Below are 57,671 nucleotides of genomic sequence, written 5' to 3'. Positions count from 1 at the left end.
CCTCTTAACCAAGAATAAAGCGAAGAAAGGAGCAGTCTAATGGCCTTACTTGAAGTCAATCAACTTACCAAAAACTTTGGCGGTTTGGCGGCCGTGTCCAACGTCTCCCTCAAGTTAGAAGAGCAAGAGCTTGTAGGCCTTATCGGTCCTAACGGGGCCGGCAAGACCACCTTCTTCAACCTCTTAACAGGCGTCTACGAGCCAACAGAAGGGACTGTCACCTTATCCACTGCTGATGGGGTCAAGACCTTGAACGGCATGGCACCTTATAAGATTAACCAACTAGGCTTGGCGCGGACCTTCCAAAACATCCGCCTCTTCAAAGACCAAAGCGTCTTGGAAAACGTCATGGTAGCCATGCACGGGCACAATCACGATGCCATCTGGTCCAGCATTTTCCGGACCAAGGCCTACTATGAGACAGAAGCTAAGATGAAGGCTAAGGCCTTAGAACTCTTGGAAATCTTCGACCTAGCCCAATACGCTCAAGACAAGGCTAAGAACTTGGCCTACGGTCAACAACGCCGTCTGGAAATCGTCCGGGCCCTGGCCACCGAACCTAAGATCCTCTTCTTAGACGAGCCAGCAGCCGGCATGAACCCAGCGGAAACCGCTGAGTTAACCGCCCTAATTGAACAGATTCGCCAACAATTTGGCTTGACCATCGTGCTAATCGAACACGATATGGCTCTGGTTATGGAAATCTGCCAACGCATCTATGTCTTGGAATACGGCCGACTCTTGGCCCAAGGCACGCCAGAAGAAATTCGTCAGAACCCAGATGTTATCCGGGCCTACCTAGGAGGTGACGCCTAATGTTACGTGTTGAGAACTTAGCCGTCAACTACGGTATGATTAATGCAGTCCGTGGCGTTAACTTCGAGGTTAACCAAGGGGAGATTGTCTCCCTGATTGGGGCCAATGGGGCTGGTAAATCGACCATCCTGCGGACTATCTCTGGTTTGATTAAGCCAGCTTCAGGGACTCTGACCTATGAAGGCCAGAACATTACCAAAACCAACGCGCAAAAAATCGTCCAGCTAGGGATTTCCCACGTGCCTGAAGGCCGTCACGTCTTCAAAGGCCTATCTGTCCGCGAAAACTTGGAAATGGGTGCCTTCTTACGCAAGGACCGCGCCAATATCGAAGAAGATATACAAGCAGTCTATGACCGCTTCCCAGTCTTGGGCGAGCGTCAGAAGCAGGATGCTTCCACCCTATCAGGTGGGGAGCAACAGATGCTAGCTATGGGCCGGGCCCTCATGTCCAAGCCTAAGCTACTCTTGTTGGATGAGCCATCCATGGGCTTGGCGCCAATCTTCATCCAAGAAATCTTCAACATTATTCAACAGATTCAAGCTCAAGGGACCACCGTCCTCTTGATTGAACAAAATGCCAAGATGGCCCTCTCGATTGCTAGTCGGGGTTACGTCTTGGAAACCGGTAAGATCGTTCTGAGCGGGACCGGCCAAGAACTCCTCGAGAGCGACGCCGTCCAAAAAGCATACTTAGGAGGTTAAGCAAATGTACGTTAAAAACTATATGTCAACCGACTTGGTGACCATCACGCCAGATACCACTGTCATTAAGGCGCTGGACTTGATGCGCCAACACGACATTCACCGTTTGCCAGTCGTAGTCAAAGGCCAATTGGTAGGGCTCTTAACAGAGTCTGTCATTGCCAAGAACTCACCTTCTACCGCGACCAGCCTGAGCGTGCATGAACTCAACTACTTGCTCAACAAGACGACAGCGGCAGACATTATGATTCGTCGCGTCATTACCACTAGCCCAGATGCCCTCTTAGAGCAAGCTGCTTCTGAGATGCGCAATATGGACGTCGGCGTCCTGGTTGTCATGGACCACGCCCAATTAGTGGGGATTATCACCGACAAGGACATCTTCGAAGCCTTCATTGACATCAATGGCTACTACACCCCAGGGACTCGTTTCGTGGTGGAAGTAGTCGATGACAAGGCAGGTATTCTAGAGGACATCGGTGAGACCACCGCTAAGCACAACTGGAGCATCACCCAAATGAACGTCTACCACTTGGACGACAAGACCAATGTGGTGGTTCACGTGGATACTCAAGATTCTGAGGAAGTCGCGCGCGTCTTCCAAGAAAAAGGCTACAAAGTGTCTGGTGTCTTTGTGAAGCCGGAATAAACTTAATAGATGGAGGCTAAGAATTTCTTAGCCTCTTTTGCTTTGTATAGAAGAAAAATAGTTAAGCAAAGCGCACAAAATGGGGACTGCCTACTATTGTAAAAGCCTTTTCAAAGGGCTATAATAAGGTTATAGGATGGGTATTGTAGCCAGATACCATCAATTTTAAGCCTAAAAATTAAGTGGGAGGTATCCTTATGTTTGTTGAAAATGACTATATCTTACGCCAAATCAAGCAGATTATTCGAAATTTGGCTAGTTTAACGAATTTGCAGACAGTTTTTGATTTACTAAGTGATACGATTAATGTACAGGATGAAGCCACTGTTCTTAAGGTGACAAATGCCTACTATGCAGAATTAATACGTATCAAATTGCAAAGTAAAGATAGTGAGTACATGGAGAGGTTGAGTCATAATTCTGGCCTGCCGCTTCATGCCCTAAATAAATTGATAAGCGGGGAAGAAATGCTAAATAAAGAACAAGTCGAATTATTAAAAGCCTATTTTGGAGACTAAAGATAAGGTTGAGTGGGAAAACTTAGAATTAAAATAACCTTGTTGGCTACTAGCATACTTGAGTAGGTGATGATAATGAAGTCATTCAGAAAGATAATCTGGACTATTGTGGCCATACAATTTGTCTTTACTACTATATGTTTTGTCTTTGTTGCACCTGAAACAGTCATTACCCACTTCGGATTTAAGGGAATTGATTCAGTGGGGCCACGCTATATGCTGTTTTTGGAGCCGATTTGTACCGTAGTTAGTGGTCTTTTGATAATATGGGTAGCAAAAGTTAGACGGCGTGAGAATGGAATTAAGGAAAATATGAATGTGATTATGCCCGCCGAAGGGATGCTGCTAACGGGACACTTGTTGATTGCTGTCATCATGTCAGTTTTGATATTAGATCAAATAGGGCTTACGCATATCTTGCAACTTTATTGAATGATGCCTAATCAGAGAAGGGGAGAGGTGAGCGGGTATGAGAACCTTTAGAAAAGTCCTATGGGCCCTAGTGGTGGCTCAGCTCTTGTTTACGCTTGTCTGTTACCTAGTGATTGCGCCTCAGCCAGTCGGCTTATTTAGTGTGGATGCGCTCAGTTCTAACTACCGGCTCTTCTTAGAGCCTTTCGCCGTCTTCTCTTGTGGCCTAGGCTTGAGCTGGTTGGCCAGATGCTATCGACGTAGGAAGGGGATTAAAGCCTCCTTCCCGGGACTAGTGCCCTTTGAGACCTATTTGTTACTGGGCATGCTGGTCTATTGCCTCTTTATGTCCTTCCTAATACTAGACCATAGCGGCGTCATGAAGATGCTGCTGGGCTAGTCAAAGTAAAATTGAAGTGTTGCTAGAGTGACTAGCAACACTTTTTTTGCAATAAAGAGAGTGGGAAATGTTTTTCCACCCACTATTAGTGCGTGAACTAATTCAGCCTTTGTAATTTTTGAAGTATAAGAGGGCATCATTATATGTAACACTAACTAAATAAACTTCTTTCTTGCTATCTATATCGGTATGTTTATTGACTGCTACTGGAGATTTTTATGAGTGGCTATTTTGGGGATATTGAACACCAGAAAAACAGCAAATATGCGCTATTCCTTCAAAAGAGATAATAGTACGTTAATTCGATGAGTAGCCGAAAATAAGTTGCTACATTAGTAAATATTCTACTCGGATAAAACACTATTCATGATACACCCTCTGGCTCGCATATTGATAGCATGATTATACATGGTTATCAAACCTCATGGAAGATTTTATTAATTGCTGTAGTGATATTTGCGGCTCTATATCATAAAGTCGACAAATATCTCTGTAACCATTAATTGCTAGCTCCAATAAAGAACTTTGATTTAGAAGCCTAGAAACACTAAGAACCTGCATAATTAACGAATTCGCCTCTGAAACTTTCTTTTTGGCTAGTAATAGTAACCCATGATTTAGTTTAATATGCAGTTGTTCAAAGAGATCGTGTTCTTGTCTTGGGAGCCCTGCTTGGCTGTCTATAACTAACGAAGCCTGCTTCAAATCAAAGTGCTCAAGATGTAATTTAAATATATTAGTCAGAATTAAGAAGCTAATACGCCTAGTTTGAGGGAAAGAATCGTACTTTTTAGAATTTTTGATTACTCTTGATAAGGATGACTTAATAAAATCATAAGAATATAGAGGAATAGTGTAGTTAAATAGTTGGAGTTCATAGAGGTGCCACGTGTTTACGTGAGTCAGATATGATTGAAATTCTTTTGAGATGTTTATGTCAACTGGCATATTATTTAGTTTTGAGAGAAAGAAGCGGGCGAGTAGACCTGCATGATGATAACAGTCATTAGCTTGCTGAGATAGGCAGTCACACTTACCTATAATCAAGTTTATGCCAGTGGTGTCCTTTGATTTGTAACATTGCATGATACAAGTATGTAATTTTTCATATAAAGGTGGAGCATAGCCATTATATATATAATCGAATTCAGCTGGCGATATATGTAGAGTCTTAATCATAGAGAAAAAAGTTTCTACAGAAGTCTGGGTTTCGCCCTTAGTAAATCGAAAGTAGGCTGATCGAGAAAGCTGATTAGCGCATAAATCTTTGATTGAAAGGTTTTTATCGTATCGCAATTGAGAAATAAGTTTACCGTATGACATATCAGCAGCCTCCTATGAGTATTGGGCTAGAGGATGTTGCAAAAAAGCATCAAGTGCGTTGGTTTAGGGACACTTTAGCGAAAAGTGGCAAAACGATGATAAAATAGTCTCTAATCTAAGCGAAAACCTAATATAATTGGGGAATGACTAGATTTTTATTTGAATCATACAATATAAATCGTACAAAGTCAATTATTTTTGCGCTTAGATTACCATTTGACTCAACAAGCTCAATAGGAGGATTTAATAATGAGCAAGTTATTTGATTTAAAAGTTGATGTTGTAAGCAAGAAAAATGGTGAGACATTTTTAGCTTCGAAGTCAATTCCTAACATGCCCCCAACGCTTTGCGGTAGCATTACGCCTCCACCAAGCTACAATTGTACATACCATGGAAATAGATTTAAACCATGCAACATGCCCACAAAGAAAACGAATGTGATGTGAAGTTAACGTAAAGATTTAGGTTGAGTCAATGGTTGCCTTCTATATGATTGTTTAATATCCATCATATAGAGGGCTTAAAGTTTATAAATATGCACATAATAATAGACGTCTCATTGAGATTCGCTTTTATGAATTATATATTATATTTATGCGACTACAATGCTCGTGTTTTTATTGATTGAGCTAGGAGGTGCTTCACAATGACAAAAAAGAATAAGTTAATTAATCAATGGCATGTAAGATATAACATACATCCATATCAACAGATTAATGAAGTTACTCGAATAAGTTTTGATGAATTGCTTGAGTATATAAAAAAAGAGTTAGGTGAAGAATTTGAATTTGCATTGAAATATTCAGGTCATACACTAGATGAATTTACGGAGATGTATGAAGAAAGTAATTCAGACAAGAAAAGAAAGAAAATATATCAAACTTTATATGGATATGTGGCGAGATATATCGCTAGACCTACACCATTTGGTGCTATGAGTTCAATTGCAGTAGGATGTTTCTCAGAGAATACAAGTTGCCAGTACGAGCAAAGCTGTAGAGTTCTAGTTTCTTCACTATGGTTGAAAGGTCTTTATGAGCAGCTTCTTTCGAATGCTGTAGCTTTGAAGAAAATGAGAGTCAAAATATCACCCTTTATACTCGTAAGTGAAGAATATCTAACAATTCTTGATACAGATAGTCTGCCAAATGAAGAAAAAACGATAACGATAGGTATGACGGAGTTGCTTTCGACAGTCATTGAGCTTGTGGATAATTATACTCCAGTGCAAATGTTAATTATAAATTTAATGAATAGATTTCCTAATGAAGACCCGGCTGATTTTGGGTTGTATATTCAGAAGTTATTGGAATTAGGGGTGTTAGTAACGGATATATTCACACGATGCCAAACAACAAATGAGATGCTTCAAAATATATATAAAGCATCGATTGGCCTAGGCATTTCAGGGAAATTGAAGGAAATAATAAATAAAATAGAAGAGTTTAACGATTCATCTAGCTTAATTCAAATTCAAATGTACGATGAAGTTATTGAAAAAATGAAAGTGATATGTATATCTGATCAATACTTATATTTAAATAAGTTTTCGAACTCAGAGTTTGGGCTTAGTAAGAAATATAAGGCAGAGATTGAATATGCGGGTAACGTTTTGAATTTATTTACTAATGAAATATGTGGGGAGTATTTAGAGACATACAAACAATGGATATTAAATCGTCCAGATGTATATCAACCAATACCACTACTTAATTTATTAGTGAACACTTACAATAGAGATGTGGAACTTGAAAATCGTGAGATGTACGTTAATAAAGGAGATGTCTTTCAATGGTTGATTGACAGAATTAAGGTGTGCAGTTATCTGCATGAAAAAGAGGTTGTACTAACGGATTTAGAAATAAAGAAACTAGAAAGTTTGAAGATGGAAAGTGGTTACAACAAAAGTAGCAATGACAAATACGAACTGGCATTATCTATTATGCAGGATAAAAATAGTGGTCAACTAAAGCTCATATATAATTTTGAGTCTTATAAATCAGGTTTAAATAACTATTGGGCAAGATTTAATTATGGCGTTAGTGAAAAGCGAGAGGCCTCGGAAATCCTATGCAGTGATGAGAATAGTAAAGAAATTGAATTGCTAGATGCAGGATTTAAGCAAAATGTGGGTGATTTACTTCCTTCAATGTTGGGCTATGGCGAGCATCTGATTATTGATAGTTCAAGATTAATGAGAGGAAATATCGATCTTTCAAAAGTATTCGTACATTATGAGAATGATAAGCTTTTGTTATCAGAAGGGGAGGATGGCGCTCAAATAATACCTCTGCAACAAAATATGGTAAACTGGGTTTCATATTATAGTAGGTTGTACGCATTTCTTTTGAATATAGGGAGTCAGTATAAAATTAATCGCGTAGATTTTTTTAGAGATTTACTCAAAGAATTCGATTATATTCCTCGTATTAGACATCGAAATTTAACTATATTCAAACAGTCGTGGAAGATAAGATTTCAAGTTTTTCAATTATATATGTTGAAGAACTCTTGTAATACTAACATGGGCTCGGATCAATATGAGTTTTTTAGAAAGTATGTTGAAATGTTAGGTATACCAAAACAAGTAGGGCTCGTCGGACTAGGTACTACATTATATTATTGTCTTGATAATGATGTACACATCGAATATTTATTGAAATTGCTCCTAAAGCAAGAAGAGATAGTCTTGACTGAGGAAGACGTCACTAATGATGAGGAATACATATTAGGAAATAGATGTTCGCAGTTTATTTTTTCTTTCAAAGGAAAGGATGATAGCAAGGCTGATTCACGATGGAATCCTAGTATAACTAATTGCGGAAAAGGTGAAGTACTAAATGTTGAAATGTTTAAGAACTGGTTCACTTTCTGTATTTACTTGCCACTAAGATTTCATGATACGTTTATAACTGATAATCTACTAGAAGTCTACGAAATAATTGAAAAATTTGGTTTTCGTCCGTCGTTCTTTATAAGGTACGCTGATCCTCGTCCACATTTGAGAGTTAGATTACGGGATGAAGGAGAAGGAGATTTATCGGGAGTATTGGATGCTCTTAAATTCCGCATATACAATTGGGGTGCTGAAGATTACGCTCTTACATCTTTCTGCCCAGAAATATATAGGTATAATGGTTTAGAGCAAACAATGTCTATAGTGAATTTTTTTGAATGGGAGAGTCGCCACATAATAGAGCGAGGGATAATGGATCGAGAAGAATTAGTATCTTATATTTATGCATACTTACTTTTAATGAATCTAACAGATTCAGAGATTGCAGATATCCTCAAAGTGTTTAAAAGAAAAAGAGAGAGAGAAAACTATGCTAGAATTAACGAAAAAGTAGTAAATCAACACAAGAAAATGGAACTCGATGATAGTTTAATGAGGTTCAAATTGCCTAGCGAAAAAGCAGTTAAGTATAGAAATGTAGTGTTGTCAATCATACATATGACGGTTAATCGATTTGTCGGGATGGACAGGCAATTTGAAGATGATTTGCTAATCACGCTATATAACCTTTCAGTCTTTCGGCAACACAGTATACCTTAGATAGGTTATACTTTATAAATGGAGGTTGCACATGAGTAATATGCAAAATATATTAGTTAGATATCTTATAGATTTTTATTCCAATGAAGATAGTGGCCTCAGAGATGCGGATATTCTTGAATTAGCAGTGCTATATGCGAACGCTGCCACGACAATTGCGTCTGAAGTTCAAGATAGTATAAGAGACTATTTGTTAGAGAGTAAGTTTCCCCATCAAATCAGCGAAGAAAACGCGGTAGGTACATTCTCAGGTAATGGACGATATCTAGTGGCATTGTACCTTTTATATGGCCAAGAGTGTTTTGAAGCGGACATATATTGGAAGTTATTTGAAATTGTCAAAAAGGGGGTCCAGCAAATAATACAAAGACTAGAGACGTCCTCTTTCTATTTAGATGACTTAGATTTAATGTCAGGAGTACTAGGAGTATTAAATTTTTTATTGGAGTTTCAAGGCTGTGACAAAACAATATCTCTAGAGCTAGATATTGTCAGATTGTTGGTAAAAATTTGCAGAGATAAAAATGGGATTATAGAAAATTTCCTTGATAAAGGTATGGAAAATATTTCCGGAATTTATGAACACCAATTGATTAATTTAGGCTGTGCTCATGGGATACTGGGAATCTATGTTGTTTTATCTAAATATACTAGGTGCCGTTCTGAGCTAGTTGACGATGTTTGGAATGTACTAAATGTCATTGAAAGAATGTGCTTCTATTCTGAGAGACAAGAAATGATATTGCCTATGAAATTTGGGGAGGTTCATAATGAACTACTAAATTGTAGTAAGGACATTGACTACAGTTGGTGTTATGGGATAGCTGGGTACTTAGGAATCGCTTTAGATAATACTTTAATGCCACGCTCATTGCTTTATGGGAAAAGAAGTTTGATTATTAGCGTTGTACAAAATATGATGTTTAAATACCCACTTAACTCTAATTATATTAGCTCTAGTCCTTATCTATGTCATGGATTGGCTAGTATATTATACGAATTATATTGGTGCGGGCTAAAAGAGTTCGACGATACAATAAACTATGTATTTATGTATATCAAAGATTCCGAAGTGTTCAATAGTAAGGGATATAGTTTCGAAGCTGGAGTAGATAGCCTAATACTCTCAACCTCTTTGGGAACTGCACTTGCCTTGAATAGTATTGAAAGTAACTCTCGGTTTAAGGGGGATTTTATTTTTGGTAAAGTAGATAGGGTGTTATAAGAATGAAAGAAAAAGCGCATAGGACTTATATATATCCTATAAAAGTCGTGTTAAGAATTCTATGGGATGTGGATAAAAAAAAGCTGATGTTGGTTTGTATAATGAATGTGATTTCTGGATGGAGCATAAGCTTAAATATATATGCAACTAGTTTAGTACTAAATGAAATCACTTCCGAAGGCGATATGATGGATAAAATTCAGTTTATCATATTTTTCTTTGCATATAATGTTATTATGCTCTTGATTTCGAATTACTCAAAATACTTAGAGTTTTGTTATAGAGGGCAGCTTAGTATCTATGTTAATGATTATATCTTAGACATAATAAATTCCTTTGGATTAAGTATGTTTGAAAATTCAGAGATTTATGATCTGGTTCAAAAAGCTGAGAGGATAAAGGATGATGTTTTGTTTGATTATGCGAGTAATATTATGGGCTTGTTAATCAGTTTCTTAAATATGATTTCCCTCAGTACAATAATATATACTTGGAAGCCTCAGATGCTTATATTTGTTATTACTATATCATGTATATCATCATATGGTAAAATTTACTTTGGGCGACAGAGGTTTATGTTGCTAGATTCCAGGCAAGAGGATGAAAGAAAAAAATGGTATTATAGCTTTTTATTAAAAAACGAAGGCTCAATCAAAGAGATTAAACTATATAACTTGCATGATTTTTTCCGAGATAAGGTTAATCGACTTGCTCTTAAGTTTTTCCAAGAGGATAAAGAAGTGAGCAGAAGGGAAATCATATTTAGTTTTATTTCCGAGATACTAGAGTTGTTCTTTAGTATTTCTGTAATAGTATTAATTATGGTTGATAGTCTAACAGGAGGTGTATCTATTGGTACAGTATACAGCTATGTGCAGAGTTCAAATGCTTTCAAAGATGTGCTAATGACAGTACTCACAAGACTATCATCTTTATCAAGTCATTTTTTATATCTAGGACAGTTTATTAAATTTGTGGAATTACAAGACTTTCATATGCTAGATTGCAAAGAAGATATGAGCACTATAGGAGACGTGTCTGAGATATCAGTAAAATCTCTATCATTTTCTACTAATGGTCAGGATCGACTAAAAAACATCAATTTTACATTTAAAAAAGGTGAAAAGTACTATATCATAGGCAAGAATGGATCCGGGAAGTCCACCTTACTGAAATGCCTCATGGGTCTATATGACATACAAGGTCAACTTCTGATAAATGGTGAAGACATTAGTCATGATAATGGACGACTTACTAAATATTGGCGACAGATTGGTGTTCTATTTCAAGACTTTGTAAAATATGAGCTTACGCTTAGGGAAAATATAGCGTTAAATAAAATAGTACTCGATAGTAATATCATCGATTGCATGGGACAATTAGATCATAAGTTTTTTGAAAGGCACACTATTGATGAACAATTAGGGTTTTGGTTTATGGAGGGGAGACAGCTATCGGGTGGCGAATGGTTAAAAATTTCTCTCTTACGAGCAATACTACAAAGTACTAGTGTCCTTATTTTGGATGAGCCTGATGCATACTTAGATGCAGTGTCTAAGAAAAAATGTGAAGAGCTAACTAGAAAAAATCCTCACAAGATTACAATTGTTGTAACGCATGACTTAGAAGTTGTGTCTGATCCAAATGCGATTATAGTTTTAATGGATCGAGGTGAAATAGTAGGTTGCGGAAAATATGAAGAAATTAAAGATAATCATGTATTTGAAGAACTCTTGCAAGCTTTTGATAGATGAATCACTTTTTTATAGAGAGGGGTAAAACGTTATGTTCAGACAGGAACTCAAACAATTTTTCAAGCATAATCGCGTTGTCTGTTTGCTTTTTTTCCTGCCTTTCTTCGTCATATTAGGATTAGGACTCTTTCGTGGGCAATTTAGTCATGATTTCCGGAGGCAAGAGAGTCAACAAGCCAACCGTTTGTCTTCCGACTTGAATTGGGCTATTTCCACCAAACAAAAACAAGGGGTATCGGCCGATGATCCGCTACTAGTGTCCATGAAAGAGGCAGAGACGATACGTTTTGATTATAGCGTGGCAGCCTTTTACGAGGAGTGGGATCGTGTAAATCAAGACAAGCTTAAGCTTTGGCGGACCTTGCTGTCCCTTAATGATCAAGGGAAGGAATTACTTAGTGTTTCGCGTCAACAATTAGAAACTGAGTTGCCGGTCATTGACTGGCAGGTCAGTTATCAGGTAGGGCGCTTTGATACTAAGACAACACGCGAGTCTAGCTATTTAATGGCGCAAGCAAGCCCCTATCTTCTGGGGGTTCCGCTCCTGTTACTATTTAATTATTTGGTGGGAATGCCTCTATTGAGGGATCTATTTGACAGCCAGCAGTCTTATCTTAGGACCTTGCCAATGACCTACGGTCGTTTGCTCGGCAGGCGATTGGGCGTTTTTCTGATAGTAGGCTTAGGCTATGGACTGTCTATTATAGTAGGGTGGGGACTCTATCATTATCTCTTTGATCAGTTGGAAGTCATCACTCTTCTCCACTATCCACTAGCACCGGGGTGGCCATTTTGGCAAGGAGTGCTTGCACTCTATGTTTTCTGGCTAGGGATTAGCGTCTTGTTTTGGTTACTCATGCTTATCATTAATCGTTTCGTACAGCGAATAATATTGGTCTGGCTCGGCTTAGGGATTACAGTAACATTAATGGCTGAATTCAGTAGTCTATTCAAGTTTTATCCTATCTATAGTTTATTCAGCTATTGGGATATTCATGGCTTCGTGCTACATCAATCATGGTCAGGTCTTTTAGTGGCTATGGGGCTTATTCTTTGCATGTTGCTAGGGTTTTGGTATCTAGTTGTAGTTCTATCTTATGCACGGCTCAAACGTGGAAAGATTCACTCTCGAGTTGATATGTCATTACGTTATTTTCAGGCTCGATTTGAATGGCTCAAGATTACGCGAGGGGCGCTCTGGGCGCAATTGGTGTTCAGCCTCATAGCCTTCTTTCTCTACTATACCGTATCCCAAGGGATCCAATACTATCAGTTACAAGTCAAGAATATCGAGCAAAAGTCTGAACTATTATCGGTGGATATTTCATCCTATCGTTCAGCTTATCCGACTGAAGAACTCTATCAAGAAGCTCTCGCTATTTATAATCGCCAATCAGAACTTGTAGCCGAATTACAAGCAGGGAAGACGATGCTAGCCAAGACGATGGAATATGAGGAGTTGAAGCAAGACGTTGATTACTTGCAACATAAGGACAATCGTTCGCAACTACCTCTTCAGGACTGGATTTTCATGCCTAATGCGTATATAAATTATCAAATAGCTGAGTGGAAGAAATTTTATGGAATTGATTATCAGGTGCCGGGTGGGCCATATTGGACCCTTTATTTGCCAAGCTATGAGGAATCACCGCGTAGCGGGGAGGATGAGCCACCGCTTGCGATTGACATCACAGTCTTCGAAGCGTATTTAGCTCGTGTTAGCAAGCCCATGCGGACTTATACGGGGCTTGGGATTATCGGAAATTTTGTTCAAGACCGCATATACTTGTTGCTGTGGGGATTGCTTTTGCTTTTTCTAGTGTCGCCAGCTGTACAAGATAGGGAGAGTGGGCGATGGAAATTCCAAGCAATTCAACCAGTGTCTCCAAGCCATCTTGCCCAGTTGCGTCGGCGGCTTACCTTCCAACAGATCTGTCTGCTGGGCGGAGGTTCTCTTTTCTTATTAGGATTGGCGGGAATGCTCATTGCTGGCGTAGGTGATATCAATCTACCATTTGTGCGATATTTTGTAGATGCTACCCAATGGGGGGGCGTAGTTAGCCAACGTTGGCAAGTGCCCGCTACGCACCAATATTTTGAGTTGCTCCCCCTCTGGTATTACTATTTGGAAGGTTTAGCGTTGCTTCTAGCAGTAACTTATTTCGTCAATAGTCTTTGCCACTTTGTGGCTAGTTGGAGCAAGTCAATGGTGCTTTATGTTAGCTTAGTGATTAGTATTCTAGCTATTGGTTATGTGAGCACCCTTTTATTGCCTAGTACTGCACAGGTATTCAGTCCCTTCCGATATCTGGATATAGGGCAAGTTCTAAACGGACAAATGTCAGTTAGTTTACAACAGCCACTACTTACACATTGGATGGGAATACTCATGTGTAGCTTACTAGGGGGCCTAGTGAACGTGTTTGTACAACATCGCATGAAAGGTTGTGAAAGTCTATGATTGAAGTTAAGAATCTCAGTGTCTCTTATGGGGAAAAGCACATTTTGGAGCAGTTGAATTTTCGCATCGAATCAGGAGAAGTAGTCGGTCTCGTAGGGCCTAATGGTGCGGGTAAGACAACCTTGCTATCGACCTTAACGGGTTTGCTCACTCCTTCTGAGGGAACGATTATAGTGGCGGATAAGTCACTGCCTGTTGGACAATCTCTCTACCGTGTTATCGGTTTTATGCAGGATAATAGTGTTCTATATCCACAGCTCACTGGTTATGATCATTTGCAATATATTGCTCTATCGCACGGCTTAGATAAGGCGAGAATTCAATATACAGCGAAGCAAGTGGGGATGATTAGTTATCTAGATCAAGCAGTAGGTACCTATTCCTTGGGGATGAAACAACACCTACTTTTTGCCTGCGCAATTTTGCACCAGCCGCAAGTCCTATTCCTGGATGAACCGTATAATGGACTTGATCCAACCAGTCTAATTCGTATACGCGAGCTAATCATGCAACTCAATCGTAAGGAAGGTATGACCGTCCTCATCTCATCTCATAACTTAGATGAAATTGACCGAATGACTCGACGTATTTTTTTCGTCAAAGAGGGACAAATCATTGAAAAAACCTTGACACAAGCCACGACTAGCGACTATCTAGTAACCGTCCAAGAAGTTTTACCAGCCAACTGGGAGCGTAGACTTTCGGACCATAGTTTCCTTGTTACTGCTGACCAACTGACAAATGCTCTTCTTCGCTTAGAACGAAGTAACCTACGTCTTGTAGAAGTGGAGCCAAGGCAATTTGGAAGCGAACAAGTATATCGGGAACTCTTCAAAGTGAAAAAAAACTAAAACACCAGAAATAGGTGTGATAATTTGCTGCACTTTTGAAAGAGGTGAACAGCTATCTCCAATAGCAAACAAAGAATTTGCAGTTTTATCAAGCTACAAGGGTGTTGAAGATAGAATTCACCAAGTTGGTAAAACGTATTAATTTGTGTCAGTCGATACTGAGCTAACCATCCAATTATACTGAGCAACCTTAAACTACTTTAGTTATAATGGTAAAAAAACTAGCAAAGACTAAGCCAATAGATTTCACTATCAAAAAATAAGTGCCTCTTTGGCAGGCCGATAAGGCCGATTCAAGAAGAAGTATTTTATATCTCGTTTCCCAATAGTGGGACATCTTTTTTCAGATATCAAGCAACTGAAGATTATTGATAAAGTGAGGAAGCATATTAACCATGATGGTGGAACTAGGTATTTCCGCTACTATAAAAACCTAGAACTAAAGATTTCGAGAAACAAAGTAACCTTTGATAGATAGAGTTGCCTACTTCGGATTTTTGGAGACTGAACAGATTATATCAGCGCCAAGGCACGCTCCTGTAGCAACCCTTGGCGCTTTTTTATCCCCCATCCCCCAAGCACCGCAATTGCATTCTTACATCAACTTGCATATAATATAGAGGTAACACAAGGGGAGCCGCGACTGCGGCTGAGATGGGGCTTTGCCTCGGACCCTCATAACCTGATGAAGTTAATACTTACGTAGGGATGTGGCAAGTTGAATCTGATTGATGGACTCATCCTGCGCGTCATGCTGGGATGGGTCTTTTTTTATCGAGTCCAAACGCAAGTGGGTGTTACGTATTCTCAATAGAAAGGAGACGGTAACCATTAAACAGAGAGTGCATCGCTGGTTTGAATCAAGTGTGGCTTGGCTGACAGGCTTAGGACTCCTGGCCTTGTGGGAAGTGACGGCTCGACTGGGTATGCTGCCGCGTTTTATTATCCCGGCTCCGTCGGCGGTTCTGGCGGCTATCTGGCAAGATGCCCCTAACCTCTGGCGCAATAGTCGGGTGACCCTGATCCAGGCCTTTATCGGGCTGGGCATTGGGATTGTCTTGGCCTTTATTCTGGCGGTCATCATGGACCGCTTCAAATGGGTCCACCGGGCCCTCTACCCACTCTTAATCGTATCTCAGACTGTGCCGACGGTGGCCATCGCCCCGATTTTGGTCTTGGCCCTGGGCTATGAGATGACGCCTAAGATTGTCTTGGTGGTCTTAACCACGATTTTCCCGATTATCATGAGTATCTTAAGTGGCTTCGCCCATTGTGACCAGGATGCCTTGCAGTTGCTGAACATGATGGGAGCCAGTCATTGGCAGACCTTGCGCTATGTTAAGATACCGACCAGCCTACATTTTTTCTTTTCCGGGCTTAAGGTCAGTGTCTCATACGCCTTCGTGAGTTCGGTTGTGGCGGAATGGCTAGGGGGATTCGAGGGTTTGGGTGTCTATATGATTCAGACCAAGAAGGCCTTCGCCTACGACAAGATGTTCGCGGTCATTTTCCTCATTTCAGCACTGAGTTTGATTTTTATGGGCCTAGTTGCCTTAATTGAACGACTCGCCTTGCCTTGGCGCTCAAGCAAGGCCCCCCATATTTCCTAAGATTAGAGGAGTGACACACACATGCAAAAATGGATGAAAAAATTCGCGGCCCTGCTTGCCGGCCTATCTTTGGCTGGGACCACACTACCAAGCGTAGCCGCTCAATCAAGTGATGACAACAAGGTAGACCTGATTCTAGACTGGGTACCTAACACCAATCATACCGGGCTTTACGTCGCCCAAGCCAAGGGCTACTTCAAGGAAGTGGGCGTGGAAGTTGATATCAAACGTCCACCTGAAGGCTCAACCACTGAATTAGTGGGGCTAGGTAAGGCGGCCTTCGGGATTGCCTTCCAAGATTCTTTGGCTAAGCGATTTGCGGGTGGCTTGCCAGTAACGGCGGTAGCGGCTATTATTGAACACAACACGTCCGGTATTATTGCTAAGGAAGAAGCCGGCATCAAGGATCCTAAAGGTCTGGAAGGGCACAAGTACGGCACTTGGAATGACCCAATTGAATTGAAGATGATGGAATACATGACTAAGAAGGCCGGCGGGGACTTCTCCAAGGCTAGCCTAGTGCCAAATGATGGCGACAACTCCATTATCGGCTTGGTCAATAACCAATTCGATGCAGCCTGGGTTTACTATGCTTGGGATGGGATTTTGGCAGGCTTCCAGAAGGTGTCCACCACCTTCTTCCAAATTCGGGACATCGCGCCAGAATTGGACTTCTACTCACCAGTTATTATTGCCAACAATGATTACCTCAAAGCCCACCCAGATCAAGCCAAGAAGGTCTTGGCAGCCATCAAGAAGGGCTATCAATATGCTATGGAACATCCAGAAGAAGCGGCCGACATTCTGATTGAAGCGGCCCCAGAATTGAAGGACCAACGTGATTTCGTCGTGGCTTCCCAAAAATGGTTGAGCGAGCGTTACGCTAGCGATCCTGCCAAATGGGGCCAATTCGATCCAGCGCGTTGGAATGCCTTCTATCAATGGCTCTACGACAACAAACTGGTCGAAAGCGACCTAACTAAGGGCCAATACTTTAGCAATGAATATTTAGGAGCGGAGTAAGGTGCTAGAAATTCGGGATTTAGCCTACGGCTACGACCAGCAAATGGTCATCCAAGATGTTAATCTTCAGGTGGCAGCGGGCCAGACCGTGGCTATCCTGGGTCGAAGCGGGGTCGGTAAGACCACCCTCTTTAATTTAATCGCGGGTATCTTGCCGGTCCAGTCAGGCTCCATTAGCCTAGCGGGACAGCCCCTGGAACCCGGCCAGGTCAGCTACATGCTGCAAAAGGACATGCTTTTCGAGCATTTGACCTTGGTGGACAATGTGGCCCTACCCCTAGTGGTGTCGGGGGTTAAGAAGTCCCAGGCCCGTGCCGAGGCCAAGCAGCTACTGGAAGAATTCAAGCTAGCGACTTGGGCCAATCACTATCCTAAGTCCCTGTCAGGGGGCATGCGCCAGCGGGCAGCCTTCCTACGGACGGCCTGCTTCAAGCGCCAATGGGTCCTCTTGGATGAGGCCTTTGGTGCCTTGGATGCGGTGACCCGGCGCCAGCTACATCAGTGGTTCCTCCACTACAAGCAGCAGATGGGATGGTCGACTTTGCTCATCACCCACGATGTGGATGAAGCCCTGATCTTGGCTGACAAGGTCTACGTTATGGGCGGCAAGCCAGGGACCCTGCAAGCTGTCCACGATATTCAACTGGATAAGTCGGACTTTGAAGCCATTGGCTTTAGTCCAGAATTTCTTCATTACAAGCGCCAACTACTCGATGATTTAGCCAAAGGAGTGCTGCCAGAAGATGCCCTTATTTAAGCAAGATGCGACTTACTACGCGCAAGAAGTCAAGGCCGGTCGTTTGACGGCCAGCCAATTGGTGGACTGGGCCCTAGACAATATCCAGGCCCTCAATCCTAGCCTACATGCGGTTGCCCATGTCCAAGCCGACAGTGCGCGGGCCCAAGCTCAGGCTCATGACCAACTCTGGCGTCAACTGTCAGAGTCAGAACGTCAGGAATTGCCTGCCTTCTTTGGGGTGCCTATTCTGCTCAAGGACTTGGGCCAGCTCCAAGCTGGTGAGCCTTCTTATGCGGGGGCCCAGCTTATGGCGGACTATGTGGCTAACCAGACTTCTTATTTCGTAGAACGCATCCAGGCTTTGGGCTTTATCGTGGTAGGCCGGACCAATGTGCCGGAATTTGGCTTTAAGAATATTAGCGATGCCCAGTTTACCGGGGCAGTCAGCTATCCTGGGGATCTAAGCCGCAATGCGGGCGGGTCCAGTGGTGGGGCGGCGGCTGCGCTCAAGGCTGGCATGGTGCCAATCGTCACAGCCAGTGACGGTGGGGGTTCTATCCGGATTCCTGCCAGCTTCTGTGGTCTGATTGGCCTCAAGCCTTCCCGTGGCCGGGTGCCAGTTGGCCCCGATGGCTACCGGGGCTGGCAGGGGGCATCGGTACATTTTGCTTTGACCAAGTCGGTACGGGATACCTGGACCTTATTGGAGGGGCTGCAGGTGGAACAGTGGGCCGCACCTTACATGGTGCCGCGCTTAAGTCCTGGGCCCCTGACCTTGCCTCAGCGTCCGCTTAGAATCGCCTATCTGCTGGATTCGCCCCTAACACCTCAAGTTCGCTTAGATGTGGCCAACTTGTTGCGCCAGACGGTAGAACGATTGGTAGGCATGGGTCATGAGCTCGTCCCAGTTGACTTCCCAGTGGATGTCATTGCGGCGGCGCGTGATTATACCACCATGAATGCAGTTGAGACGGTTGCCATGATGCGAGGATTTGAGGCTAGTCTGGGTCGCGCCTTGACGCCAGACGATATGGAGCCAATGACCTGGGGCATCTACCAGGCCGGCTTGCCTTGGGATGCTGCCGATTACAGCCAGCTGCTGGGTCGTTGGGATCAGCTAGCGGCTGAAATGGAGAATTTCTTCCAGGACTATGATTTACTTTTGACGCCTGGGACCAATGGGCCGGCGCCCCTGCATGGGAGTTTTGCGGCTTCAGCGGAGATGGCTCAGCGCCTCTTGAATCAGGAGGGCTTAGCCAAAGAAGCTCGCACCGACCTCATTATGGAGCGTTGGCAGGATAGTTGGGCTTACACGCCTTGGACCTTCCTCCAGAACCTGGCTGGTCAACCGGCCATCATGTTGCCGCTGGGTAAATCGTCAGAAGGCCTACCGCTGGGTGTCCAGCTTTGGGCCGGCAAAGGCCAGGAACGGGTCCTCTGCCAGTTGGCGGCTGCCTTTGAAGCAGCAGGTGTCCTAGAGACAGAAATTATCGAATAGACAGCACCGAGGCTGGGACGAGTTCCCAGCCTTTTCTTATGGCTTTGTCTTGGGTCACAGCAAATCCCTGTGCTATAATAGAAGGGAAAGAAGAAGGGAGCGCGTATACATGCAAACTGAACGATTAGAAGCCCTAGTTCAGGGGATCAAGGCGGCGGGGATTGCCCAACAATTAGTGACTGACCCGTCAAGTATTGCTTATTTGATTGGCTATGAGACCCAGCCGGGAGAGCGGCTCTTACTGCTCAAGGTGGCAGCTGACGGTCGTCATCAACTCTATCTCAACCAACTCTTCCCACAGGCTAGCGACTTAGCACACGACTTAGAGATTGTGACCTACCGTGATGGGGAGCCAGTCATCAGCTGGTTGGCCCAAAGTCTGGTGCCCGGTAAAACGGGGATTGATAAGGTTTGGCCAAGTCATTTTCTCTTGGATCTGATGGCGGCCCGCCAAGATTTGCAGCCGGTGAATGCTGCTTATTTGGTAGATGACCTGCGGGCCATCAAGTCACCTGAGGAGCAAGAAATCATGCGAGAGGCGTCTGCCCTTAATGATCAGGCAACCCTAGCCCTGATTAACTTAGTGGCGGATGGCTTACCAGAATCTGAAATGGTCAGCGAATTGGCTGGTATCTATCAGCGTTTGGGCTGCCAAGGCTTCTCCTTTGAACCCATTATTGCTTACGGAGCCAATGGGGCGGATCCCCACCACGAAACCAATGACGACCGCCCTCAACCAGGTGATTCAGTGGTGATTGATATCGGCTCTACCTACAAGGGCTACTGTTCTGATATGACCCGGACCGTCTTCTACGGGGAGCCGGATGAGGAGTCTCGGCGGGTCTATGAGACCGTGCGTCAGGCCCAAGAAGCGGCCATTAAGGCAGTCCGGCCAGGTGTGACCTTGGCCAGCATTGACCGGGCGGCGCGCCAGGTCATTGAGGAGGCTGGCTACGGGGAATACTTCACCCACCGGACCGGCCACTTCATCGGACGAGAAGTCCACGAAGCAGGGGACGTTTCCGAGTTCAACCAAGCTCAGGCCCAAGTCGGCCAAATCTTCTCCATCGAGCCAGGTATCTACCTGCCAGGTAAGGTAGGGGTGCGGATTGAAGACTTAGTCTTGGTGACAGAGACCGGTTGCCAAGTCCTCAACCAGGTCAGCAAGGATCTGATTGTGGTAGAACCACACTTGAAATTCTAATAGTCGAGTAGCCAGAGCGTCGTTAGTTCTGGCTACTTTTTGTTTAGGGGAGTCAGTACTTTGACATCAAATCCTAAAAAAGAGTTAACATTACTGACATAATAAGATTTTTAGTGTATAGTAGACTTGTTGACGGTCTGTCCAAGGGACAACCGTGAGACATGACTTAAAGGAGTAGACGCTATGAGCAAGCTATCGCTCGAGAAAAAACGGAAACTGATTCAAATTCTCACCGTAGTAGGTTTGATTCTGACCGTTACGGGCTCAGTCTTTATTGCCAGTTCGCCTTATTTTAAGGAAGGCGGGGGCTTTGGAGAACTGCTTAAAAGTATGGGGATATTCGGTCCCTTACTCTTCCTCTTATTACAAATTTCCCAGACAATCTATCCCATTATTCCCGGGGGCCTACACAATGTCATCGGCGACGTCATCTACGGTCACTTTGGCGGCTTCCTGCTCAATTGTACGGGTATGGTCATCGGTTCCTGCATTAACTTTTTCCTCGGCAAGCGCTTTGGCTCCAGTTTCATCAAGGCCTTCTTGTCAGACAAGCAGTACGACCACTACATCGCCAAAATGAATGATGGCCCGGGCTTCCGTCGCCTGCTTAAAATCGGCTTCGTGGCGCCCATCTTCCCGGACGATATCTTCTGTATGATTACCGGTATGTCCAACATCACCTTCAAAGAATTCGTCAAGATGGTGCTGCTCTACCGGCCAGCTTCCCTCTTCTTCTTCACCTTCCTGTCCAGTGAGATCATTCAGTGGCTCTTCCGGACCTTCCTCCAGAAGGGGTGATAGGATGTTTCGTTGGCTCTTCATTAAGCTAGTGCGCTTCTATCAGTTGGCCCTATCGCCACTCTTCCCGCCTAGTTGCCGTTATAGTCCGACCTGTTCCACCTATACTATCCATGCCATTGAAAAACATGGCGCCTTCAAAGGCCTCATCATGGGCTTGGCGCGGATAAGTCGCTGCCATCCCTTTGTGGCAGGGGGGAAGGACCCGGTGCCGGACTACTTTACCTTAAGACGCTCAACCCTAGCAGATGGTAGTCCCAAGCCCCATCCCAAGGGTTGTTGTCACCACCATCAGTAACAATAAGCGATTAAGCTAGGACCTTCAGGTCCTAGCTTATTTTTCTGTCTGAACGGGTTTATGGCACCTGCCTCTTTTTTTGTGGTCTTGCTTAGGGTATACTAGTACTTGTAAACTTGATGAAAGCGAGGAAATCCTATGATGAAATCCTTCAAATCATTCCTAATGAATGTCTTAAATGGCTCCGCCCTAGGGGTCATCGCTGCCTTGATTCCCGGGGCTCTCCTAGGAGAACTCTTCAAGGCCTTAACGCCAAGTTTCCCTGCCTTGGCCTTCATGACCCAGATTGTCAGTGCCACCAATACTTTTGTTGGCTTTGCGATCGGGGTGGCGGTTGCCATTCGTTTCGCCTTCAATCCCCTAGAGACCATTACGGTCGGCATGACCACCATGTTGGCAGGTGGTTCCCTTCAATTCCTAGAGTCTGGCCTGCAGCTTAAGGGGACGGGGGACATTATCACCATGTGTGTGACGGCCGGATTGGCAGTAGCGGTCATTCAATTCTTGCGCCCACTGGTGGGGGCTTACGCTATTCTGGTCATTCCAACCTTAACCGTCATTGTGGCGGGTGGCCTGGGCCGTGTGCTCTATCCATACTTTATCCTCATTACCGGTAAGATTGGGGAATTTATCGCCCATCTCTTGACCTTAGAGCAGACCACTCTCTGTATCTGTCTGGCGATTATTTTTGCCCTGATTATTGTATCGCCTATTTCTTCAGTCGGCATCGGGATTGCCATTTCCTTGGCGGGCGTCGGTTCAGGGGCGGCCAACCTAGGGATTGTAGCCTGTGGTTTCGCCTTGGCCATTGCGGGTCGTCGGGTTAACTCCCTAGGGACCTGTATCGCCCACTTCATTGGCTCGCCTAAGCTATCCATGCCTAACATTATCAGCCATCCTAAACTCTTGTTGCCAATCTGCCTCAATGCGGGTATTATGGGGTTCTTAGCCTCCGTCTTCTATATTCAGGGGACGCCGCTATCAGCTGGCTTTGGCCTCAGTGGTTTAGTAGGTCCCGTCAACCACCTCAATATCGTGGGTTGGACAGCCGGGAATGGCCTTGTAACGGTCTTGCTCTTCGTCGTGGCCCCAATTGTTTTGGGCTTTGCTAGCGACTACCTCTTCGTCACCCGTCTGGGCTGGATTGACCCAGAAAACTATCGTATTACCATCTAATTCAAGAAAAGGAGACAAAACTATGAAATTTGCAATTGCTGGTGCCGGCGCTATGGGCTGCCGTTTTGCCTATCAACTTAAACAAAGTGGCCAAGAGGTTATCTTAATCGACCGCTGGCCGGCTCATATTGAAGCCATCCGCCAAAATGGCCTACATGTCGACTGGAATGGTCAGGAAGTGGTGGAGCAATTTCCTATCTATTATCCGGAAGAAGTGACCGAACAAGTGGACGTGGTCATCGTCTTCACCAAGGCTATGCAGTTGGCGGACATGCTATCAGCCATTCAACCGGTCTTCGGACCTGACACCGCGGTGGTCTGCCTACTCAATGGATTAGGCCACGAGCTAGTCATGAAGCAATATGTGGCCGAAGAGAACCTAGTCATGGGCTCTACCATTTGGTCAGCCGCTTTGGATGGACCAGGCCGGGCAGTACTGCATGGCGTGGGAAGCCTGTCCCTGCAAAACTTTGTCGACACACCAAGTGCTCGTGCTAAGACCCAAGCCATTGTGGCAGCCTTAGATGCGGCGGGCTTGCAAGCTAGTTACAGCGAAAATGTCAAGGCAGCCATTTGGCGCAAAGCCTGCGTCAATGCCTGCGGTAACGCACCAACTGCCTTGTTGGAATGCGACCTGGGTGGCTTTTTCGACAATCCTTACACGGAAGAATTAGTGTCTGCTATCGCCCAAGAGTTCACGGCAGTAGCCGCAACCCAAGGGGTGGAATTTGACCCAGCAGAACTGACTCAATTCATTATCTCTGCTTCCCTTAAGATTCGTGAGCACCATGCTTCCATGTACCAAGATTTGATTATCAACCGTCGTTTGACTGAGGTGGATTACATCAACGGGGCAGTAACCCGAATTGGTGAAGCAGCTGGTATCTCAACGCCTGTTAACCGAACCATCACCCAACTAGTTCATATGAAGGAACTCCTCTTGGGTGCCCAATAAAGACAGAAAGTGTCGTTTGCTTGTGGAGTAAGCGACACTTCATTGTGCCGCTCTTAATTTCTTCTTTTTTTTCCTTATAAGTCTTGTTATACTATAGTTAGTTAAAATCATCGTGTCTATTGAAAGAAAGGGAATTATCACATGGCATTAACGAATATTTTCGGCCTCTTGGGTGGTTTGGGGCTCTTCCTCTTCGGGATGACTCTCATGTCTCAAGGGCTAGAAACGGCTGCCGGCAGTCGTCTCAAGCAGATTTTGGAGAAGTTGACCGCTAACCGCTTCATTGGGGTAGGGGTCGGTGCCTTAGTCGCAGCCTTGACACAGTCCTCTTCCGCGACCACGGTCATGGCGATTGGTTTCGTTAACTCAGGTTTGATGGACCTCAAAAGCGCGGTCTGGATTATCATGGGGGCCAATATCGGGACCACCATTACCGGACAGTTGATTGCCTTGAATTTCTCGGCCTATGCGCCACTTATCCTCTTCGCCGGGGTTCTCTTGGCCATGTTTGCCGCCAAAGGCCGTTCCGCAGCTGTAGGACAAGTTCTAATAGGGCTTGGTATGCTCTTCATGGGTTTGGAACATATGTCGCAATCCATGGAGCCGCTCCGCTATATGCCAGAATTTACCGGGCTCTTGGCTAAATTCGAGAATCCCTTGCTAGGGATTGCAGTCGGGGCCATCTTTACGGCGATTATTCAGTCCAGTTCAGCTTCAGTCGGGATTTTGCAGACCTTGGCCCTCAGCGGTGTTATTACCTTGCCAAGCGCCATTTATGTCCTCTTCGGGCAGAACATCGGGACCTGTATTACGGCCATTCTGGCTTCGATTGGCTCTGAGCGTAATGCTAAGCGGGCGACCTTGATTCACCTCTTATTTAACGTAATTGGGACAGTTATCTTTGTGGCCATTAGCATGACAACGCCATTTGTCCACTGGATGGAAGGCCTGACGCCAGGCAATGTGCCAGTCCAAATCGCCAACGTTCATACTATCTTCAACGTGGTGACTACCTTCTTGCTCTTGCCATTCGGGGAACAATTGGTGCGTCTGACCTATGTTTTCTTGCCAAACTTACCAGAAGCACCAACACCAAGTGTGGTGCGTCACTTGGATTTCAATATCTTTAATCAAGAGTACCATGTCGGTTTAACCACTATGATGGGTGCCCAACTCTACAAGGAAGTCATGAATATGTTAGGTTTAGTACGCCAAAACGTAGCCATGGCCTTCAGCATTTATGATGAGACAGATGTTGAGGATAAGGTGGCCGAGATTAAGAGTCGTGAGCAGGACATCGACGAGCTCAACCAGCAGATTGTCCAATATGCGGCCATGTCTCTGACCCACGATGCCAATTTGCAGAGTGGGGAATATGTCAAGATTGCCTCTGACTTAGAGCGTCTGGGCGACCATGCTACCAACATTATGGAGCGTATCCTCTTGATTCAAGGCAGCAAGCACGACCTGTCTGAAGAAGCGCGGGAAGAGTTGGCGACCATGTCGCACTTGGCTCTAGAAATCTTAGACCAGCTTAAGGAAACCTTGGGCGATAACCTAGAAGAAATCAACAACCAGGAACAATTAATCGACCAAGCCTACGAGACCTTCGAACGCATGCAAATCCAGCGTCTTAAGAGCAAGGTCTGTGGGACTAGCAACAGTGTCCACTTTGCCAAGATTCTGACCGACTTCGAGCGGATTGGTGACCACTGTCTTAACATCGCCCAAGAAATGAATACCATCCACCCAAGTTGGAAATTCGTTGAACAACAAGACTAAAATAATCAAGGCTAGGACCTAAGGGGTTCTAGTCTTTTTGTTTTGTCATCAAAATGTTAGAAGCTAAAAAGTGCCAAGTCCCCCTCTTTTGGGTATTTATAGAGGGGGGGATCGAGATGGAAGTCCGTGATAATTTAGCAGGTCGCTGTTTGACCCAGGCAGAAGTCCAAGAAGTGTGGCAGTTGACGGAAGCTAGGGGGCAGAACCTAGAAACTTGGCTAGCTAGTCTGCCTTCAAAGCCTGCCTTGACGGGTCCGCCCTGGGTCTGTGGCCGTTGTGGTAACCAGGATCCACATCAGTTTTGGACCTTCAAGGGGCTGGATGGTCAGCCTAGGACTTATTGCCTGGACTGCCTATCTCTAGGTCGAGTCATGTCAGGCCAGAGGCTGTATTGTCAGCCGGCTCCAGCCGGAAGGCCTCTGAGCCAGTCTCCGCTGACTTGGCAGGGAGAGTTGACCCCAAGTCAGGCTGAGATTGCTCAGAAGCTGGTTGAAACCTGGCGGGGCCAGGAGCGGCGACCACAATTAGTCTGGGCGGTCACAGGCGCCGGCAAGACCGAGTTGGTTTTCCCTTTGTTGAAACGGGTGCTCATGGATGGTGGCCGAGTCTGTCTGGCCTCGCCCCGAATTGATGTCTGCTTAGAGCTGGCGCCTCGGGTTAAGGCAGCCTTTGCTGGCTTAGACTGTCAGGTTCTCTATGGGGGGAGCCAGGATCGATATGAGCTCAAGCCGCTAACACTGGCGACAACTCACCAACTGCTACGTGCTTATCAGGCTTTTGATTGCTTGATTGTAGATGAGGTGGATGCCTTTCCCTATGTGGATTCTCGTGCCTTGCATGAGGCAGTGGCACGGGCACTTAAGCCGGGAGGTTTATTAGTTTATCTGACCGCCACACCGGATGACCGGCTCTTGTCTGACTGGGAGGCGGGGCGCTTGGTCTGCCAACAACTGCCGGCTCGCTATCATGGACATCCTTTGCCCCTGCCAGAGCTCCAGTGGGTAGGGGACTGGCCTAAGGGCTTAGCTGCCGGTCGCTTGATTCGGCCGCTTAAGCAGATTTTGCGGCGCTTCGGCCATCTAGAGGGGCCAAAATTACTCTTTGTGCCCCATATTCCCCAGGCCCAAGCCTGTGCCAAGCTCTTGAAACCCTTGTTGCCTAGCCTGGCGCTAAGCTCAGTTCATGCCAGTGACCCTAAGCGCCAGGACAAGGTAACGGCGCTACGACAAGGCAGGCTGGATTTATTGGTGACCACGACCATTTTAGAGCGGGGTGTGACTTTGCCTCATTGCCAGGTCTGTATTCTGGGAGCGGATGATGAACTCTATACGCGAGCCAGTCTCATGCAAATGAGCGGGCGGGTAGGGCGAAGCGCTGATCAACCGTCAGGCGCTCTTTGGTGGTTGCATCAGGGGCAAAGTCTTGCCATGCGCCAGGCCATCCAGCAACTTGTCGCCCTCAATCAGACAGCTCAGGCGCGTGGGCTTTTGCGGGCCAACTAGGAGGTGGAAAGTTTTGAAGTGTATCATGTGCCAAGAACCTTGCCATCAGGGCCCGACCATCTGGGACTACCTAGCTTGGGGTCCCTTGCCGGAGTCAGTTCTCTGTCGCGCCTGCCAAGATCTCTGGCAGACTCAGATTGAAGGCCAGGTCATTTGCTGGGGTTGCGGTCGGGCCTTGTCCCAGCAGGCCCAGGATCCCTATCATGCCGTAGCTATCTGGCAGGATCAACATGCCTATTGCCAAGAATGTCAGGCCTGGCTCAGCTCTTATCCCATTGACTTAATCCATCACCAGGCCCTCTGTCCCTATCAAGGAGCCCTACGCCAGTGGCTCCACAGCTACAAATACTTAGGAGATATCCGCCAGGCCCAGGCCCCTGCTCAGCGCTTAAGGGCCTTTGCCAGCCAACATCCAAAGGCCCAGTGGATGGTCTTGCCCTCGTCGCCAGCCAGTTTGGCCCAACGACAATTTCACGCCACACGCCAGCTCTTAGAAGTGGCGGGTTTGAAGGTTTTTTGTCCTTTTGACTATGTGGGGGATGGAGTCAAGCAAGCTAGCAAGAGCCGGCAACAACGCCTAGCGCTGGGCCAAGTTTTTGCCCTCAAGGAAGAGGTGTTAGCTCATTTGCCTAGGGGCGAATGGTGGCTCTTTGATGATGTTTACACAACTGGGAGCACCCTCTTGCGGGCCAAATCCTTGTTGTATCCTGTAGCAAAAAATCGGCAAATCCCCCTCTATTCCTTTTCTTTATTCCGCGAGGGGAGAGTCGAAAAATAATTGAGTGTTTCCGCTTTCAATCTTAGGATGGGTATGCTATAATAAGCATAAGCAGAAGATAAACTGCTTGACAATAGGATTAAGATCCCGGGATTAACCCTATTAATCACCAACAGAAATGAGGGATTCGGTTATGTTTAACTATAATGTACGCGGAGAAAATATTGAAGTGACCAAAGCCATCCGTGATTATGCAGAGAAGAAAGTCAGCAAGTTAGAGCGTTTCTTCGACAATGTGCCAGATGCGACGGCTTACGTTAACCTCAAGGTATATCCCGACAAGACAGCTAAAGCCGAAGTGACCATTCCGCTCTCCTTCCTAGTGTTGCGTGCGGAAGAAACCAACCCAGATTTATATGCAAGTATTGACCTGGTGGTTGATAAACTCGAACGCCAAGTGCGTAAACATAAAACAAAAATTCACCGTAAATATCGCGAAGTGCATGGCGATGCAGGGGCTTATGATGCGCTCCTCAACCAGGCAAGTGAACTTGCTAGCGAAGAACCTGAGCTAGATATTGTGCGGTCAAAACGCATTAGCCTCAAACCAATGAGCAGCGAAGAAGCGGTACTACAAATGAACATGCTGGGCCATGACTTCTTCGTCTACACAGACGCAGAAACAGAAGAATTCAGCATTGTCTATCGTCGTAAAGATGGCCGCTATGGTCTGATTGAGACGGCAGAACTCTAAGCTAAAGTTGAATTTGTGAGGGCGAGACAGGAGTCTCGCCCTTCTTTTTATGGTGGAGACTAGCTTTGTGTTCATGGAGGCGAGCTGGGACATTATCATGATGCTAGATTCCAACCAGGCGGACAAGGGTTTCGGCCTGGCTTTTTTTCATTTTTTAGTATAAAAACATTCAAATTCTGCATGAATTCTGCTATAATAGAATAGATGCATTAGGCATAACTTATGATGTAGATAAACAAAGGAGATTATTAATGGCTAATTTTCTAAGAAACCTCGTTGAAAACGATAAAGCAGAATTGCGCCGGACAGGTCGTATTGCCGACCAAGTCATGGCGTTAGAAGACAAATACAAGGCCATGAGCGATGAAGAATTACGCGCCCAAACGGCTGAATTCAAGAAACGCCTGGAAGCAGGTACTAAATTAGACGACCTCTTGGTAGAAGCTTTCGCTGTTGTGCGTGAAGCGGACCGTCGTGTCTTGGGTCTCTTCCCATACCGCGTCCAAATCCAAGGTGGGATTGTCATCCATGGCGGGAACATTGCCGAAATGCGTACTGGTGAAGGGAAAACCTTGACCGAAACCATGCCGGTATACCTCAATGCCCTAACTGGCAAAGGGGTTCACGTTGTGACCGTTAACGAATACTTAGCAACTCGTGACTCCAAGGAAATGGGGGCTGTCTACGAGTTCCTAGGCTTGACTGTCGGGCTCAACCTCAACAGCATGTCATCTGCTGAGAAGCGTGAAGCTTACAACTGTGACATCACTTATTCTACTAACAACGAATTAGGCTTTGACTACCTCCGTGATAACATGGTGGTTTACAAGGAGCAAATGGTACAACGTCCATTGCATTTTGCGGTAGTCGATGAAGTAGACTCCATCTTAGTCGATGAAGCTCGTACGCCATTGATTATCTCTGGTCAAGCTGAGAAATCAACCGCCCTTTACACCCGGGCAGACTACTTCGCTAAAGGTTTGAAGGCTGAAGAAGACTACACTATTGACTTGACTTCTAAGACCATTGCCTTGACTGACCAAGGGGTTGACAAGGCTGAGCGTGTCTTCCGTCTGGAAAACCTCTACGATGTCAACAACTCTGTCTTGGTTCACCATATTGACCAAGCTTTGCGTGCTAACTACATTATGTTGCACGATATCGACTATGTAGTCGACGAAGGCAAGGTTAAGATTGTCGATCCATTTACGGGTCGTATCATGGACGGTCGTCGTTACTCTGACGGTCTCCACCAAGCGATCGAAGCTAAGGAAAACGTTGAAATCGAAGACGAGTCTAAGACTATGGCGACTATCACCTTCCAAAACTACTTCCGTATGTATGAGAAGTTGTCAGGGATGACCGGGACAGCCAAGACCGAGGAAGAAGAATTCCGCGAAATCTATGGCATGAACGTGGTTGTAATCCCAACCAACCGTCCAGTACAACGGGTGGATGCGCCAGACCAACTCTATCCAAGTCTTAAATCTAAATTCAAGGCAGTGGTGGCTGACATTAAGGAACGCCACAGCAAGGGCCAACCAATCTTGGTCGGTACGGTTGCCGTTGAAACCTCTGAATACCTGTCTAATCTCTTGACCAAGGAAGGCATTCCTCACGAAGTCCTCAACGCTAAGAACCACTTCAAAGAAGCCGAAATCGTTATGCAAGCGGGTCAACGTGGCGCCGTTACCATCGCGACCAACATGGCCGGTCGTGGTACTGACATTAAGTTAGGTCACGGTGTTAAGGAATTAGGTGGTCTCTGCGTAATCGGGACTGAACGTCACGAATCTCGTCGTATTGACAACCAGCTCCGTGGTCGTTCAGGTCGTCAAGGGGACCCAGGTGCTTCCCAATTCTACCTATCTCTAGAAGATGACCTCATGCGTCGTTTCGGTTCTGACCGAATCAAAGCTATGTGGGAGCGTCTCAATGTGACGGATGAAGAGATGGAAGATATGGCTATTACCAGCCGTTTCCTCTCCCGCCAAGTAGAATCTGCGCAAAAACGCGTCGAAGGGAACAACTACGATACACGTAAGAACGTCTTGGAATATGACGAAGTAATGCGTGAACAACGTGAAGTTATCTATAGCCAACGTCAACAAGTCATTAACGAAACTGACAACTTAACTGACGCAGTCAAAGGCATGATCAAACGTACCATTATCCGTGAAGTGGAAGCCGTGACTGAAGGCGACAAGAAAGACTGGAACTACCGTGGCCTCTTGGATTACGCCCACGCTAACCTAGTCAACCCAGAACAATTGACCCTTCAAGACCTAGAAGGCAAATCTGCTAAGGAATTAGTAGAAACCCTCTACGGCACAGCTATGAAGGTCTTCCAAAGCAAGTTGGACATGCTCTATGGTCCAGAACAGGTCTTGGAATTCGAGAAAGTGATTATTTTACGTGTGGTAGACAGCAAGTGGACAGATCACATCGACATGATGGATCACCTACGCCAAGGGGTCGGCTTACGGGCTTACGCTCAAACCAACCCATTGACTGAATACCAAACGGAAGGTTACGAACGTTTCCAAGAAATGATTGCTGAAATCGAGTTTGACGTGACACGCTTCATTATGAAGTCGCAAATCCGTCAAAACTTGGAGCGCGAACAAGTTAACGCATAATCAAAAATCCCATTATATCATATATGATATAATGGGATTTTTTTTGCGTCTTATGCCCAGTTTCTAAAAAATATGTCATATATAGTTGACATCTCTTTCCAGAAGGTCTATACTATGTGTAACATATATGTGACATAAAGAAAGAAGGCGTGCTATGAACCGCGTGCGAGAATTACGTCAGAGCCGGAAACTCTCACAATTAGCCCTAGCCAAAGAGGTTGGGGTCGCCCGACAAACCATTAACCTAATCGAAAATGACAAGTACAATCCATCCTTGGATCTCTGCCTCAAGCTAGCCTATGCGCTCGAGACAGACTTGAATACCTTATTCTGGGAGGTCGAATTGCATGAATCAACCACACAAGCATAAGAAATTTAGCTGGGAGAACTGGATCCGCCGCTTTTACGGGGTACAGAACTTAGACGAATATCGCATGGCAGAAATCAATAAGATTGGCAACAAGGCCTATCTGATCTTGCTGACCTATCTTGGCTTGGCCAACGTCGCAGCCTATTTTCTCTGGTACTTCCAACCCGAGTGGGCCTTTTGGGGCATGCTTGGATGTAATCTCTTGGTGTTGCTAGGCCTCAACACCTATGTGGCGACCAAGGTTCATCGCCTTAAGCTAGATGCCTTAGAAGTCGAACCTAATAAGGTCCAGCAAGCCCTTAAAGACTTAGTCTGGTCGGCCATAAAAGCCGGGATTTTCTTCGCTGTTTGGATGCACTTTTCCCTAGCGGCCATTGGGGCCCTCTTGGGTGAGGATGGCATGGCCCATCTGACCCAGTGGCGCTACATTATCATTAATGCCTTAGGAGGTGTCTTCTTCGGGCTTGTGACCTACACAGTAGGACGTCGGCGTTTGCGAGATGGCCAAGCTGGCCTAGAAGAAGACCTAGAGTCTAGTCAAGAGGAGGACGACCATGAAAACTAACTATCTAAGATGGCTAGCCATTCTGGCAGGTATGGGCCTGATTGCCATCGCCCTGTCTCGCGGCATGGGTTACTGGCAGGAATCTCTCATTCAGATGGATTCGACCCTGCGAATTAGCATTGGCCTCATTCTAGGCCTGAGTTTCTTCGTATTTGTCTACTGGCAGCAGCGAAAGAATAAGAAGTAATCAGCAGATTAGGAGGTAATTCCCATGATTGAATTTCAAAATGTCTCTAAAACTTACGGGGCCACTCAAGCCCTCAAAGACCTCAATCTTAGCATCCAAGAAGGCCAAATTGTCGGCCTAATCGGCCATAATGGGGCAGGTAAATCCACTACCATCAAATCCCTAGTCTCCGTCATTAACCCGACTGCAGGCAAAATCCTGGTCGATGGCTTCGACTTAGCTAGTCACCGGCTAAGAATCAAGCAAAAGATTGGCTATGTAGCCGATTCGCCAGACCTCTTCCTACGCCTGACGGCCCAGGAATTCTGGGACTTGGTGGCTGCCTCTTATGGCCTAAACAGGCAGGATTATGAAAATCGACTAGTAGATCTGCTTGGTCTCTTTGATTTTGCCGACCACCGTTATGAAGTCATTGAGACCTTCTCGCACGGTATGCGGCAGAAAGTTTTCGTCATTGGCGCTCTCTTGTCTGACCCTGACATTTGGGTTCTCGACGAACCTATGACCGGTTTGGATCCTCAGGCTGCTTTTGACCTCAAGCAACTCATGCGGGCCCATGCAGACAAGGGTAAGACCGTTCTCTTTTCTACCCACGTGCTAGAAGTAGCCGAGCAGCTCTGTGATCGCCTGGCCATCCTTAAGAAGGGGGAACTAATCTTCTATGGGACCGTGGCGGAACTCAAGGCGGAACATCCCGACCAAAGCCTAGAAGCCATCTATTTGAATTTGGCAGGGCGTAAGGAAGAAGGCGAGTCTCATGCGTCTTAAAATGATATGGCAACTGATGCGGGTCAATATCCTCTATGCCGGTCAGGCTGGCGCACTCACCCGTTATCGTCAAAGACAGGCCGCTAACCCTAATAAGAAGCTAGACGTGCCCATGATTCTCATCCGTCAGTACCTACTGGTAGGAGCCATGTATGTCTTTCTCTTTTGCTTTATGAATGGCTTCTTCCAACTGGCTGGGGCACCCATTCGATTTACGGTCATTGTTTCCGTCTTCGTGCTCATGATGCTGGGACAGGGCTTTATGACCTTCTACAATGTCTTCTATGAAAGTGGCGACCTACAAGCCTATCGGCCTTACGCCTATACCGAGGGCGAAATCATGCTGGCCAAGCTCTTGTCAGCCTTGATGGTCATTCTCTTTACCATCTTGCCAGTCCTCTGCTACTTTATCATCTTAGCTATTCAGAGCCCCGGCTTGTTGATTTTGACCTTGCCGCTAGCCCTGCTAGGCTTTAGTCTGATTCTGGCCACCATCATTTCCTTGTTGATTGTGCTGGCTCATTATCTGACCAAAACAACTGTTTTCCGTCAACATAAGCAACTTGCTTCCAATCTGCTTATGGCTTTGGTGATGATTATCACCTTCTGGGCGGTCTTCCAAATCAATGGCAGCCGGGATGATTTTAGTAATCTATCTGGCATGGCACAGATTTTTATGCCCTTCTATGACCTGGTGATGAACCCAGGACAAATGGGCGCCTGGCTAGGTATTTTGCCATGGCTAGCAGCCTTAGGGGCGCTTCAAATCCTCTTGCGGCTTCAAGTAGTGCCACAATTTTACGAAGCAGCCCTGACAACTTCTAGCCAATCTGGCATAGGTCAGCGTAAGAGCCGTATCTATAGTTTAGATGGCCAGGGACGTCTATCTTGGGTTAAAACCTATGTTTGGCGACTGGTAAGTGAGGGCTCGGTGCTCATGCAGGCCATCCTGATGAGTAGTATCTTCCCTTATATCTTCCTGATTGCCATCCTAGGGGGCTTGTCAGAAAAACCAGACCTGTTGGCGGAATTGGTGAAAGCTCGCTACTTGGCGCCTCTCATGCTTCTGGTCATCTTTATTGCTGGCTTTAACGCTGGCTACGGTGGCCTAGCTATGATGGGCCATTCCTTAGAAAGGGACAATCTGGCCTATATCAAGACCCTGCCAATGGATTTAATGGGCTATCTCAAGAAAAAATTCTGGTTATTAGTTGGTCTGCAAAGCCCACTGGCGCTGGCCATATTGATTGGCCTCTGCCTCTTCTTAGGCATGGAGTGGTGGGTCATCGGATGTCTGATCTTAACCTGGCTAGTGGTCAGCCTGGCTTGGTCTAGCTGGTCCTACAGTAAGGATTATCTGGAGCCTGTCACCCAATGGTCCAATGTCTCCGAACTCTATAGTCGAGGCAGCACCTGGGTGCGGAGCATGCTGATGCTGCTAGGCTATATTGTAACCATTGCTTTGGTTGTAGGCGAGTATGTGCTCTTGATGAAGTTGCCTGAGAGAACAGGCTATCTTCACGCCCTCTTCCTGACCGCTATCTTGCTAGCAGTCGCAGCTATGATTGGGATAGTGGCCTGGCATCGCCTAGCCGTCCAAGTCCGTGGGGCTGAGGCGGTTGGCCAACTAAGACATAAATGGTATTATTGGCCACCAGCCATTGTCCTGGGCTTCCTAGCCATTATGTTCAGCTTGTTACCACAGGTTGTCGTCTTCAATTTACTGGCTCAAGTCGTGGGAGATCAACAGACCTACTTGATGTTGGCTGCCTTAGCAGGTGGGATTATCTTCACTGCTATCAGTCTCAAGTTCTATTACAAACTTTCCGGTGAACGTCTCAAGTTCGGCTGGAAAGACTTGGGTATTGCGCTTGTTTCTACTATTGCTATGCGGATAGTGATTATCCTGGTCTACAGTATGATGCAAGCTTATCAACAAAAAACGGCCAATGATGTATCCTTAGGCAACGTATTAGGATTAGCCACTGAACCCAGCCTATGGATTGCCTATTTCGTTATCTCGGTAATTGGACCGATTAGCGAAGAACTTGCCTTCCGTGGCTACTTCAAGAAACTCTTCTGTAGTAAGGGGAATTTTGGTTGGTTGGCTGGCCTAGTGTCGTCTGTGATATTCGGTTATTTACATGGCTCTAGCACCTTCTTCGAATGGGCTATCTATGGTGGCATGGGCTTTATTTTCTACCTCAGCTTCCGTCGTCGGAATCAGCTGATCGATTCCATCGCCCTCCATATTGGGAATAACCTATTTGTAAGTGTCATACAGCTACTTGTTTATTACGGTATCTTGCAACTGCAATAAAAGACAACCTCGCTCCTGAAACATAGGAGCGAGGTTTTTATGCGCATAATAGGCCTTCAAGCACTAAATTATGCTATAATAGGAGCCAGATAGGGAGTGACTTGAAATTTATGAAATACCTTTTATTACTTCGTGGAATTAATGTTGGTGGCAAGAACAAAGTGGTCATGAGTGAACTTAGAGCTCAGATTGAGGCTTTGGGTTATGAAGCAGTCACTACCTACATTAATAGTGGGAATGCCTTTTTCGAAACGGAGGAGCCTCTGGAGCGCATCAAGGCTAAGATTGGCGATATGTTGGCGACTTATCCTTTTACCATTTATCATGTGGTCTTAAGTCGCGATGCCTACTTGGCGGATGCCGCACAAGTGCCGGACTGGTGGCATGAGCCCTTGGCGCGTCGCGATGTCCTCTTTTACACGGATCAAGTGGATTATGAGGACATGAAGGCTCGCATTCAGGCCATGCCCCTACACGATGAAGTGGTTTATTTTGGCGACCGAGCGGTCTTCTGGGGCAAATGCACGGAAAGTGAATACCTCAAGACCTCCTACCACAAGTACCTGCTCAAGGAGGACTTCTATCCGCAGATTACCATCCGTAATGGCAAGACCTTCGATAAATTACGGGACTTGCTAGGCTAAGCCCAAAAAGAAGAGCCGGACTTTAGGGATCCGGCTCTTTGCTTAGATCAGCCAGTAGGCTAGCCAGAGGATTAGAGACAAGCCGCCACGAATGAGGAGGTGACGTGCTTGGATGCGGCCTAGTAGATAATGGCCGTTGAGAGGGGCGCAGACCATGAGGCTGAGCAAGGCTAGTCCTAGCCCAAAACAGGCAGGCTCGTGCGACAGCCAACCCAAGTAGGCTGCTAGGCTAGTTACCATAAGGCCCAAGGCGCAAAGGACATTAAGTCCGGTCAGCCAAGCCAGACCGGGGCGCCGGCTATAAAGACTAGCGCCTAGCATGACTAGGGCGTAGAGGACGAAGAGACTGAGTAAGATAATTTTCATGATAGGACCTCCTTGTAGGTTACTATCTCTAGTAAAACCTGAGGGGCTAAGCCCCTGTCAAGAGGAGGAGACCAAAATGTTGCAGACGGGACAGATTGAAGCCAAATACCAGGTCAGTCGCGACACTCTGAGATTCTATATTGAAGAGGGGCTCGTGGTGCCTGATAAGGTGGCCGGCAAGTATCAGTGGTTGCCTGAACATGAGGCGGCTTTGACCAATATTTTGGAACTGCGAGCCCTGGGCTTATCGGTCAAGGCCATTAAACGCATTAAGGAATTGCATGAGACGGCTTGCGGGACCGAGATTCAATGGCGGGAGAATTTGATGGTTGTAGAGGAAGAGCTAGCAGATTTAGACCGCCAACAAGCTGACTTGGACCGCCGCCGGGCTTCCTTGGGCGCTTTGGCCGAGCAATTGCGTCAGCGATTAGAAGTTTAAAACTAGCAACAATTCAAGTCATAGGCCCTCTGCTGGGGCCTTTTACCATTGTCCCGCTAGGTTTTGCGTGGTACAATAAGGTGATTGACTAAACGAAGGAGCGTTGATTATGGAATTATATGAAATTCGTCAATTCATTGACAAAGCCAATAACCAATTAGCTAGCTTCAGGGGGTCTCTTTGACTTAGAGGCTTTAGAAGCAGATATTGCCGACTACGAACATCAGATGTCGGCGCCTGATTTCTGGGATGATAACGAAAAGGCTCAGAAAATTATCAGTCAACTGAACCTAGCTAAGGAGACTTACTCGACCATTCATGCCTTGGAAGAAGGTGTGGCGGACATTGAGGTGGCCATTGAACTCTATGATGAGACAGAAGATGCCGATATCTTGGCTGAAGCGGAAGGTCAGGTTGCCCAAGTCCAAGCGGACTTAGATGCCTATGAGATGAAGTTGCTCCTGTCGGGACCTCATGATGCCAATAATGCCATTCTGGAAATTCATCCAGGGGCTGGCGGGACCGAATCCCAGGACTGGGGCAGTATGCTACTGCGTATGTATCAGCGTTGGGCGGATAAGCAGGGCTTCAAGGTAACAGTCTTGGATTACCAAGACGGGGAAGAAGCGGGTATTAAGAGTGTGATCTTGGAAATCGAAGGCCACAATGCCTATGGCTACCTCAAGTCAGAGAAAGGGGTACACCGTTTGGTGCGGATTTCGCCTTTTGACTCCAACAGCCGGCGCCATACTTCCTTCGCTTCGGTAGAAGTGACGCCTATGTTGGATGACACCATCGAAATCGACATCAACCCGGATGATTTGCGTATCGACACCTATCGGGCATCAGGGGCTGGGGGTCAGCACATTAACAAGACCTCCTCTGCCATCCGGATTACCCATATTCCGACCGGCATAGTGACTCAGAGCCAGTCCCAACGTTCCCAGTTCCAGAACCGGGATTTAGCCATGGCCATGCTCAAAGCCAAGCTCTACCAATTAGAGGAAGAGAACAAGGCCAAGGAATTAGCCGCCCTTAAAGGGGAACAAAAGGACATTGCCTGGGGCTCGCAGATTCGCTCCTATGTATTCCATCCCTACGCCATGGTCAAGGATCACCGGACTGGCTACGAAGTGGGCAACACGGGGGCCGTCATGGACGGCGACCTCAACGGCTTTATCGATGCATATCTCAAATGGCAAATGGGCGACTCAGCTTCCTGATACACAATTGACATCTCCTTGTGACCCAGTGGACGAGGGAATGTGGTAGACTTAGAGTGACTAATTTTAGAAGAAGAAAGAGAAAGAAGGTGACCAGATGATTCAATTACAACGTGTCAGCAAACAATATGACAAGGGGACTATTGCCCTCCGCGACATCAACCTCTTCATTGACAAAGGGGAGTTTGTCTACTTGATTGGGCCAAGTGGCTCCGGTAAGTCGACCCTGATGAAGTTACTTTATCGTGAAGAAATGCAGACCCGCGGGACTATCCGGGTAGGGGACTTTAACCTCAATAAGCTTAAAGAACGCCAAGTGCCACATTTGCGCCGGACGGTAGGGGTAGTCTTCCAGGACTTCAAGTTGCTGCCTAAATTGAACGTCTACGAAAATATCGCCTATGCCCTAGAGGTAACGGGCGAGAGTGGCCGGACTATTAAAGCCCGGGTTAAGGAAGTTTTAGAATTAGTGGGCTTATCCCATAAGGCCAAATCCTATCCAAATGAGTTATCAGGTGGGGAACAACAACGGGTGGCCATTGCGCGGGCCATTGCTAACCGTCCAGCTATCTTGATTGCGGACGAGCCAACGGGTAACTTGGACCCTGAGACAGCCATGGGCATTCATCGTGTCCTAGAATCCATTCATCGCCGGGGAACCACCATTTTGATGGGGACCCATAACGATACCCTCGTGGACCACTTCCAACACCGGGTAGTGGTGCTAGAAGGCGGTCGAATTGTCCGTGATGACCGGAAGGGGGATTACCATGAGAGCCATTAGAAGTTTCTTCCGTCATATTCGCGACGGTTTCCGTAACCTCTTCCGTAACGGACTCATGACCTTGGTGTCCATCTTCACCATGACCTTAACCTTGATTATGATTGGGAGCTTCGTCCTAATTTGGACTAACATTAATGAAGCGACTCGCAATATCGAACAGACCTTCCAAGTACGGGTGCTGATTGACCGCATTGCGACGGCAGAAGAAGAAGCCACACTCAAGACGCAGATTCAAGGTCTTGAGCATGTTACGGATGTGGTCTATCGTAGCAAGGATGAGGAACTAGAGCACTATAAGAAGACAATCACTTCTGATTTCGATGTCATTGAAGGGGATAAGAACCCCCTCAATAACGTGTATGTGGTCTCGGTTGATAAGGGTGAAAACCTAGACAAGGTAGCCCAGGATATTCGTAAGCTAGCCAAGGTAGAAGCAGCCAATTATGGTTCAACAGATGTTGAGACCATACTAGGCAATATCAATGCAGTGCGGATTGTCCTCGCCGTATTGGCCTCGATCTTCGTTGTCTTTGCGGTACTCCTGGTGTCAAATACCATTCGTCTGACTATTTTGGCCCGCCGCACAGAAATCGAGATTATGCGCCTAGTAGGGGCAACCAAGAGTTACATTCGTGCACCTTTCAAATATGAAGGAGCCTATATTGGCTTGATTTCGGGCCTTCTGGCCTTTGGTGCCTTGTATGGTATCTATGAAGGAGCGCATAGCTACTTGCCAGGATTCTTAGGTCTAGCTAATCTCCAGCTGGTAGCCACCATGCCAATCATGGCTTATGTTGGAGCAGGACTCCTAGTGATTGGGATTGTCTTAGGTCGCCTAGGGGCAGGCCGCTCAATCCGTCGTTTCTTAGATATATAAGAGCCTAAAGGACTGGAAGATATTTCCAGTCCTTTTTGATATGAAAAAAGCCACTAGCTTGGCTAGTGGCTTGGTCTTAGTTGAGGTTAGTCTTCTAATTGGTTGCTCAAGATGTTGACCTTGCAGAAGCGAGGCCAGTAGGCGGTCACGCCTACCATAATGGCGCCGCATAAGAGGAAGAGCAGGCTAGCTGGCAAGTAGTCAAAGCCGATAGAGAAGGCCACCATCCCGAGGGGTGTTAGGAGTTGGGTAGTGGTCGTAACAATATTGAAAATCCGGCCTTGATAGTGAGTCGGTACTACCTGAGTGATCCAGGTCATCATAGGAATGTTAATGGCTGTTGAGAAGCCACCAAAGATTAAATTGATTAGAAGGAAGATGGCAAAGAAGGCATCTGTCGACAGGGGTAGCAAGAGAACAGCGCCCGTCAGAGTAATCAAACCACCTATGATCATGATGGATTTCCAGGCTAACCGAAGTGGGTAAGAGACCGCTTTGCGGGTGGAGAGATAAATCCCCACCAAGATAAAGCCTAGGCTGAGGGCGGCTTCTGAGATGCCATAATAAAAATCCGAGAAATTGAGGACTTTGACTTGGACATAAGGCATGCCCACAATGACCCCTGTAATCAGAAGGTTAATGAACATGAAGAGAGCCAAGGTATGTTGGAATTTCTTGTGGGCCTTGATAAAGTCCAGCCCTTCCTTGAAGAGGGTGAAGAGAGAGGCTTGGGCATCCGCTTGATGATGCGCAAGGAGGCGGAAGTTAAGGGTCAGGGTGATGATAATGACGAGGGCTTCTAAGACAATCTCTAGCCCTACTAAGTATTCCAGGGGTAGCATGGCATAGAGGGCAACCCCAGCAATAGGCGCGATAAATTGAGACAGGGCGCCAATGGTTTGTTCGATGGATCTGAGTTTATGGACGTGCTCCTCAACAACTAGGTTGGTAGCGGCTGCCATCGAAGCAGTGGACAGGAATTGGTCGGAAATCTTGAGGGCAATCAAGAGCAGGAAGACCATAAGCAGATTACTAGTCAGATGGGTGGTGGCGATAAAGCCGGCGAAGAGCCCCAAGGCTAGGATACTGAGACCTTGCGCCCAAACAATGATGTGTTGTTTGTTGTATTTATCGACTAGGCCACCGGTAAAGGGCAGCAGTAGCAGGGAAACCACCGGTCCTACTGCCTGGGACAGGCCGAAGTAGAAGGCTGAGTCACTGTGCTTGAGGATAATCAAGCCGATGACGAAGGTTAGAATGGCGGAACCGAGCGTACCGGCTAGGTTGGATACAATCAGTTTATTAAGTTGTTTATTGGATGCTTGGGTAAGTCTAGCTTCCATGGAATCACTCCTTTCTTAATCGATTCTAGTCTAACATAGGAGCTGGTGGCTGCCATCGGCCTTAGGACTGAAATTTGAGCGTAAGGCTAGTGATTGAACTCCGGATAGGAATCGCTTACATCAACTATTTAGTGGAAAAGTGTTTTACCTGGGTCCATTCCATGGTAAAATGGACTGTATGCTTATGAGAGAGGAGGCGCCCAGATGCGCGGTGGACAAGAACAGGACTGGCAAATGACCCCCATCGGGGGCGCTAGTGGCGACGCCTATATGGGTGTTAAGAATAACGAACGCGTCTTCTTCAAACGCAACTCCTCACCTTTCTTGGCGGCCTTGTCAGCCCAAGGGATTACCCCTAAGCTCATGTGGACCCAGCGAACCTATTCAGGAGATCTCCTAGTGGCCCAAGAATGGAAGGATGGCCGACTCCTTAGTCGAGAAGACATGGGCCAAGAAAAGGTTATTCAATTAATCCGTTCCATTCATCAATCCGACTACCTACTCATGATGCTTAAACGCAGTGAAGACCAACTCTTCTATCCCTTGGACTTTATTGCCCTTTATCTCCAAGACCTGCCAGCAGCGCTTTGCCAACATCATTTTTTCAATGAAGTCATTCATTCTCTGGAAGATGCCCTGGATGACGACTTCTATAATGTTAACTACTGTGTCTGCCATGGGGACTTGCATCACCTTAATTTCTTGGAAGCAGAAGATGGCCAGCTCTATCTAGTAGACTGGGAGAATGTCCGCATTGCCGATCCGCTTAGCGACCTCAGCCGTTTACTCTGCGAGTATTACCGGCCTAGCGACTGGACTCAATGGCTGAAGACCTATGGCCTGCGCTTTGATGCCACCACCTACAAACGGGTCCAGTGGTATAGCCAGATTAACTGTCTGCTCATTATCAAACACTATTACCAGGAGAATCGCTTCGACCGTATGAATGAGTTGGTCCTACTCTTGAAGTCCATCTACCAAGGGGCGCAAGCTGATAAGCGTCGCCTCGCCCATCAACCAAAGGAGTTTTTCTAAGTTATGAGATTACGTCATAAACCTTGGGCCCAGGAAAAGCTGGATGCCCATCCTCAGTATGTGCCTCAGCAAGCGGAGACACTCCGTGGCCAGTGGCAGACCCGTTTCGCCAAGGAACAGCCTATTCATATCGAAGTCGGTTCTGGTAAGGGCCGTTTTATCGTGGAAATGGCTAAGCGCCATCCTGAAATTAACTACATCAGCATTGAAATTCAAACCAGTGTCATCGTGACGGTCTTGGAACATCAAATCCGGGAAGATTTGCCTAACTTGCAAATCCTTCACGCCGATGGCCGCAACCTCAACCAGTACTTTGCGCCGGGCGAAGTGTCCCTGGTCTACCTCAACTTCAGTGATCCTTGGCCTAAGAAAAAACATGCCAAGCGTCGTCTGACCTCGCCTGATTTTCTGGCTCAATACCAAGAGATTTTGGTGCCAGAAGGGGAGATTCACTTCAAGACTGACAACCAAGGTCTCTTCGAATATTCCTTGGCCAGCATGTCTCAGTATGGCCTCTACTTCAAGCAAGTTTGGTTAGACTTGCACCAGTCAGAATTCCCTGATAATGTCATGACTGAATATGAGGAGAAATTCTCTTCGCGTGGTCACCGTATCTATCGCATGGAAGCCAAGTTTAGAAAATAAGACTTAGGGGCAGGAAGGTGACTTCCTGCCCCTTTTTGATTGGGACTGGCTAGTTTGGATTAAGCGTGTCTCTATACAAGGTCCGATAAATTTGGTATAATAGCGTTATCAAAAGCAACCGGAGGCGGTATTATGGTAAAAGATAATCCATTAGAAATCGAAAACATCGAAGACGAAGAATTGGCCGCACAAGACCATGCGGATGGTCATTGTGGTGTAGGGTGCTGCAGCACCTCCTTCCACGTAGTTGATTCTGAAGAAGCCTTCCAAGAACTTCTTCGGGGTTTGCAAGACGAAGGTTCATTCTAATCTTGCAAGACCCTGAGGCCCTTGGGGCCTCTTTTTTCGTAGAGAGGGAGGAGAAGGTGTATGGATGAACTGGTCTTGTTAAAGGAACTCATTGCCATTGGCTTAGCGGGTGTCTTCTATTCCAAGGATGTCTTCGACACCGAGCGCTATGAGCGGATTCAGGTCATCGCCAAGGAACTGATTGCCCAACGGTCCAATCTGGATCGGGAGCAGCTGGACTTAGGCTTTGATGGCGAATATGGCTATCAGACGCCTAAGGTCGATACCCGAGCGGTGGTCTGGCGAGACGAAAAGATTCTGCTAGTTCAGGAAGCCGATGGGCGCTGGGCCCTGCCAGGTGGCTGGATGGACGTGACGGAGACCTTGACTTCCAATGCCCTCAAAGAACTTTGGGAGGAAGCGGGTGTCGTCGGTCAGGCTAAGCGTCTGGTTATGATTCAAGACCGTAATCTGCATAATCCAGGTCATAATCCCTTCACTATTCTCAAGTGCTTCATCGAATGTGACTACCAGTCCCAAAACTTCCAGGCCAATGTCGAGACCCTGGCAGCGGAATTTTTCGCTCCGGATGACTTGCCGGAACTCTTTGAAGCCAAAAGCTCCTACCAACAAATCGCACTCTGCCACGAGGCTTATCAGGCGGGTGAGCGTTGGCAGGTGTTAATCGATTGATTTTTGAGCATTCGAACATTTAATTTGTTCGATTTTCGACCGATTCGTGTTACAATAAAGGCAAGCAACAAAGCAAAGGAGATATGCGCATGTTTAATGAAAAAGACTTACTCGCCGTCAATACCTTACGGACCCTGAGTGTAGACCAAATTGAGGCTGCTAATTCAGGTCACCCAGGTTTACCAATGGGGGCGGCACCGATGGCTTATGCCTTGTGGGCAGGCCACTTGAATGTTAACGCTAAGGATTCTGGCTGGCTCAACCGCGACCGTTTTATCCTCAGTGCAGGCCACGGTTCAGCCTTACTATACAGCCTGTTGCATACTGCTGGCTTTGATGTAAGCATTGATGACTTGAAGAACTTCCGCCAATTAGGCAGCAAGACCCCTGGTCACCCAGAAGTGGGTCACACGCATGGGGTAGAAGCGACTTCTGGTCCTTTAGGTCAAGGGATTGCGACAGCTGTCGGCATGGCCATGGCTGAAGCCCACTTAGGTGCGACCTACAACACGCCTGACTTCCCAGTGATCGACCACTACACCTATGCCCTCTGTGGTGACGGGGACTTAATGGAAGGGGTAGCCTATGAAGCCTGCTCCTTAGCCGGTAAGCTCCAATTAGGTAAATTAGTAGTGCTCTACGATTCTAACGATATTTCCTTGGACGGGGACCTATCTCAAGCCTTCGTAGAAAATGTTAAAGACCGTTTTGAAGCACAAGGCTGGCACTATCTCCGCGTGGAAGATGGGAACGACTTGAATGCTATTTCTGCTGCCATTGAAGTAGCTAAGGCGCACACTAGCCAACCAACGATTATCGAAATCAAGACCGTGATCGGCTTCGGTTCTAAGAACGAAGGGACGGCTAAGGTTCACGGGGCACCTTTAGGCTCAGAAGATTGGGCAGCAACCAAGGCTAAATACGGCTGGAACTATCCTGCCTTTACTGTACCAGAAGAAGCCGCACAACTTTTCGCTGAAAAAGTTCAAGCGCGTGGTGCCAAAGCCAATGAGGCTTGGAACCAGTTATTCGAAGCTTACAAGGCTGCTCACCCTGAAAAGGCTGCTGCCTTAGTGGCTGCCTTCCAAGGCAAATTGCCAGAAGGCTATGATGCGGGCCTGAAACTAGTTGGTCCAGAAACAGCGGCAGATGCAAGTCGTAACTCAAGCTTCAAGGCCATCCAAGCCTTAGGCCAAGGTGTGCCTTTCCTATGGGGTGGCTCTGCTGACTTATCTGGTTCTAACAAGACCATGAACAGCCAAGAGCAAGACTTCATGCCTGACAACTACGCAGGCCGCAACATCTGGTTTGGGGTACGTGAGTTCGGCATGGCAGCTGCCATGAACGGTGTAGCCCTCCATGGTGGGTCTAAGATTTACGGTGGGACCTTCTTCGTCTTCACTGACTACCTCAAGGCTGCTGTACGTTTGGCTGCTTTATCTCAATTGCCAGTTATCTATGTCATGACACATGACTCAATCGCAGTTGGGGAAGACGGCCCAACCCACGAACCAATCGAACAATTGGCTGCCTTCCGTGCCTTACCTAACCTCAACGTCTTCCGTCCAGCAGACGTGAACGAGACTTATGTTGCTTGGAAAGTGGCATTGGAAGAACAAACTCGTCCAAGTATGTTAGTCTTAACGCGTCAAAACTTGCCAGTCTTGGCTAACAGCCAATCCTTGGCAGAAGAAGGCGTACGTAAAGGGGCTTACGTGGTATCCCCAGCTCAAGGTCAAGTGCCTGCTGGTTTACTCCTGGCTTCTGGTTCTGAAGTAGCCTTAGCGGTCGCAGCTCAAGCTAAATTACGTGAAGAGCACGGCGTGGATGTATCCGTTGTATCCTTCCCAGCCTTCAACCGCTTCGACGAGCAAGATGCAGCATACAAGGAATCTGTCTTGCCAAATGCTGTTCGCAACCGTCTGTCTGTTGAAATGGCCTCAACCTTCGGTTGGCAAAAATATGTGGGCTTAGACGGCGTCACTGTGGGGATTGATGGCTTCGGGGCATCAGGTCCAGCTGACCAAGTAATGGCTCAATTCGGCTTCACAGTAGAAAACGTGGTGGCACGTTACTTAGAAGCTTTCGGTAAATAAGCTAAAAAATTAAGAGGGTTGGAAGGTAACTTCCAGCCCTCTTTTCTATGGCGAGAGGGGGACAAAAGTGTGCATTTAAGCGCACATTTTTGGTATTGAGAGTTGTTTCAAAGGGGCGTCATCGGGTATAATAGAAGGGAGTAGCTTAAGAAGGGGGATACTACTATGCGCGAATATGAACGAATGATTTCTGGGCAAGCTTACGATCCATCTGATAGGGAGTTGCGTCAATTGGGCCTCAAGGGGCGGTTGGCAATGGAACGCTACAACGCCTTGTCGCGGACGGAAAGGGAAGCTCGTTATCAGATTCTCAAAGATACCTTCGCAGCAATTGGCCAACGCTGCCATATTGAGTCTCCCTTCTATGTGGACTATGGTTGCAATATCTCGGTAGGCGAGTATTTCTATGCTAACTTCGATTGTATTATGCTAGATGTGGCGCCTATCACCATTGGTCGCAATGTCATGTTTGGCCCGCGGGTCAGCCTCTATACGGCGACCCATCCCCTGGATGCTGGGGTCCGTAACCGGGTCATCGAACTGGCTAAACCTATCACCATCGGCGATGAGTGCTGGCTAGGCGGCAATGTGGTGGTTAATCCTGGCGTGACGATTGGGCCTCGCACGGTGGTGGCTTCGGGTTCGGTTGTCACCAAGGACCTACCGGCTGATGTGCTAGCAGCAGGCAACCCGGCCCGTATCATCCGGACCTTAGGTCAGGAGGAACGCCTACATTGGGAGGCGGTCGAAGCTGACTACTTTGCTAGCAAGGCAGCAGAGGAGGGAGACCGTGATTAAAAAACTCCGCGGTCGTTTTACTACTGGGCGGGCCCTGGTAACGACCCTTCTAATCCTGATTCAGCTAGTCTGGTTTATCACCGTTTTCCTCAATATCATCGATTACTCCTTGGTACTGGACGCTCTCTTGCGGGTTTTCACGGTCATCATGACCCTATATCTGATTCGTAAGAATGAGAACCCGGCCTATCGTATGAGCTGGATTATCTTAATGGGCCTTTTGCCTATCTTCGGGGGGCTCTTCTATGCCCTCTTCGGCAACAAGCGGCCTAGCCGACACATGGCAGCCCAGGTAGCCAACCAGGTGGCCAAAGATTACGGCCAAGCTGTGTCAGGGGCTTATCCTCACTTGTTAGAACAGGATTCCCGTCTGGCCAGCCTCAGCTATTATATAGAACAGACCTCTAATTTACCGGTCTATGGTGACACCCAAGTGGATTACTATGCCGCAGGTGAGTTGGCGCTAGAGCCACTCTTAGAAGCCTTGCGAGAAGCCGACCGCTATATCTTTATAGAATTTTTCATTATGAATCCAGGTCTCTTCATGGATCAGGTCTTTGAAGTCTTGGCTCAAAAGGCAGCCCAAGGAGTGGAAGTCCGGGTAATCTATGATGACTTTGGTTGCTTGACCACCCTGCCTAGTGACTTTGTCGCGCAAATGGAGGCCATCGGTATTAAGTGCCTGCAGTTTAATCCCTTTACGCCAGTGATTTCGCTGGCCGTTAACAACCGTGACCACCGTAAAATTGTGGTCGTTGACGGCAAGGTTGGCTTTACTGGTGGCATGAACCTAGCCGATGAATATATTAATGAAATCGAACGTTTTGGCTATTGGAAGGATAACTTGATTCGCCTAGAAGGGCCGGGTGTCTGGAGTTTGGCCACGCTCTTCCTAGATATGTGGAATGCCTTCTATCCTAAGAAGGACATTAACTATGAAACCTTCAAGGATGACAAGTTGGCGGAGCGGGCGTTAAGGCTAGCTAATCCTGCTCAGGGCTTTGTCCAAGTATATGGGGACACGCCTTTGGATAATGAGCCTCTAGGTGAGAATGTCTATCGTGATATACTCAATATTGCCCAGGATTATGTCTATATCTATACGCCTTATCTGGTTATTTCCTATGAATTGCAGACGGCTATGACTTTGGCGGCGAGACGTGGGGTGGATGTGCGTCTTATGACACCAGGTATTCCGGACAAGAAGATGGTCTTCCGCATGACCCGTTCTTACTATCGTCCCTTGATTGAAGCAGGGGTTAAGATTTATGAATTCAGCCCGGGCTTCCTCCATGCCAAGACCTTTGTGGCGGACGATCGTCTGGCCAGTGTAGGGACCATTAATCTGGACTACCGCTCCCTCTATCTGCACTTTGAGTTGAGCGCTATGTTATACGATCATCCAGTTATTCCAACCATCAAGGCGGACTTCCTGGCCACTCAAGCCCAAGCTCGCCAAATCACCCTGGCAGATACCCGTAATACCTTGACTGGTATGCTATGGGATGCTGTCTTACGGATTGTTGCACCATTTGTATAAAATAAGTCAAAAATTATTGTTGAAGAGGACGGATTTGACATGTCAGACCAAGAACAAGTAAGCAAGCAAGATCCAATTAAACCTTCAGAAGAGACCAGTCCTAGCCCTGCCAGTGACCCAGCGGCCTTGAGAAAACGGGCAACCCGGACAGGCTTGACCCTCTTAGTCGGGACCATAGCAGTGCTAGTGCTAGCCTGGGTGGCTTTCCCTCTTATTCGTGGGGGTTCAAGCCAGAGCATCCAAGCAGCCGAGAGCGCCATTCAGGACCTCTACCTCAGTCCGCAACGAGACTTTTTGGCTCAAGATATCTCAACTAGTAAGCTAGAGGCGGCTAAGTCTAAGGTGCAAGCCCTAGGAGGTTGGTCTGGTTACCGACTTATGCAGGACTACCAAGCAGCTGAAGCCCGTTATCAAGCCATTCAAGCCTTGGGCCAGCTCTATGTCAGCGACCAAGCCCTCATTCAAGGTGATCAAGTCAACCACAAGGCCAAATTAGCCGAAGGTGTGACGGCCGAAACGGTTAAGACCGTGGCTGGCAACGAATCGGTGACTAAGGTAGGTAAGCAAGATGCCCTAGGGCAAGCCATCCAAGAACTGATTGCGGAGGCTGATCAAGTCTTTAGCTTGAAAGATAAGGTGAAGGCGGCGATTAGCGACTTGTCCTTGGGGACGAACGTCGACCAAGCGACGGTGGATACTAACGTGGCCACTCTTCAGGCCATCGAGCAAGATATCCAAAAGATTGAGGCTCATACCGATGCTCAGGACTTGAGCGACCAACTCAAGGATAAGGCCAAAGACTTCGCCAAGGCGGTAGCTAAAAATGCCACCGATGATAACTTATCCAAGGAAAGCATTGAGGCCCTCTGGTCTTGTGCTAGCCTAGCAGACGGCTTGTCAGGCTCTGCCATTGACCACCGTAAACTGATTAGTCTAACTTTTGACGATGGTCCTAACCCAGAAGTGACAGAGAAGTTACTGGCAGTCTTAGATAAGCACCAGGTGAAGGCCACCTTCTTCATGATGGGGGGCTTCGTCGAGAAGTATCCTGAGATTGCCCGTAAGGTGCGAGATGCCGGCCACCAAATCGGCAACCACACCTATACCCACCCGGACATGGCCAAGGAGTCAGATGAAGGGGTTAAGAAGCAAATTCAATACGCCCAAGAAGCCATTCAAGAAGCGACGGGTGTCACCCCAACCCTCTACCGCCTACCATTCGGGAGTGGGGGTAAGCGGGTAGTGGACCTCCTACAACCTATGACGTCGATTGTCTGGAACGTGGACTCCGAGGACTGGAAGAGCCACGACAAGGACATGATTATCGAGCAGGTCTTGAGCCACTTGCAACCTAAGTCGGTGATTCTCATGCACGATACCCACATCTCCACAGTGGAAGCCATTGATGTCCTCATTCCTATCTTCAAGGAGAAAGGCTATCACTTCGTCATGCCACAGCAGAACGATCTAGGTTATTACTATTACTAAGCCAAAGGACCAGAAGGTAACTTCTGGTCCTTTTCTTGTGCTGACTTAAGCACAACTTGCTTCGTCCCGCTAGGCAAGCTAGCGCAAGTTTGTGTATAATGGAGAAGGGTTAGCATGTCTAGACCTCGCATATTTGAATTAATACTATAGGAGTTACCACTATGAAACGTGATGTACGTGAGACCGTCATGAAGTATGTCTTCTTGATCTCGGCTTTGATCTCGGTCTTATCTATTATCCTGATTTTTTACTTTATCTTCTCCGGCGGTCTGCCCTTCATTCTGCGACAGGGAGTCTGGGAATTCCTGACCGGGACCAACTGGCGGCCAACGGCCAGTCAGCCTGAGTTTGGCATTCTGCCCATGATTGTCGGATCCCTGATTGTCACAGGGGGCGCCATCCTGATAGGGGTGCCTATTGGGGTGCTGACGGCCGTCTACATGGTCTTCTATTGTCCAGAGCGTTACTACCGCTATGCCAAGTCGGCCATTAACTTGATGGCGGCCATCCCTTCCATTGTCTATGGCTTCTTCGCCCTCCAAATCTTCGTGCCTTTCTTCCGGATTATGGGCCGGTCGGGCATGAACATGGTGACAGCCTCGCTCCTGCTAGGCATTATGATCCTGCCGACTATTATCGGGTTATCGGAATCAGCCATTCGTAATGTCCCTAAGTCCTATTATCAAGGGGCCATCGGCCTAGGAACCACCCACGAGCGGGCCATCCTGACGGTCGTGGTACCAGCTGCTAAAAACGGCATTTTGTCAGCCATTATCCTAGGGATTGGCCGGGCTATCGGGGAAACCATGGCCGTTATCCTAGTGGCGGGGAACCAACCACGTATTCCTACAGAACTCAACCAAGGGGTTCGGACCCTGACAACCAACATCGTCATGGAGATGGCCTATGCAACCGGCCAGCACCGGGAAGCCTTAATCGCCACAGCCGTGGTCCTCTTCGTCTTCATTCTGATTATTAACCTCTTCTTCACCCGGGTTAAAAACAAAGGGGGTAAACGCTAATGTCTAAGCTTACTTGGGTTAAGTGGCTGATCTATGCTTCGGCTGCCTTCACCTTGGGCATGTTAGCCTTCATTGTAGGTTTTATTGTCTGGAACGGGCTTGGGGCCTTAACGCCTAGCCTCTTCGCCTGGGACTACACGACGGACAACCTGTCCTTGACGCCCGCTTTAATTTCGACCTTGATTACGGTCGGTCTGTCGCTAGCTATTGCCACCCCCATTGGTGTCTTTACCGGCTTTTACCTAGTAGAGTACGCTGACCGCAAATCACGCGTAGTCAAAGTCATTCGTCTGGCTACGGACACCTTGGCTGCCGTGCCGTCCATTGTTTATGGCTTGTTCGGGATGCTCTTCTTCGTTATCTACCTGCGCTTCCAGTTTTCGCTCTTGGCCGGGATTCTAACCATTGTCATTATGGTCCTGCCCATCATTATTTCAGCGACGGAAGAAGGTCTGCTCCAGGTCGATAATTCCCTGCGTATGGGGAGTTTGGCCCTAGGTGCCGGCAAATTACGGACCATTTTCACCGTCGTCCTGCCTGTGGCTATGCCAGCCATCCTGCAAGGGGTCATTCTGGCCATCGGGCGGATTGTCGGGGAAACGGCCGCCTTGCTCTTTACCCTGGGGTCGGCGACCGGCCTACCTTCTAGCCTCATGTCCAGTTCTCGGACCCTGTCCCTACACATGTACGTGCTCTCGTCAGAAGGGCTTCACCTTAAGGAAGCCTACGCGACCGGGACCGTCATTATTCTCTTAGTACTAGCAATTAACGGCTTATCGAGCTATATTGGGCGTCGCTTAAGCCGAGGAGGAAATTAAGATGACTCAGCCATACAAGTTTAATGTTACCAATCTCAATCTCTATTATGGAGATTTTCATGCCCTCAAAAACGTCAATATGCAACTGGAAGACAAGGTCGTGACTAGCTTTATCGGGCCATCAGGTTGCGGTAAGTCTACCTTTCTTAAGACCCTTAACCGCATGCAGGACTTGGTGCCTAGCGCCCGCGTAGAAGGGCTGATTGAGCTGGACGGTAAGAATATCTATAGTAAGAACTATGATGTCACCCAACTGCGTAAGCAAGTAGGCATGGTCTTCCAGCAACCCAACCCTTTCCCTAAGTCCATCTATGACAATATCGCTTACGGGCCACGTACGCACGGTATTAAGGACAGCCAAGTCCTGGATGAAATCGTCGAGAACAGCCTTAAGGGGGCGGCTATCTGGGATATGGTCAAGGACAAGCTGCATTCCAATGCCACTGAATTATCAGGGGGGCAACAACAACGGATTTGTATTGCCAGAGCCATCGCTAACGACCCTGAAGTCCTACTTATGGACGAGCCAACTTCAGCCCTGGACCCTATTTCGACCAACAAGATTGAAGACTTGATTCAGGAACTCAAGGACCGCTACGCCATCGTGATTGTCACCCACAACATGCAACAGGCGGCCCGCATTTCGGACAAGACGGCCTTCTTCCTATCAGGGGAAGTAGTGGAATTTGGCGACACGGCCCAAATCTTTACCGATCCACACGATCAACGGACCAATGACTACATCTCAGGCCGCTTCGGCTAATCTAGAGGAGGTATGACCTATGCGTAATAACTATGTTCAAGAATTAGAAGCCTTACACAACAAGCTCTTAGACTTGGGGAAGGCGGCTGAAACCTCAGTAAACAAGGCCATCAAGGCCTATATCGAAAGTGACACCGAGTTGGCCCACGAAGTCTTCAGTGATGACCTGAGAATCAACGCGACAACGGCTGAAATCGAAAAAGATACTCACAAGATTATTGCTTTGCAGCAACCCGTAGCCCAAGACTTGCGTATGCTCTTCGCCGTTCTCCATGTCAGCATCGACCTGGAACGGATTGCTGACCATGCAGTTTCCATCGGGACTATTGCCCTGCGCAATCAAGATCACGATGAAGAAAGCCAGACGGTTAAGGGCTACCTAGCCCGCATGGCGCAAGTGGCCGAGAAGATGATTGCAGACGCCTTAGACAGCTATATTAGTCGTGACGCTAAGAAGGCCCGTAAGGTGGCTCTCATGGACGAGGAAATTGATGAATTGCTGGAGGCGGTCTACCGCGATACGGCTGAGCGCATGGAGCGTAAACGGGAGTTGATTCCAGCAGGAATTGATTATTTGGGCGTGGCCGGCAGCTTAGAGCGGATTGGCGACTACGTAACCAACATTTGCGAGCGGGTAGTCTTCCTCAATACGGGCGAAATCGTCGAGCTCAACTAGGAGGCTAGTAGATCATGTTTATGCAAAAAAAATGGGAGAGCCGGCGCCTTAAGTGGGCGCTGGCGACTCTAGTGACTGGGCTTGTAGCGAGCGCCCTTGGGTCATTTGGCTTGGAGGCAGCTGCTGCTAGCTCGGTCAGCGGCCAGCCCATTATTGTGGTCAGCCGGGAAGCGGGGTCTGGGACGCGCCAGGCCTTTGTGGAATTGGCCAAAGTCCAGGATGCCCAAGGTGACGACAATATCACCGTGGAAGCCGACGTCCTCAATACGACGGGCGGCGTCCTCCAGGTGGTGGCCGGCAACCCGGCTGCTATTGGCTATATTTCCTTTGGCTCCCTCAATGACAGCATCCAGGCCCTGAGCTTGGATGGGGTGGCGGTCAGCGCTGAGGCAGTGCGTGACGGCAGCTATCCCCTGGCCCGGCCCTTTAACCTGGCCTGGAAAGAGGATGGGCTAAGTGGTTTGGGCCAAGACTTCATGTCCTTCGTCTTCTCGAAGGAGGGGCAGGCCATAGTAGAAAGCGCCGGCTATATTAGTCCCGGCAGCAAGGCGACTTGGCAGGATCAGGCGGCGGGCGCCTATGACTACAGTTCGGATGGCTACAAGGGCCAGCTGAGCTTAGTTGGCTCAACTTCCTTGACGCCGGTCATTGAAAAGCTAGCCGAGCGTTATGAGAAGCTCAATCCTGGTGTGAAAATCAATGTGACCTCTAACGGGTCGACGGCCGGCTTCACGGCGGCCTTAGATGGCACCGCCGATATCGGTATGCTGTCGCGGGAGCTGACGACTAGCGAGGCTAGCCAAGTCGGGCACGCCACCTTTGCCTTAGATGGCATCGTGGTGGTGGTCAACCCGGCTCAGAGTCAGCTGAAAAACCTGACACTGACTGAATTACAAGCCATTTTCAGCGGTCAGAAAACTCATTGGTAAGATAAAAAGCGGCTAGGATTGTATCCTAGCCGCTTTTTGGTGCGCCAGTGGTCCACTCTTTGGAGTGGACCACTGGCTGGGGCAGAAGCTGCGGAAAAGGGCGCAAATAGGGAGGGAAGCTATGAGCCAGTGGCCCACTTTTTGGAGTGGACCACTAGCTCGGCAGGAGGGCTTTTAAATAATCAGCCTTGTAGCTCGAAGCTTTTCCAGGCGGCGTATTGGCCGGCGATGGTGCCGGTCACAAAGGCGGCGGTGATGTTGTAGCCACCGGTGTAGCCGTTAATGTCCAGAAACTCGCCGCAGAAGAAGAGGCCTTGAGTCAGCTTGGACTCCATAGTCTTAGGATTGACTTCCTTGGTGGAGACGCCGCCCCCAGTCACGAAGCCCTTTTCCAGAGGTTGAGAGCCGGTCGCGCTTAGTGGAAAGGCCGTTATCAGCTGCCAGAGTTGGGCGACCTGGGCGTGGGTCAGCTGCTTGAAGGCTGTCTCTGGCGCCACTCCTAATTGCTGGCAGAGGACCAAAGCCAGGCGCTCGGGCACCCACTGCTTGAGCAAGGTAAGCAGCTGCTTATCGCGGCCGGCCTCAGCTTGGGCGCTTAGTTCAGCCTGGGTCAGGTTAGGTTGGAAGTTGACTGTTAGCAGGCAAGATTCCGCCTCTGGATGGGCAAAGAGCCACTGGTTGACATGGCCAGAACAACGTAGGATGGCAGGGCCAGAAAAGCCGAAATGGGTGAAAATCATGTCCATTTGGTGGGTGACGATGGCCTTGGTGGGGGCGCTAGCTTGTTTGGCAGGCGTGTTTTCGGCTGTTTGGGCCGGGCTAGTTTTATTTGGCTGGCGTTTTCCGTTTGCCTGACCACTAGCTCCCGCCGCATCCCAGACTGACACCGCCACGTCACGCAGGGAGACGCCTTGTAGGGATTTGTCTACAATGAAGCCATCCTGACTCAAGAGCGGGGCTTCGGTGGCATAAAGGCGCTCGATGGTGTGGCCGGCAGCCCGAGCCCAGGCGTAGCCATCGCCGGTGGCCCCGGTCTTAGGATAGGCGCGACCACCCACGGCTAGCACCACCGTGGGCGCCAGTACCTCTCGGCCACTAGCCAGTAGGACACCACGCACCCGACCGGCTTCCCGGTCCAGGAGCAAGCGCTCAACGGGCGCTTCATACCAGATAGTGACATCTAGTGCTTCAAGCTCAGCCAGCAAGGTATCCAGAATGGTCCGGGCCGAATTAGTCACCGGAAACATACGGCCGTGGTCCTCTTCCTTGAGGGCGACGCCCCGGGACTGGAAGAAGTCGATAATGTCATCTTGGTCGAATTGATTGAGAGCCGAGTAGAGGAATTTACCGTTGCCGGGAATGTGGGCAATCAGGTCCTGGCGGCTAGTACGGTTGGTGACGTTACAGCGCCCGCCACCTGATAGCAGGAGCTTGCGGCCAGGTCGCTTATTCTTCTCCAGGAGGAGGACGCGAGCCCCTTGGCTGGCGGCATTAATGGCGGCCATAAGGCCACTGGAACCGGCACCGACCACGAGGACGTCGAAGCTAGGATGTGTCATGTGAATTCTCCTTATAAAACGTGTTTCAAGTCCCCTTTACTTTACCGTAAGGACGGGGTTAAGTCCACTTTTTCGCTGTTATGCGTTTGTAATCTTTTTTGGGGGAGGAATTTGGCAAATACTATTGACTTTTGAGGCAAATCACGTTAATATGGATAACGGTATTGTTTGCCCCACTATGAGCCCCGGAAACTCAATAGTAATGTCAAACAACTAGATTTATATTGGAGGAAACTATCGTGCGTACAACATACATGGCTAAGAAAAACGAAGTTGAACGTAACTGGGTGCTTGTAGACGCAACAGATGTCCCATTGGGTCGTTTGTCTGCTGTAGTGGCATCAATTTTACGTGGTAAAAACAAACCGACTTACACCCCTCACGTTGACACGGGTGACTTTGTCGTAATCGTCAATGCTGATAAGGTAGCCTTGACCGGTAAGAAAGCAACCGACAAGATCTACTACCGTCACACTGGCCACCCAGGTGGTTTGAAACAAATCACTGCTGGTGAATTGCGTGAAAAGAACCCAGTTCGTTTGGTAGAACAATCTATCAAAGGGATGTTACCAAGCAACCGCTTAGGTCGTCGTCAATTCACTAAATTACATGTCTACGCTGGTGCTGAGCACAACCATGCTGCTCAACAACCTCAAGCATTGGACATCCAATCATTAATTTAAGGAGGGAACCACATTGTCTAAAGCACAATACTTAGGTACAGGTCGTCGTAAAAACTCTGTTGCTCGTGTACGTTTAGTGCCCGGAACTGGTGTATTCACTGTCAATGGTCGTACATTGGAAGAATACATTCCATTCCCTCACTTACACGAAGTAATCAAACAACCATTCGCAGTGACTGAAACTCTCGGTCAATACGATGTATTGGTGAACGCTAACGGTGGTGGCTTCAACGGCCAATCCGGTGCAATCCGTCACGGTATCGCACGTGCGCTCTTAACTGTTGATCCTGACTTCCGTCCAGCTCTGAAGGCTGCAGGTCTCTTGACCCGTGACCCACGTATGGTTGAACGTAAGAAACCAGGTCTTAAGAAAGCTCGTAAAGCTAGCCAATTCTCAAAACGTTAATCAATACGATTATATCAACGTTTCAAAGCACTCAAGAGTTTACCTCGTGGGTGCTTTTTTATGTTTTTTGAAAAAGTTAACCTTATTTTTTAGAGAAATTTTTGTAAATTTAAAATCAGTGCTGAGTTTTATAGAATATTTTATATAAAAATGGAGTTTTTAAGAGCGTCTTCAATTAATGCTTTATTTGTATGATTTACTAGTTATTCTATTGATAGAAGCCGATAAATATCAATTAGCAAGTTTATCATTTAGATTTACTACTGAGATAAATGATGAAATTATTCTATTTGAAGAGTGTTCAGATTTAGCAGTTTATTTGACTATTTTTTGTAGGTTCTAATATTCTTCAAGTTAGTTAGTATGATGCTACAAGAATATCAATACTACTATTGATAATTATCATACATCGAATAATATGTGATGAATAAAATTCTGGAATAAATGATACAAGAAGAATGTATCAAGGGGAAAATTTTTTTTGATGAAGAGTACATACTTGGTAAGTGTTATAGTGTGTGGATATTGAGTTGACGGGTTGTTTGATAAATTATATAATAATGTTAACTATGTGATTTCGGGTATTAATGTTATTTAAATGTGTATACATAAGGAGGTTAAATGGCGAGTTCAAATGTTGATCAGAATAGAAATGCAACATCTAGTTGGAGCGGTTATATCCATCAAGGGAAAGTTGGTTTTTTAGTTGCGCTAAGACAATTACGATGGTGCATTGAAAATGAAATAGAAAATTTTGAAGATTATGCTATAAGATATGAGAATGCTGAGGATTTTGATATTATTGGCAATGACGGTCAAGTGTTGTCGAGGCATCAAGTGAAAGCATATATTAATGGAAATGAGAGAGAAGATTACTCGGATTTATTTAATATACAAAAGAGGAAGTTTGAAGATGAAAAGGAAAAAATAGACAAAAAGGGATTTCAGATTCATGAATTTGATGGTAAAGGAAATACAGTA

55 protein-coding genes, 1 pseudogene and 1 riboswitch (1 of these 57 running past the window's edge) are annotated in these 57,671 nt (G+C 47.1%); of the genes and pseudogenes, 52 read left to right on the top strand and 4 right to left on the bottom strand.

The window, feature by feature from the left end:
* The 7 genes from Q0339_RS06350 to Q0339_RS06320 form a co-directional block, all read left to right on the top strand.
* On the top strand, window positions 1-40 hold the 3' portion of the coding sequence (locus Q0339_RS06350) for a branched-chain amino acid ABC transporter permease (protein WP_291430290.1). 920 nt of this gene lie to the left of the window's left edge; 40 of the gene's 960 nt are visible here — the last part of the coding sequence; its start codon lies beyond the left edge, outside the window; its stop codon occupies window positions 38-40.
* Window positions 40-816 (top strand): ABC transporter ATP-binding protein, encoded by a 777-nt coding sequence (locus tag Q0339_RS06345; protein ID WP_023391421.1) that lies wholly within the window; start codon window positions 40-42, stop codon window positions 814-816. The genes Q0339_RS06350 and Q0339_RS06345 overlap by 1 nt, the downstream gene beginning before the upstream one ends.
* Complete coding sequence (locus Q0339_RS06340) at window positions 816-1,520, top strand: ABC transporter ATP-binding protein (RefSeq protein WP_070756321.1); 705 nt, start codon at window positions 816-818, stop codon at window positions 1,518-1,520. Before Q0339_RS06345 ends, Q0339_RS06340 begins: the two co-directional genes overlap by 1 nt.
* Window positions 1,521-1,524: 4 nt before the next feature.
* Window positions 1,525-2,169, top strand: a complete 645-nt coding sequence (locus tag Q0339_RS06335; RefSeq protein ID WP_070756322.1) for a CBS domain-containing protein — start codon at window positions 1,525-1,527, stop codon at window positions 2,167-2,169.
* A 197-nt stretch (window positions 2,170-2,366) separates the two neighbouring features.
* A complete protein-coding gene (locus Q0339_RS06330) occupies window positions 2,367-2,687 on the top strand; it encodes a hypothetical protein (RefSeq protein WP_298077984.1) in 321 nt (106 codons plus the stop codon).
* Between the two features lie 75 nt (window positions 2,688-2,762).
* Window positions 2,763-3,119 carry a hypothetical protein gene (locus Q0339_RS06325; protein WP_298077982.1) on the top strand — a complete coding sequence of 119 codons (357 nt, stop codon included), beginning with the start codon at window positions 2,763-2,765 and terminating at the stop codon, window positions 3,117-3,119.
* Between the two features lie 37 nt (window positions 3,120-3,156).
* Window positions 3,157-3,498, top strand: a complete 342-nt coding sequence (locus Q0339_RS06320; RefSeq protein WP_298077981.1) for a hypothetical protein — start codon at window positions 3,157-3,159, stop codon at window positions 3,496-3,498.
* A 402-nt stretch (window positions 3,499-3,900) separates the two neighbouring features.
* On the opposite strand, the gene Q0339_RS06315 is transcribed toward Q0339_RS06320, so the two are convergent.
* Complete coding sequence (locus Q0339_RS06315) at window positions 3,901-4,821, bottom strand: Rgg/GadR/MutR family transcriptional regulator (protein ID WP_298077980.1); 921 nt, start codon at window positions 4,819-4,821, stop codon at window positions 3,901-3,903.
* 647 nt (window positions 4,822-5,468) lie between these two features.
* Between Q0339_RS06315 and Q0339_RS06310 the strand changes: the two genes are divergently transcribed.
* The 25 genes from Q0339_RS06310 (at window position 5,469) to Q0339_RS06190 (ending at window position 36,219) form a co-directional block, all read left to right on the top strand.
* Window positions 5,469-8,378, top strand: coding sequence for a thiopeptide-type bacteriocin biosynthesis protein (locus tag Q0339_RS06310; protein WP_298077979.1), 2,910 nt, complete (start codon window positions 5,469-5,471; stop codon window positions 8,376-8,378).
* 31 nt (window positions 8,379-8,409) lie between these two features.
* A complete protein-coding gene (locus Q0339_RS06305; protein ID WP_298077977.1) occupies window positions 8,410-9,603 on the top strand; it encodes a lanthionine synthetase LanC family protein in 1,194 nt (397 codons plus the stop codon).
* 2 nt (window positions 9,604-9,605) lie between these two features.
* Window positions 9,606-11,357: an ABC transporter ATP-binding protein gene (locus Q0339_RS06300; RefSeq protein ID WP_298077976.1), complete on the top strand. Its 1,752-nt coding sequence runs from the start codon at window positions 9,606-9,608 to the stop codon at window positions 11,355-11,357.
* A 31-nt stretch (window positions 11,358-11,388) separates the two neighbouring features.
* Window positions 11,389-13,818, top strand: a complete 2,430-nt coding sequence (locus tag Q0339_RS06295) for a hypothetical protein (RefSeq protein WP_298077975.1) — start codon at window positions 11,389-11,391, stop codon at window positions 13,816-13,818.
* Window positions 13,815-14,669: an ABC transporter ATP-binding protein gene (locus Q0339_RS06290; RefSeq protein WP_298077974.1), complete on the top strand. Its 855-nt coding sequence runs from the start codon at window positions 13,815-13,817 to the stop codon at window positions 14,667-14,669. The genes Q0339_RS06295 and Q0339_RS06290 overlap by 4 nt, the downstream gene beginning before the upstream one ends.
* A gap of 620 nt (window positions 14,670-15,289) precedes the next feature.
* A riboswitch (TPP riboswitch) is annotated at window positions 15,290-15,395 on the top strand.
* Between the two features lie 116 nt (window positions 15,396-15,511).
* On the top strand, window positions 15,512-16,279 hold the full coding sequence (locus Q0339_RS06285) for an ABC transporter permease (protein WP_070756336.1): 768 nt from the start codon (window positions 15,512-15,514) through the stop codon (window positions 16,277-16,279).
* Window positions 16,280-16,300: 21 nt separating this feature from the next.
* Window positions 16,301-17,302 (top strand): ABC transporter substrate-binding protein, encoded by a 1,002-nt coding sequence (locus tag Q0339_RS06280; RefSeq protein WP_298077973.1) that lies wholly within the window; start codon window positions 16,301-16,303, stop codon window positions 17,300-17,302.
* Between the two features lie 43 nt (window positions 17,303-17,345).
* Entirely contained in the window at window positions 17,346-18,059 is a 714-nt protein-coding gene (locus tag Q0339_RS06275; RefSeq protein ID WP_298078138.1) for an ABC transporter ATP-binding protein, read from the top strand.
* Window positions 18,046-19,539 (top strand): amidase, encoded by a 1,494-nt coding sequence (locus tag Q0339_RS06270; protein ID WP_298077971.1) that lies wholly within the window; start codon window positions 18,046-18,048, stop codon window positions 19,537-19,539. Before Q0339_RS06275 ends, Q0339_RS06270 begins: the two co-directional genes overlap by 14 nt.
* Window positions 19,540-19,648: 109 nt before the next feature.
* Window positions 19,649-20,743, top strand: coding sequence for an aminopeptidase P family protein (locus Q0339_RS06265; RefSeq protein WP_298077970.1), 1,095 nt, complete (start codon window positions 19,649-19,651; stop codon window positions 20,741-20,743).
* 183 nt (window positions 20,744-20,926) lie between these two features.
* Entirely contained in the window at window positions 20,927-21,541 is a 615-nt protein-coding gene (locus tag Q0339_RS06260; protein WP_268442403.1) for a VTT domain-containing protein, read from the top strand.
* Between the two features lie 4 nt (window positions 21,542-21,545).
* A complete protein-coding gene (gene yidD, locus Q0339_RS06255) occupies window positions 21,546-21,839 on the top strand; it encodes a membrane protein insertion efficiency factor YidD (protein ID WP_298077968.1) in 294 nt (97 codons plus the stop codon).
* A 165-nt stretch (window positions 21,840-22,004) separates the two neighbouring features.
* Window positions 22,005-23,015: a PTS transporter subunit IIC gene (locus Q0339_RS06250; RefSeq protein ID WP_298077966.1), complete on the top strand. Its 1,011-nt coding sequence runs from the start codon at window positions 22,005-22,007 to the stop codon at window positions 23,013-23,015.
* Between the two features lie 22 nt (window positions 23,016-23,037).
* Entirely contained in the window at window positions 23,038-23,970 is a 933-nt protein-coding gene (locus Q0339_RS06245) for a 2-dehydropantoate 2-reductase (protein WP_298077965.1), read from the top strand.
* A gap of 141 nt (window positions 23,971-24,111) precedes the next feature.
* Window positions 24,112-25,752 carry a Na/Pi cotransporter family protein gene (locus Q0339_RS06240; RefSeq protein ID WP_298077964.1) on the top strand — a complete coding sequence of 547 codons (1,641 nt, stop codon included), beginning with the start codon at window positions 24,112-24,114 and terminating at the stop codon, window positions 25,750-25,752.
* Window positions 25,753-25,868: 116 nt separating this feature from the next.
* Complete coding sequence (locus Q0339_RS06235) at window positions 25,869-27,254, top strand: DEAD/DEAH box helicase (RefSeq protein ID WP_298077963.1); 1,386 nt, start codon at window positions 25,869-25,871, stop codon at window positions 27,252-27,254.
* A gap of 25 nt (window positions 27,255-27,279) precedes the next feature.
* On the top strand, window positions 27,280-28,032 hold the full coding sequence (locus Q0339_RS06230) for a ComF family protein (protein WP_298077962.1): 753 nt from the start codon (window positions 27,280-27,282) through the stop codon (window positions 28,030-28,032).
* Window positions 28,033-28,165: 133 nt separating this feature from the next.
* The gene (raiA, locus tag Q0339_RS06225; RefSeq protein WP_298077961.1) at window positions 28,166-28,726 is read left to right on the top strand and encodes a ribosome-associated translation inhibitor RaiA; all 561 of its coding nucleotides are present in this window, start codon (window positions 28,166-28,168) and stop codon (window positions 28,724-28,726) included.
* A gap of 251 nt (window positions 28,727-28,977) precedes the next feature.
* Window positions 28,978-31,365, top strand: coding sequence for a preprotein translocase subunit SecA (secA, locus tag Q0339_RS06220; protein WP_070756346.1), 2,388 nt, complete (start codon window positions 28,978-28,980; stop codon window positions 31,363-31,365).
* A gap of 154 nt (window positions 31,366-31,519) precedes the next feature.
* Window positions 31,520-31,735, top strand: a complete 216-nt coding sequence (locus Q0339_RS06215) for a helix-turn-helix transcriptional regulator (protein WP_023391371.1) — start codon at window positions 31,520-31,522, stop codon at window positions 31,733-31,735.
* The gene (locus Q0339_RS06210; protein ID WP_298077960.1) at window positions 31,713-32,300 is read left to right on the top strand and encodes a DUF3278 domain-containing protein; all 588 of its coding nucleotides are present in this window, start codon (window positions 31,713-31,715) and stop codon (window positions 32,298-32,300) included. Before Q0339_RS06215 ends, Q0339_RS06210 begins: the two co-directional genes overlap by 23 nt.
* A complete protein-coding gene (locus Q0339_RS06205) occupies window positions 32,290-32,487 on the top strand; it encodes a hypothetical protein (protein ID WP_023391369.1) in 198 nt (65 codons plus the stop codon). Before Q0339_RS06210 ends, Q0339_RS06205 begins: the two co-directional genes overlap by 11 nt.
* Window positions 32,488-32,511: 24 nt before the next feature.
* Entirely contained in the window at window positions 32,512-33,255 is a 744-nt protein-coding gene (locus Q0339_RS06200; RefSeq protein WP_298077959.1) for an ABC transporter ATP-binding protein, read from the top strand.
* Window positions 33,245-35,575, top strand: coding sequence for a type II CAAX endopeptidase family protein (locus Q0339_RS06195; RefSeq protein WP_298077958.1), 2,331 nt, complete (start codon window positions 33,245-33,247; stop codon window positions 35,573-35,575). The genes Q0339_RS06200 and Q0339_RS06195 overlap by 11 nt, the downstream gene beginning before the upstream one ends.
* A 110-nt stretch (window positions 35,576-35,685) precedes the next feature.
* Window positions 35,686-36,219 carry a DUF1697 domain-containing protein gene (locus tag Q0339_RS06190; RefSeq protein ID WP_298077957.1) on the top strand — a complete coding sequence of 178 codons (534 nt, stop codon included), beginning with the start codon at window positions 35,686-35,688 and terminating at the stop codon, window positions 36,217-36,219.
* A 42-nt stretch (window positions 36,220-36,261) separates the two neighbouring features.
* Here Q0339_RS06190 and Q0339_RS06185 read toward each other — a convergent pair whose 3' ends face one another.
* Window positions 36,262-36,585 carry a hypothetical protein gene (locus tag Q0339_RS06185; RefSeq protein WP_298077956.1) on the bottom strand — a complete coding sequence of 108 codons (324 nt, stop codon included), beginning with the start codon at window positions 36,583-36,585 and terminating at the stop codon, window positions 36,262-36,264.
* A 76-nt stretch (window positions 36,586-36,661) separates the two neighbouring features.
* Here Q0339_RS06185 and Q0339_RS06180 point away from each other — a divergent pair, with 76 nt between their 5' ends.
* The 4 genes from Q0339_RS06180 to ftsX all read left to right on the top strand — a co-directional run bounded on the left by Q0339_RS06180 (window position 36,662) and on the right by ftsX (window position 39,908).
* On the top strand, window positions 36,662-37,024 hold the full coding sequence (locus Q0339_RS06180; RefSeq protein ID WP_298077955.1) for a MerR family transcriptional regulator: 363 nt from the start codon (window positions 36,662-36,664) through the stop codon (window positions 37,022-37,024).
* Window positions 37,025-37,133: 109 nt separating this feature from the next.
* Window positions 37,134-38,247 (top strand): peptide chain release factor 2 gene (prfB, locus tag Q0339_RS06175; RefSeq protein ID WP_298077954.1). Its coding sequence is split into 2 segments (ribosomal slippage): window positions 37,134-37,205 and window positions 37,207-38,247, totalling 1,113 coding nucleotides; the frame shifts between segments, so codons are not numbered across the junction.
* Window positions 38,248-38,344: 97 nt separating this feature from the next.
* On the top strand, window positions 38,345-39,031 hold the full coding sequence (gene ftsE, locus Q0339_RS06170) for a cell division ATP-binding protein FtsE (protein WP_298077953.1): 687 nt from the start codon (window positions 38,345-38,347) through the stop codon (window positions 39,029-39,031).
* Window positions 39,018-39,908, top strand: a complete 891-nt coding sequence (gene ftsX, locus Q0339_RS06165; RefSeq protein WP_298077951.1) for a permease-like cell division protein FtsX — start codon at window positions 39,018-39,020, stop codon at window positions 39,906-39,908. Before ftsE ends, ftsX begins: the two co-directional genes overlap by 14 nt.
* A gap of 86 nt (window positions 39,909-39,994) precedes the next feature.
* On the opposite strand, the gene Q0339_RS06160 is transcribed toward ftsX, so the two are convergent.
* Window positions 39,995-41,251, bottom strand: coding sequence for an MFS transporter (locus Q0339_RS06160; protein WP_298077950.1), 1,257 nt, complete (start codon window positions 41,249-41,251; stop codon window positions 39,995-39,997).
* A 204-nt stretch (window positions 41,252-41,455) separates the two neighbouring features.
* Between Q0339_RS06160 and Q0339_RS06155 the strand changes: the two genes are divergently transcribed.
* The 13 genes from Q0339_RS06155 (at window position 41,456) to Q0339_RS06095 (ending at window position 54,042) form a co-directional block, all read left to right on the top strand.
* The gene (locus Q0339_RS06155) at window positions 41,456-42,286 is read left to right on the top strand and encodes a phosphotransferase family protein (protein ID WP_298077949.1); all 831 of its coding nucleotides are present in this window, start codon (window positions 41,456-41,458) and stop codon (window positions 42,284-42,286) included.
* A 3-nt stretch (window positions 42,287-42,289) separates the two neighbouring features.
* Window positions 42,290-42,931 carry a tRNA (guanosine(46)-N7)-methyltransferase TrmB gene (gene trmB, locus Q0339_RS06150; RefSeq protein ID WP_298077948.1) on the top strand — a complete coding sequence of 214 codons (642 nt, stop codon included), beginning with the start codon at window positions 42,290-42,292 and terminating at the stop codon, window positions 42,929-42,931.
* 132 nt (window positions 42,932-43,063) lie between these two features.
* On the top strand, window positions 43,064-43,240 hold the full coding sequence (locus Q0339_RS06145) for a hypothetical protein (RefSeq protein WP_023391357.1): 177 nt from the start codon (window positions 43,064-43,066) through the stop codon (window positions 43,238-43,240).
* A gap of 60 nt (window positions 43,241-43,300) precedes the next feature.
* Complete coding sequence (locus tag Q0339_RS06140; protein ID WP_298077946.1) at window positions 43,301-43,912, top strand: NUDIX hydrolase N-terminal domain-containing protein; 612 nt, start codon at window positions 43,301-43,303, stop codon at window positions 43,910-43,912.
* Between the two features lie 89 nt (window positions 43,913-44,001).
* The gene (gene tkt / locus Q0339_RS06135) at window positions 44,002-46,008 is read left to right on the top strand and encodes a transketolase (RefSeq protein ID WP_298077945.1); all 2,007 of its coding nucleotides are present in this window, start codon (window positions 44,002-44,004) and stop codon (window positions 46,006-46,008) included.
* Window positions 46,009-46,173: 165 nt separating this feature from the next.
* Window positions 46,174-46,806 (top strand): sugar O-acetyltransferase, encoded by a 633-nt coding sequence (locus Q0339_RS06130; RefSeq protein WP_298077944.1) that lies wholly within the window; start codon window positions 46,174-46,176, stop codon window positions 46,804-46,806.
* Complete coding sequence (gene cls, locus Q0339_RS06125) at window positions 46,799-48,346, top strand: cardiolipin synthase (RefSeq protein WP_298077943.1); 1,548 nt, start codon at window positions 46,799-46,801, stop codon at window positions 48,344-48,346. Before Q0339_RS06130 ends, cls begins: the two co-directional genes overlap by 8 nt.
* Before the next feature lie 39 nt (window positions 48,347-48,385).
* On the top strand, window positions 48,386-49,834 hold the full coding sequence (locus Q0339_RS06120) for a cell division site-positioning protein MapZ family protein (protein WP_298077942.1): 1,449 nt from the start codon (window positions 48,386-48,388) through the stop codon (window positions 49,832-49,834).
* A 161-nt stretch (window positions 49,835-49,995) separates the two neighbouring features.
* Window positions 49,996-50,856 (top strand): phosphate ABC transporter permease subunit PstC, encoded by an 861-nt coding sequence (gene pstC, locus Q0339_RS06115; RefSeq protein ID WP_298077941.1) that lies wholly within the window; start codon window positions 49,996-49,998, stop codon window positions 50,854-50,856.
* On the top strand, window positions 50,856-51,674 hold the full coding sequence (gene pstA / locus Q0339_RS06110) for a phosphate ABC transporter permease PstA (protein ID WP_298077940.1): 819 nt from the start codon (window positions 50,856-50,858) through the stop codon (window positions 51,672-51,674). Before pstC ends, pstA begins: the two co-directional genes overlap by 1 nt.
* Before the next feature lies 1 nt (window position 51,675).
* Window positions 51,676-52,437 (top strand): phosphate ABC transporter ATP-binding protein PstB, encoded by a 762-nt coding sequence (gene pstB, locus Q0339_RS06105; protein WP_070756364.1) that lies wholly within the window; start codon window positions 51,676-51,678, stop codon window positions 52,435-52,437.
* Window positions 52,438-52,456: 19 nt separating this feature from the next.
* A complete protein-coding gene (phoU, locus tag Q0339_RS06100; protein WP_298077938.1) occupies window positions 52,457-53,113 on the top strand; it encodes a phosphate signaling complex protein PhoU in 657 nt (218 codons plus the stop codon).
* Window positions 53,114-53,127: 14 nt separating this feature from the next.
* Window positions 53,128-54,042, top strand: a complete 915-nt coding sequence (locus tag Q0339_RS06095; RefSeq protein ID WP_298077937.1) for a substrate-binding domain-containing protein — start codon at window positions 53,128-53,130, stop codon at window positions 54,040-54,042.
* 182 nt (window positions 54,043-54,224) lie between these two features.
* Here Q0339_RS06095 and Q0339_RS06090 read toward each other — a convergent pair whose 3' ends face one another.
* On the bottom strand, window positions 54,225-55,601 hold the full coding sequence (locus Q0339_RS06090) for an NAD(P)/FAD-dependent oxidoreductase (protein ID WP_298077936.1): 1,377 nt from the start codon (window positions 55,599-55,601) through the stop codon (window positions 54,225-54,227).
* Window positions 55,602-55,840: 239 nt separating this feature from the next.
* On the opposite strand from Q0339_RS06090, the gene rplM reads away from it, so the two are divergent.
* The 3 genes and pseudogenes from rplM to Q0339_RS06075 all read left to right on the top strand — a co-directional run.
* Window positions 55,841-56,284: a 50S ribosomal protein L13 gene (gene rplM, locus Q0339_RS06085; protein ID WP_083316312.1), complete on the top strand. Its 444-nt coding sequence runs from the start codon at window positions 55,841-55,843 to the stop codon at window positions 56,282-56,284.
* Window positions 56,285-56,297: 13 nt separating this feature from the next.
* Window positions 56,298-56,690, top strand: a complete 393-nt coding sequence (gene rpsI / locus Q0339_RS06080; protein ID WP_035363993.1) for a 30S ribosomal protein S9 — start codon at window positions 56,298-56,300, stop codon at window positions 56,688-56,690.
* Window positions 56,691-57,311: 621 nt separating this feature from the next.
* Window positions 57,312-57,671: pseudogene (locus Q0339_RS06075) on the top strand (hypothetical protein); the annotation flags it as partial.

The organism is uncultured Abiotrophia sp. (genome assembly GCF_938010525.1).
Taxonomy (GTDB): domain Bacteria; phylum Bacillota; class Bacilli; order Lactobacillales; family Aerococcaceae; genus Abiotrophia.
The sequence above is the reverse complement of the archived record's forward strand: the minus strand, read 5'-3'. Positions and strand labels throughout refer to the sequence as shown.

What these genes read in the sequence shown, in the direction of transcription:
- Q0339_RS06345 (WP_023391421.1), top strand. Translation starts at nt 40, where the DNA reads ATGGCCTTACTTGAAGTCAATCAACTTACCAAAAACTTTGGCGGTTTG.
- Q0339_RS06340 (WP_070756321.1), top strand. Translation starts at nt 816, where the DNA reads ATGTTACGTGTTGAGAACTTAGCCGTCAACTACGGTATGATTAATGCA.
- Q0339_RS06335 (WP_070756322.1), top strand. Translation starts at nt 1,525, where the DNA reads ATGTACGTTAAAAACTATATGTCAACCGACTTGGTGACCATCACGCCA.
- Q0339_RS06330 (WP_298077984.1), top strand. Translation starts at nt 2,367, where the DNA reads ATGTTTGTTGAAAATGACTATATCTTACGCCAAATCAAGCAGATTATT.
- Q0339_RS06325 (WP_298077982.1), top strand. Translation starts at nt 2,763, where the DNA reads ATGAAGTCATTCAGAAAGATAATCTGGACTATTGTGGCCATACAATTT.
- Q0339_RS06320 (WP_298077981.1), top strand. Translation starts at nt 3,157, where the DNA reads ATGAGAACCTTTAGAAAAGTCCTATGGGCCCTAGTGGTGGCTCAGCTC.
- Q0339_RS06315 (WP_298077980.1), bottom strand. Translation starts at nt 4,821, where the DNA reads ATGTCATACGGTAAACTTATTTCTCAATTGCGATACGATAAAAACCTT.
- Q0339_RS06310 (WP_298077979.1), top strand. Translation starts at nt 5,469, where the DNA reads ATGACAAAAAAGAATAAGTTAATTAATCAATGGCATGTAAGATATAAC.
- Q0339_RS06305 (WP_298077977.1), top strand. Translation starts at nt 8,410, where the DNA reads ATGAGTAATATGCAAAATATATTAGTTAGATATCTTATAGATTTTTAT.
- Q0339_RS06300 (WP_298077976.1), top strand. Translation starts at nt 9,606, where the DNA reads ATGAAAGAAAAAGCGCATAGGACTTATATATATCCTATAAAAGTCGTG.
- Q0339_RS06295 (WP_298077975.1), top strand. Translation starts at nt 11,389, where the DNA reads ATGTTCAGACAGGAACTCAAACAATTTTTCAAGCATAATCGCGTTGTC.
- Q0339_RS06290 (WP_298077974.1), top strand. Translation starts at nt 13,815, where the DNA reads ATGATTGAAGTTAAGAATCTCAGTGTCTCTTATGGGGAAAAGCACATT.
- Q0339_RS06280 (WP_298077973.1), top strand. Translation starts at nt 16,301, where the DNA reads ATGCAAAAATGGATGAAAAAATTCGCGGCCCTGCTTGCCGGCCTATCT.
- Q0339_RS06275 (WP_298078138.1), top strand. Translation starts at nt 17,346, where the DNA reads ATGGTCATCCAAGATGTTAATCTTCAGGTGGCAGCGGGCCAGACCGTG.
- Q0339_RS06270 (WP_298077971.1), top strand. Translation starts at nt 18,046, where the DNA reads ATGCCCTTATTTAAGCAAGATGCGACTTACTACGCGCAAGAAGTCAAG.
- Q0339_RS06265 (WP_298077970.1), top strand. Translation starts at nt 19,649, where the DNA reads ATGCAAACTGAACGATTAGAAGCCCTAGTTCAGGGGATCAAGGCGGCG.
- Q0339_RS06260 (WP_268442403.1), top strand. Translation starts at nt 20,927, where the DNA reads ATGAGCAAGCTATCGCTCGAGAAAAAACGGAAACTGATTCAAATTCTC.
- yidD (WP_298077968.1), top strand. Translation starts at nt 21,546, where the DNA reads ATGTTTCGTTGGCTCTTCATTAAGCTAGTGCGCTTCTATCAGTTGGCC.
- Q0339_RS06250 (WP_298077966.1), top strand. Translation starts at nt 22,005, where the DNA reads ATGAATGTCTTAAATGGCTCCGCCCTAGGGGTCATCGCTGCCTTGATT.
- Q0339_RS06245 (WP_298077965.1), top strand. Translation starts at nt 23,038, where the DNA reads ATGAAATTTGCAATTGCTGGTGCCGGCGCTATGGGCTGCCGTTTTGCC.
- Q0339_RS06240 (WP_298077964.1), top strand. Translation starts at nt 24,112, where the DNA reads ATGGCATTAACGAATATTTTCGGCCTCTTGGGTGGTTTGGGGCTCTTC.
- Q0339_RS06235 (WP_298077963.1), top strand. Translation starts at nt 25,869, where the DNA reads ATGGAAGTCCGTGATAATTTAGCAGGTCGCTGTTTGACCCAGGCAGAA.
- Q0339_RS06230 (WP_298077962.1), top strand. Translation starts at nt 27,280, where the DNA reads ATGTGCCAAGAACCTTGCCATCAGGGCCCGACCATCTGGGACTACCTA.
- raiA (WP_298077961.1), top strand. Translation starts at nt 28,166, where the DNA reads ATGTTTAACTATAATGTACGCGGAGAAAATATTGAAGTGACCAAAGCC.
- secA (WP_070756346.1), top strand. Translation starts at nt 28,978, where the DNA reads ATGGCTAATTTTCTAAGAAACCTCGTTGAAAACGATAAAGCAGAATTG.
- Q0339_RS06215 (WP_023391371.1), top strand. Translation starts at nt 31,520, where the DNA reads ATGAACCGCGTGCGAGAATTACGTCAGAGCCGGAAACTCTCACAATTA.
- Q0339_RS06210 (WP_298077960.1), top strand. Translation starts at nt 31,713, where the DNA reads ATGAATCAACCACACAAGCATAAGAAATTTAGCTGGGAGAACTGGATC.
- Q0339_RS06205 (WP_023391369.1), top strand. Translation starts at nt 32,290, where the DNA reads ATGAAAACTAACTATCTAAGATGGCTAGCCATTCTGGCAGGTATGGGC.
- Q0339_RS06200 (WP_298077959.1), top strand. Translation starts at nt 32,512, where the DNA reads ATGATTGAATTTCAAAATGTCTCTAAAACTTACGGGGCCACTCAAGCC.
- Q0339_RS06195 (WP_298077958.1), top strand. Translation starts at nt 33,245, where the DNA reads ATGCGTCTTAAAATGATATGGCAACTGATGCGGGTCAATATCCTCTAT.
- Q0339_RS06190 (WP_298077957.1), top strand. Translation starts at nt 35,686, where the DNA reads ATGAAATACCTTTTATTACTTCGTGGAATTAATGTTGGTGGCAAGAAC.
- Q0339_RS06185 (WP_298077956.1), bottom strand. Translation starts at nt 36,585, where the DNA reads ATGAAAATTATCTTACTCAGTCTCTTCGTCCTCTACGCCCTAGTCATG.
- Q0339_RS06180 (WP_298077955.1), top strand. Translation starts at nt 36,662, where the DNA reads ATGTTGCAGACGGGACAGATTGAAGCCAAATACCAGGTCAGTCGCGAC.
- ftsE (WP_298077953.1), top strand. Translation starts at nt 38,345, where the DNA reads ATGATTCAATTACAACGTGTCAGCAAACAATATGACAAGGGGACTATT.
- ftsX (WP_298077951.1), top strand. Translation starts at nt 39,018, where the DNA reads ATGAGAGCCATTAGAAGTTTCTTCCGTCATATTCGCGACGGTTTCCGT.
- Q0339_RS06160 (WP_298077950.1), bottom strand. Translation starts at nt 41,251, where the DNA reads ATGGAAGCTAGACTTACCCAAGCATCCAATAAACAACTTAATAAACTG.
- Q0339_RS06155 (WP_298077949.1), top strand. Translation starts at nt 41,456, where the DNA reads ATGCGCGGTGGACAAGAACAGGACTGGCAAATGACCCCCATCGGGGGC.
- trmB (WP_298077948.1), top strand. Translation starts at nt 42,290, where the DNA reads ATGAGATTACGTCATAAACCTTGGGCCCAGGAAAAGCTGGATGCCCAT.
- Q0339_RS06145 (WP_023391357.1), top strand. Translation starts at nt 43,064, where the DNA reads ATGGTAAAAGATAATCCATTAGAAATCGAAAACATCGAAGACGAAGAA.
- Q0339_RS06140 (WP_298077946.1), top strand. Translation starts at nt 43,301, where the DNA reads ATGGATGAACTGGTCTTGTTAAAGGAACTCATTGCCATTGGCTTAGCG.
- tkt (WP_298077945.1), top strand. Translation starts at nt 44,002, where the DNA reads ATGTTTAATGAAAAAGACTTACTCGCCGTCAATACCTTACGGACCCTG.
- Q0339_RS06130 (WP_298077944.1), top strand. Translation starts at nt 46,174, where the DNA reads ATGCGCGAATATGAACGAATGATTTCTGGGCAAGCTTACGATCCATCT.
- Q0339_RS06120 (WP_298077942.1), top strand. Translation starts at nt 48,386, where the DNA reads ATGTCAGACCAAGAACAAGTAAGCAAGCAAGATCCAATTAAACCTTCA.
- pstC (WP_298077941.1), top strand. Translation starts at nt 49,996, where the DNA reads ATGAAACGTGATGTACGTGAGACCGTCATGAAGTATGTCTTCTTGATC.
- pstA (WP_298077940.1), top strand. Translation starts at nt 50,856, where the DNA reads ATGTCTAAGCTTACTTGGGTTAAGTGGCTGATCTATGCTTCGGCTGCC.
- pstB (WP_070756364.1), top strand. Translation starts at nt 51,676, where the DNA reads ATGACTCAGCCATACAAGTTTAATGTTACCAATCTCAATCTCTATTAT.
- phoU (WP_298077938.1), top strand. Translation starts at nt 52,457, where the DNA reads ATGCGTAATAACTATGTTCAAGAATTAGAAGCCTTACACAACAAGCTC.
- Q0339_RS06095 (WP_298077937.1), top strand. Translation starts at nt 53,128, where the DNA reads ATGTTTATGCAAAAAAAATGGGAGAGCCGGCGCCTTAAGTGGGCGCTG.
- Q0339_RS06090 (WP_298077936.1), bottom strand. Translation starts at nt 55,601, where the DNA reads ATGACACATCCTAGCTTCGACGTCCTCGTGGTCGGTGCCGGTTCCAGT.